The sequence below is a fragment of the Edaphobacter sp. HDX4 genome, assembly GCF_036877565.1.
Taxonomy (GTDB): domain Bacteria; phylum Acidobacteriota; class Terriglobia; order Terriglobales; family Acidobacteriaceae; genus Edaphobacter.
The window spans coordinates 1-51450 of record NZ_JAEDXW010000028.1 but is presented as its reverse complement, the minus strand read 5'-3'; the positions used below and the strand labels follow the sequence as shown (position 1 = coordinate 51450).

At 58.7% G+C, this 51450-nt stretch carries 44 protein-coding genes, 1 tRNA gene and 1 pseudogene; 19 read left to right on the top strand and 27 right to left on the bottom strand.

Annotated elements, in window-relative coordinates; genetic code table 11:
• The first annotated feature begins 382 nt into the window (after positions 1–382).
• The 3 genes from JAO29_RS20430 to JAO29_RS20420 all read left to right on the top strand — a co-directional run bounded on the left by JAO29_RS20430 (position 383) and on the right by JAO29_RS20420 (position 3345).
• Positions 383–664 (top strand): hypothetical protein, encoded by a 282-nt coding sequence (locus JAO29_RS20430; RefSeq protein ID WP_334270121.1) that lies wholly within the window; start codon positions 383–385, stop codon positions 662–664.
• A 296-nt stretch (positions 665–960) separates the two neighbouring features.
• A complete protein-coding gene (locus JAO29_RS20425) occupies positions 961–1551 on the top strand; it encodes a YoaK family protein (RefSeq protein WP_334270120.1) in 591 nt (196 codons plus the stop codon).
• 1146 nt (positions 1552–2697) lie between these two features.
• On the top strand, positions 2698–3345 hold the full coding sequence (locus JAO29_RS20420; RefSeq protein WP_334270119.1) for an AlbA family DNA-binding domain-containing protein: 648 nt from the start codon (positions 2698–2700) through the stop codon (positions 3343–3345).
• Between the two features lie 201 nt (positions 3346–3546).
• Here the strand turns inward: JAO29_RS20420 and JAO29_RS23670 are convergent, their stop codons facing one another.
• Both JAO29_RS23670 and JAO29_RS20415 read right to left on the bottom strand, forming a co-directional pair.
• Positions 3547–3873 (bottom strand): SDR family oxidoreductase, encoded by a 327-nt coding sequence (locus JAO29_RS23670; protein WP_442886454.1) that lies wholly within the window; start codon positions 3871–3873, stop codon positions 3547–3549.
• Positions 3874–3929: 56 nt separating this feature from the next.
• Entirely contained in the window at positions 3930–4295 is a 366-nt protein-coding gene (locus JAO29_RS20415; protein WP_334270118.1) for an SDR family NAD(P)-dependent oxidoreductase, read from the bottom strand.
• 126 nt (positions 4296–4421) lie between these two features.
• Between JAO29_RS20415 and JAO29_RS20410 the strand changes: the two genes are divergently transcribed.
• Positions 4422–5129 carry a TetR/AcrR family transcriptional regulator gene (locus JAO29_RS20410; protein ID WP_334270117.1) on the top strand — a complete coding sequence of 236 codons (708 nt, stop codon included), beginning with the start codon at positions 4422–4424 and terminating at the stop codon, positions 5127–5129.
• Positions 5126–5446 (top strand): nuclear transport factor 2 family protein, encoded by a 321-nt coding sequence (locus JAO29_RS20405; RefSeq protein ID WP_334270116.1) that lies wholly within the window; start codon positions 5126–5128, stop codon positions 5444–5446. The genes JAO29_RS20410 and JAO29_RS20405 overlap by 4 nt, the downstream gene beginning before the upstream one ends.
• 122 nt (positions 5447–5568) lie before the next feature.
• Here the strand turns inward: JAO29_RS20405 and JAO29_RS20400 are convergent, their stop codons facing one another.
• The 6 genes from JAO29_RS20400 to JAO29_RS20375 form a co-directional block, all read right to left on the bottom strand.
• Entirely contained in the window at positions 5569–6324 is a 756-nt protein-coding gene (locus JAO29_RS20400) for an SDR family NAD(P)-dependent oxidoreductase (RefSeq protein ID WP_334270115.1), read from the bottom strand.
• A gap of 617 nt (positions 6325–6941) precedes the next feature.
• Positions 6942–8060, bottom strand: coding sequence for a hypothetical protein (locus tag JAO29_RS20395; RefSeq protein WP_334270114.1), 1119 nt, complete (start codon positions 8058–8060; stop codon positions 6942–6944).
• Between the two features lie 133 nt (positions 8061–8193).
• On the bottom strand, positions 8194–9351 hold the full coding sequence (locus JAO29_RS20390) for a glutathione-independent formaldehyde dehydrogenase (RefSeq protein ID WP_334270113.1): 1158 nt from the start codon (positions 9349–9351) through the stop codon (positions 8194–8196).
• Between the two features lie 192 nt (positions 9352–9543).
• Complete coding sequence (locus tag JAO29_RS20385) at positions 9544–10401, bottom strand: aldo/keto reductase (RefSeq protein ID WP_334270112.1); 858 nt, start codon at positions 10399–10401, stop codon at positions 9544–9546.
• Between the two features lie 164 nt (positions 10402–10565).
• On the bottom strand, positions 10566–11735 hold the full coding sequence (locus JAO29_RS20380) for a zinc-dependent alcohol dehydrogenase (RefSeq protein ID WP_334270111.1): 1170 nt from the start codon (positions 11733–11735) through the stop codon (positions 10566–10568).
• A 9-nt stretch (positions 11736–11744) separates the two neighbouring features.
• The gene (locus JAO29_RS20375) at positions 11745–12410 is read right to left on the bottom strand and encodes an SRPBCC family protein (RefSeq protein ID WP_334270110.1); all 666 of its coding nucleotides are present in this window, start codon (positions 12408–12410) and stop codon (positions 11745–11747) included.
• A gap of 964 nt (positions 12411–13374) precedes the next feature.
• Here JAO29_RS20375 and JAO29_RS20370 point away from each other — a divergent pair.
• On the top strand, positions 13375–14109 hold the full coding sequence (locus JAO29_RS20370) for a transposase (RefSeq protein WP_334270109.1): 735 nt from the start codon (positions 13375–13377) through the stop codon (positions 14107–14109).
• Positions 14078–14683 (top strand): transposase, encoded by a 606-nt coding sequence (locus JAO29_RS20365; RefSeq protein ID WP_334270108.1) that lies wholly within the window; start codon positions 14078–14080, stop codon positions 14681–14683. The genes JAO29_RS20370 and JAO29_RS20365 overlap by 32 nt, the downstream gene beginning before the upstream one ends.
• Positions 14684–14871: 188 nt before the next feature.
• Here JAO29_RS20365 and JAO29_RS20360 read toward each other — a convergent pair.
• Together JAO29_RS20360 and JAO29_RS20355 are read right to left on the bottom strand one after the other, a co-directional pair.
• Positions 14872–15318 (bottom strand): annotated as a pseudogene (locus JAO29_RS20360) (zinc-binding dehydrogenase); the annotation flags it as partial.
• A gap of 112 nt (positions 15319–15430) precedes the next feature.
• Complete coding sequence (locus tag JAO29_RS20355; protein ID WP_334270107.1) at positions 15431–15574, bottom strand: hypothetical protein; 144 nt, start codon at positions 15572–15574, stop codon at positions 15431–15433.
• Between the two features lie 842 nt (positions 15575–16416).
• On the opposite strand from JAO29_RS20355, the gene JAO29_RS20350 reads away from it, so the two are divergent.
• Together JAO29_RS20350 and JAO29_RS20345 are read left to right on the top strand one after the other, a co-directional pair.
• Entirely contained in the window at positions 16417–17790 is a 1374-nt protein-coding gene (locus JAO29_RS20350; protein ID WP_334270106.1) for a helix-turn-helix domain-containing protein, read from the top strand.
• Positions 17791–18339: 549 nt separating this feature from the next.
• Entirely contained in the window at positions 18340–18615 is a 276-nt protein-coding gene (locus JAO29_RS20345) for a helix-turn-helix transcriptional regulator (RefSeq protein ID WP_334270105.1), read from the top strand.
• Here the strand turns inward: JAO29_RS20345 and JAO29_RS20340 are convergent.
• The 4 genes from JAO29_RS20340 to JAO29_RS20330 form a co-directional block, all read right to left on the bottom strand.
• A complete protein-coding gene (locus JAO29_RS20340; RefSeq protein WP_334270104.1) occupies positions 18586–19197 on the bottom strand; it encodes a tyrosine-type recombinase/integrase in 612 nt (203 codons plus the stop codon). The genes JAO29_RS20345 and JAO29_RS20340 overlap by 30 nt on opposite strands.
• Positions 19198–19202: 5 nt before the next feature.
• Positions 19203–19400, bottom strand: a complete 198-nt coding sequence (locus JAO29_RS23665; protein ID WP_442886453.1) for a phage integrase central domain-containing protein — start codon at positions 19398–19400, stop codon at positions 19203–19205.
• Positions 19400–19798, bottom strand: a complete 399-nt coding sequence (locus JAO29_RS20335) for a tyrosine-type recombinase/integrase (RefSeq protein ID WP_334270103.1) — start codon at positions 19796–19798, stop codon at positions 19400–19402. Before JAO29_RS20335 ends, JAO29_RS23665 begins: the two co-directional genes overlap by 1 nt.
• A 121-nt stretch (positions 19799–19919) precedes the next feature.
• A tRNA-Arg gene (locus JAO29_RS20330) sits at positions 19920–19996 on the bottom strand.
• A gap of 63 nt (positions 19997–20059) precedes the next feature.
• Between JAO29_RS20330 and ispG the strand changes: the two genes are divergently transcribed.
• Positions 20060–21292 carry a flavodoxin-dependent (E)-4-hydroxy-3-methylbut-2-enyl-diphosphate synthase gene (ispG, locus tag JAO29_RS20325; RefSeq protein ID WP_334270102.1) on the top strand — a complete coding sequence of 411 codons (1233 nt, stop codon included), beginning with the start codon at positions 20060–20062 and terminating at the stop codon, positions 21290–21292.
• A 33-nt stretch (positions 21293–21325) separates the two neighbouring features.
• Here ispG and JAO29_RS20320 read toward each other — a convergent pair whose 3' ends face one another.
• Positions 21326–22504, bottom strand: a complete 1179-nt coding sequence (locus JAO29_RS20320; RefSeq protein WP_334270101.1) for a glycosyltransferase — start codon at positions 22502–22504, stop codon at positions 21326–21328.
• Positions 22501–23754 (bottom strand): spinster family MFS transporter, encoded by a 1254-nt coding sequence (locus JAO29_RS20315; RefSeq protein WP_334270100.1) that lies wholly within the window; start codon positions 23752–23754, stop codon positions 22501–22503. The genes JAO29_RS20320 and JAO29_RS20315 overlap by 4 nt, the downstream gene beginning before the upstream one ends.
• A 277-nt stretch (positions 23755–24031) precedes the next feature.
• On the opposite strand from JAO29_RS20315, the gene JAO29_RS20310 reads away from it, so the two are divergent.
• Positions 24032–25909 (top strand): hypothetical protein, encoded by a 1878-nt coding sequence (locus tag JAO29_RS20310; RefSeq protein ID WP_334270099.1) that lies wholly within the window; start codon positions 24032–24034, stop codon positions 25907–25909.
• A gap of 258 nt (positions 25910–26167) precedes the next feature.
• Here the strand turns inward: JAO29_RS20310 and mqnE are convergent, their stop codons facing one another.
• The 9 genes from mqnE to JAO29_RS20265 form a co-directional block, all read right to left on the bottom strand.
• The gene (gene mqnE / locus JAO29_RS20305) at positions 26168–27361 is read right to left on the bottom strand and encodes an aminofutalosine synthase MqnE (protein WP_334270098.1); all 1194 of its coding nucleotides are present in this window, start codon (positions 27359–27361) and stop codon (positions 26168–26170) included.
• Positions 27362–27409: 48 nt separating this feature from the next.
• Positions 27410–29443, bottom strand: a complete 2034-nt coding sequence (locus JAO29_RS20300) for a WD40/YVTN/BNR-like repeat-containing protein (protein WP_334270097.1) — start codon at positions 29441–29443, stop codon at positions 27410–27412.
• Between the two features lie 117 nt (positions 29444–29560).
• A complete protein-coding gene (locus tag JAO29_RS20295; RefSeq protein ID WP_334270096.1) occupies positions 29561–31183 on the bottom strand; it encodes a hypothetical protein in 1623 nt (540 codons plus the stop codon).
• Positions 31184–31397: 214 nt separating this feature from the next.
• A complete protein-coding gene (locus tag JAO29_RS20290; RefSeq protein WP_334270095.1) occupies positions 31398–32015 on the bottom strand; it encodes an NADH-quinone oxidoreductase subunit B in 618 nt (205 codons plus the stop codon).
• 97 nt (positions 32016–32112) lie between these two features.
• Positions 32113–34752: a [protein-PII] uridylyltransferase gene (gene glnD, locus JAO29_RS20285; RefSeq protein WP_334270094.1), complete on the bottom strand. Its 2640-nt coding sequence runs from the start codon at positions 34750–34752 to the stop codon at positions 32113–32115.
• A gap of 93 nt (positions 34753–34845) precedes the next feature.
• A complete protein-coding gene (locus tag JAO29_RS20280) occupies positions 34846–35184 on the bottom strand; it encodes a P-II family nitrogen regulator (RefSeq protein WP_334270093.1) in 339 nt (112 codons plus the stop codon).
• Between the two features lie 36 nt (positions 35185–35220).
• Positions 35221–36660, bottom strand: a complete 1440-nt coding sequence (locus JAO29_RS20275) for an ammonium transporter (protein ID WP_334270092.1) — start codon at positions 36658–36660, stop codon at positions 35221–35223.
• 209 nt (positions 36661–36869) lie between these two features.
• The gene (locus JAO29_RS20270) at positions 36870–37169 is read right to left on the bottom strand and encodes a hypothetical protein (protein WP_334270091.1); all 300 of its coding nucleotides are present in this window, start codon (positions 37167–37169) and stop codon (positions 36870–36872) included.
• 9 nt (positions 37170–37178) lie between these two features.
• A complete protein-coding gene (locus JAO29_RS20265; protein ID WP_334270090.1) occupies positions 37179–38090 on the bottom strand; it encodes an alpha/beta hydrolase in 912 nt (303 codons plus the stop codon).
• Positions 38091–38220: 130 nt separating this feature from the next.
• On the opposite strand from JAO29_RS20265, the gene JAO29_RS20260 reads away from it, so the two are divergent.
• Positions 38221–38811, top strand: a complete 591-nt coding sequence (locus tag JAO29_RS20260; RefSeq protein ID WP_334270089.1) for a D-sedoheptulose-7-phosphate isomerase — start codon at positions 38221–38223, stop codon at positions 38809–38811.
• Between the two features lie 5 nt (positions 38812–38816).
• Here the strand turns inward: JAO29_RS20260 and JAO29_RS20255 are convergent, their stop codons facing one another.
• On the bottom strand, positions 38817–39410 hold the full coding sequence (locus JAO29_RS20255; protein WP_334270088.1) for a TlpA family protein disulfide reductase: 594 nt from the start codon (positions 39408–39410) through the stop codon (positions 38817–38819).
• Positions 39411–39578: 168 nt separating this feature from the next.
• On the opposite strand from JAO29_RS20255, the gene JAO29_RS20250 reads away from it, so the two are divergent.
• From JAO29_RS20250 to JAO29_RS20235, 4 genes are all read left to right on the top strand, one after another.
• The gene (locus JAO29_RS20250; RefSeq protein ID WP_334270087.1) at positions 39579–40163 is read left to right on the top strand and encodes a hypothetical protein; all 585 of its coding nucleotides are present in this window, start codon (positions 39579–39581) and stop codon (positions 40161–40163) included.
• 335 nt (positions 40164–40498) lie between these two features.
• Positions 40499–41911, top strand: coding sequence for a glycoside hydrolase family 28 protein (locus JAO29_RS20245; RefSeq protein WP_334270086.1), 1413 nt, complete (start codon positions 40499–40501; stop codon positions 41909–41911).
• A gap of 88 nt (positions 41912–41999) precedes the next feature.
• Positions 42000–46796 (top strand): Lhr family helicase, encoded by a 4797-nt coding sequence (locus JAO29_RS20240; RefSeq protein ID WP_334270085.1) that lies wholly within the window; start codon positions 42000–42002, stop codon positions 46794–46796.
• A 23-nt stretch (positions 46797–46819) separates the two neighbouring features.
• On the top strand, positions 46820–47668 hold the full coding sequence (locus JAO29_RS20235) for an Fpg/Nei family DNA glycosylase (RefSeq protein ID WP_334270084.1): 849 nt from the start codon (positions 46820–46822) through the stop codon (positions 47666–47668).
• A 173-nt stretch (positions 47669–47841) separates the two neighbouring features.
• Here JAO29_RS20235 and JAO29_RS20230 read toward each other — a convergent pair whose 3' ends face one another.
• A complete protein-coding gene (locus tag JAO29_RS20230; RefSeq protein WP_334270083.1) occupies positions 47842–48714 on the bottom strand; it encodes a TIM barrel protein in 873 nt (290 codons plus the stop codon).
• Between the two features lie 148 nt (positions 48715–48862).
• Here JAO29_RS20230 and JAO29_RS20225 point away from each other — a divergent pair, with 148 nt between their 5' ends.
• The 3 genes from JAO29_RS20225 to JAO29_RS20215 all read left to right on the top strand — a co-directional run.
• The gene (locus JAO29_RS20225; protein WP_334270082.1) at positions 48863–49648 is read left to right on the top strand and encodes a c-type cytochrome; all 786 of its coding nucleotides are present in this window, start codon (positions 48863–48865) and stop codon (positions 49646–49648) included.
• Complete coding sequence (locus tag JAO29_RS20220; protein ID WP_334270081.1) at positions 49645–51225, top strand: acido-empty-quinoprotein group A; 1581 nt, start codon at positions 49645–49647, stop codon at positions 51223–51225. The genes JAO29_RS20225 and JAO29_RS20220 overlap by 4 nt, the downstream gene beginning before the upstream one ends.
• Positions 51226–51264: 39 nt before the next feature.
• On the top strand, positions 51265–51450 hold a 186-nt coding region (locus JAO29_RS20215), incomplete at its 3' end, for a hypothetical protein (protein ID WP_334270080.1).

Genomic DNA, 51450 nt, shown 5'->3' with positions numbered 1-51450 from the left:
GGACAAAGGTGGGCAAGACGTTTTCCCTGGACCAGATACAACAAGCCATGGAGTACGAAACGCAGCCAGGGACCAAGGCGGTTCTTCTTCCTCAGCCAACGAAAAAGTTTGTATGAGGTGGGGACGAGGCTCAGACGTAACGAACGACTCACCGGGAAGCCCTCACAACCCCCATGTCTCCAGCTGAGTCATAGCTGAAGACACGTCGACCTATCGGTACCGGTCGTTGTCGATGAGTGAGTAGTCGATGGTGCGCTCATTAACAAGTTTCAGGTTCGCGTTTGTGAAACTCCGCGATCAGAATCAAACGGGGAGAACGTGCTGCAGCGGTCTCCGGGCTTGCATCTACGGTACGAGCCAAACGGGAGGCTCCATTTTAGTCATGAGCAAAGAAGTTGCGACTGACTTTTCAGGCCAGTCCACAACCGTCAAGTGGAAGGTAGTTCGATGTGGTTCCTTCGTGCCAAGTCCGGTGATCACGATTAAGAGATCCGCTTCGGGTGGCTCGTCAGAATATGCGTTCGACGTCCATGAGTCCGGGCTTGTCTTCGTTCGCCACAACGATGAACGGCAGCTCGTGATGTATGAGGCCCAAGAAGGTATGGGAGAGGCCCGAAAGACACTGGATCCATCGAGCAAGCGGCCTGAGGCACGGGAAGAGTAAACGTCGCGTAGATAGCGAGGCAAAGCAATGGAGGTCTTGCCGGTCCGTAAGGGTTATTACGATTCGATTGTCGTATCAGCGATACGACAATGAGCGGCGTTGGCCTGATATCGCCGGTTGAGAACGGGAAGAGCCACCTGTCTGAGAAGGGGCTTATCCTCCAAAACTGACGTGACACCGACCTCCTAAGAGTGCACTCCGCAGCAAGCCTTCGAGTCCGAAGCAAGCGTTACAATGACAGAAGCGCGAAGGGGGTCGTCCGCTCCTATGAGCGCAGGAGCGAGCGTGACCAGCCTATGCCTCCCTTGACCTTTGAAGAAGCGAGAAAGCGGGTTGGGACGCCCGGCATCAGCGCGTCGTTAGCTGCGGCTGGCGGCTTTCTGGATGGCTTTACCTATGTCGGACACGGACAGGTGTTCTCCAATGCCATGACAGGCAATGTGGTCCTTCTCGGCATCAATTGCCTGTCGGGGTCCTGGCATACGGGCTTTCGCCATCTGCCTGCGATTGTGGCTTTTCTGATCGGCACGGGCGTGTCCTATGCGATGCAATTGCGCCCAAAACGCCGCGGGGTCAGCGCCCCCTACATTGCCGTTCTTGTACTCGAAGTCGGCGTCCTGACGATTTTGAGTCTCTTGCCCGCGAAGACGGCGGATATCTTTTTTACCACCAGCATTGCCTTCGCCGCCTCAGTACAGGTACAGACCTTTCGCGAAGTCGAAGGACACAGTTTCAGTTCCACTTTTACAACTGGCAACCTGCGGACGCTTTCTGACGCGGTATTCGCTTTGTTTTTCGAAAGCCATGCCGCGGAAAAAGCGAGGGTAGCAAAGGTTTTTGCTGGCATCTGCATGGCCTTTCTGGCGGGTGCGGCGGTCGGCGGCTAAGCTACTCACGTATTCGGCAACCCAGCTCTCTGGTGCGACATCCTGTTGCTGGTTCTAATCGCAATTGGCGTTAGATCGCGCCTGCGGCTCGCACCAGCTATGCGGCACCCGCCACAGAATCGGGCGATACGCGCCTCGATGAGATTCCCTCCGAGATTCCTTCAGCGTACCCATAAGTCGGCAGATCGTTAGCCCCTAGATACCCTTCAATTCAGGAATCGGTGCTTTCGCACGACCCGGTTCTCAAAGACTGATAAATCGCCAATGCGCTCACCGACAGCGGGTGGTTACTTCCGATATGCCGACTTGTCGTTACTAATCCGGTGCTGGTGAGTGCGTTGGCGATGATGCGATTAATGGAGTATTGGCATGCGGTAGAGGCGTTACACCCGCACAAAGGACTGAAATGTTCGAAATATCCGCGCCGCAGCATTTGTCGATCTTGACCGATACCACCTCAATGCTTGGAGAGTTGCATTGGTACCTGCTCAGATCTTCGAAACTCATGAACGACAAGCGGTACCGAGTCTGGCAGCAGTCTTGGGACCCGTCTACTGACGGGCTCAAGATCGAGCGCTACGAGGAGACTGACTTCGGCGGAGAAGTTGGACGGGACGAGATCGACTGGTGGATTAACCGCAAAGAACAGGACACACACGACCTTCGAGATCGAACCGAACGGGTCATGGCTGCAGCGCAGACCCTCAGAACTAGAGCGATAGCGCTACGCGGATTCGAACCTGTCAGCTATGACGATCTGATCACGAAGTTCAAAGGATTTGTAGAGAGCTGTCGAGCGGAGATCGCTGCGTTGTATGAGTATGTTGTCTGGCTCGACGCCAAGAGCGTGCTGGCTCCGGAAATCCTGTTTATATATAAGGTCTGGGGTTCCACTCGGCTGTCTGATCGCACAATCGATATAAACTTCGCGCTTTCGACACCGAAGGAGGAGGAGCCCAGCACAATTCTCAGACTCACAGAGATCGCTCTGGGATTATCAGATCGTTTCTTTTCAGCGGTCGCGAGAGCACAAATGGACCTTCTCGGGGAAGCCTATGAATTGGGAGCTGAAGACGGCGAAGAAGAGCCACTGCGGGTCCCGATGGACCGCATCCTGCGCAGAGCCGCGAATCGTGCCATTGAGGAATGCATTATCTATTTCTCCGAGTTACGAGATTCTCTCCGGGATATCCTCATACACATCGGGAACGGGAAGACACGGAGAATATCGTCAACAGCGACGCTTTCTGGCGTTCCTTCATTTCCAAAGCGACCGTTGAAGGCAGAATCGAGCACGAACTTTGGGATTTCAAGGAAACTCTGCCGATGTGGCACGCGACCAATTCAGATGGTCGAGCGCAAGCGAAGGTGAAAACCGCAGAAGACATAGCTGCCTTTGCTAATGCCAATGGTGGTTGCCTACTCGTGGGTATTCGCGATGACAAGACGATCGTCGGCATCGGAGATACAGAGCGCGAAAGGGAGAACCGTGTTAAGGCATTGAGCGATGTGCTAGTGGAACTCATCCAATACCCACGGCAGATCTGGAAGATTCATCAACTATTGGCGAATGACGCTGATGGGACGGAGAGGCTATGCCTTGTTGTCATCGTGCCTAGAGCTTATGAACCTGTCGGTGTAAAGGGGGCCAACGGCAGCTATATCTATCCTGTGCGGCACGGAACTAGCATCGCCCGTGAGAACCCTGAAAAACTGCGGCACGCCCGGATCCACGACAAGAATGACAATTTCGATTTCCTCGAGCGCCTTCAGCAGTTTGTGCGAGACAATTGACCGCTTTCGTGTGGTTTCCGCCTTTCTTCCCAGTCGTGGTCCTCAATAGACACATCCAGGGCGATGCACTCATTGAGTCTGGACTCGTCCTTATAAACACCGATCTCGGAAGTGATGCACTGCTAACGCTAAGCAACGGCTAGAAGATGGTGCCCGTGCTCCTGGAACAGGAGCACGGTTCGCGACCCTGCACCGAATCAATCAAGCGATCATTCCCCCGTCAATATTGAAGGTGGCCCCCGTGATGTAAGCAGCGTCTGGGCTGGCTAGGAAGGCCACTGCACCAGCGATTTCCTCCGGCAGTCCATACCTCCCGAGAGCCGTCATCCTCTTCAGCGTGTCAGCAAATGCACCTGACTCGGGGTTCATTTCAGTTGCGATAGGTCCGGGCTGGATTGTATTCACCGTAATGTTCCGTACACCCAGATCCCGTGCCCAACCTCGCGAATAAGCCGCCACAGCCGCCTTTCCGCCTACATAGTCTGCGAGGCCGGGGAAAGCAATCTGCGTCGCTCCGGTGGTGCCGATCGTGATGATCCTGCCACCATCCTGAAGCAGCGGAGCAGCGGCGCGAACTGCTGCGACTACCCTCCGATGTTGATTCTGTTCTGAAGGTCGAGCGCTTCGGCATCATAGCCTGGATCATCGATCTTCCCAGTAACGAAAACACCTGCATTGTTCACCAGAATGTCCAGCCGTCCTAACGACCCGCGCGCGGACTTCACGAGATCAGCAACCTGCTTTGCATCGGACTGGTTCGCCTGAATTGCGAACGCTTTCACACCGCTGCTTTTCAACTGCTCAAGTTGAGCCTGTGCACGTTCCGCCGACTTCTCGTAGCTGATGACAACGTCCGCTCCTTCTGCTGCGAGCCGCTGGGCGATTGCCGCCCCGATACCACGTGAACCGCCTGTGACGAGCGCGGCTTTTCCTGCTAAACGCTTTTCCATTTGCATCCTCCTCGTAGTTTTGTACACTCATGCATAGATGTCGTATGAAGAATATTCGATGCGAATATCTGATACTCAGCAAGCGGAGGTGGAATCTTATAGGCAGGATCTTTAGAGGAGGGCTATTTGCAGACCACATTGCCAAAGCGGACCAGCAAGCCGATGGGACGGCCGCGCACTTTTGACAAGGAGCAGGCGCTCGATACCGCCATGAATCTCTTCTGGAAGTACGGTTATGATGGCGTGACGTTCAGCATGGTGGCGGAGGCGATCGGGATCAATCGATCGAGTCTGCAGGCAGCTTTTGGCTCAAAGGAGGATTTGTTTCGCGCCGTGTTGCAGCGGTACATGGACAAGCCTTCTGCCTACGTCAACGTCGCGCTGGCAGTACCGGATACAGAATCCGCGGTGAGGCTGTATTTGGAAGGTGCGGCTGACAATGTCACCGAGGACGACACCAGAAGAGGATGCCTTGCAACGATTGGAGCGTCGATTGGCCCACCGGAGTCGGAAGGGATGCGGACAGAGGTGGCTCTGAACAGAAAAAGGGCGGAAGCCTCCCTCCGGGAGCGGCTTCGGAAAGGGCTCAAAAAAGGTGATTTGGAGGAAGGTGCAAACGTGTCGGCGTTGGCAAGCTTCCTTATGACCGTGATCTATGGGAACGTGCTGCGCGCGAAAGAGGGGCATACGCGCGCAAGCCTTCAGATCACCATCGACATCGTGATGAAAGCGATGCCGTTCAACCGCGTAGCACCGGAAAGTAGAAACAGGAGAGAAGATGCAGGACAAACAAGCCGAACTGCTCGTACGAAATCTAATCGAGATCTTCAATGAGCCCGATGCAACCAAGCGACTTGGTGTCGTTCAAGAGCTCTACAGAGGGGGACGCAACCTTCCATGAACCTGACGCGAGCTTTGAGGGGCACGAAGCCATCAATAACCGCGTCTCCGGGTTTCTTGGCACACTTCCGCCGAATGCTCATTTCACACCCCGAGGGGAACCGAACACAAATCACAATCTCGCACGTCTGTCTTGGACATTAGCCACAGACGAAGGACTTACGATGGTGAGCGGTATGGATATCGCCATTGTGGAAGGTGGACAGATCGCAACCCTTTATCTGTTTATCGATCCGCCTCCTGCCGGATAGTGAAGCGGCGAACCATCTCATTAACGCCCTTAGCGGAGCGAGCGAACCGGGCGGGTCACTGGCGATAAGCCGACGTATCGTTACCGATCTCATGTCAATGAGTGCATGGGCAAATGTCTCCGTTACGTCAGGCTCAGACCTCCGTCCGAGACCACAATCTCACCGGTTAGGTAGTCGGAGGCTATCAGCATCATGACGATTTGGGCGATATCCACCGGACTGGCTGGTCGTCGCATTGGTGCTCGATCGCGCCAAAGCTGCTGGGCAGCGGTCCAATCCGCTGTCAGAGGTGTGTCCACGAGGCCAGGGGCGACGGCATTTACCCGAATGTCCGGAGCGAGCGATAAGGCGAGCAATCGGGTGACGTGGTTTAGTGCTGCTTTTGATGCGGCGTAAGGGATGGATGCGCCCTTCGGCCGGACGCCAGCGTGTGAACTGATATTGACGACACATCCTGAGCGACCTCGACTGGCCGCAGCTCTCAGAGCGGTTTCGGCTTCAGCCACAAGGCGAAACGGGGCCACCACGTTGACTTCGTGTAATTCGTGCCAGATGGCGGGCGAAGCCGCCAGAAGATTGGGATGCGGAATAACGCGGCTGATGCCCGCGTTGTTGACAAGGACATCGAGGCGCTCCCAGCGAGACACAGCCTCCCTCACGAGCCTGATTCTGTCGGCATCGTCGGCCAAATCAGCTTGAATGTAAATAGCGTTTCCAAGTTCAGCGGCCAGTGCGTGCCCCTTTTCCGCTGAACTACGCGAGTGCAGCACCACGGCATATCCCTCGTTGGATAACCGGCGGGCAATCGCAGCACCGATGCCAGAAGTTGAGCCGGTCACAAGCGCAACGGGCGAGGAACTATTCGCAGTCTGGTTCAAAAAATACTCCTCATTGCTGCCATCCTTAACTTCGATCCAAGCGCTCGGTGTTCACAATTGGCTCCCGATCTTTGTCGTTGGTTTGGTGACGTTCCAAAGCCACTCATTGACCTTCTAAGGTATTCCACATCAAGTCTTACAAGAACATCATCTTCTGAATCCCTCTGGCGAGGCACGTTCGGTGGAAAGATTAGTCCCGAGAAACGCCGTTCACGGAAGTAATCCACCAGTCCGATAGCTAGCTCGATGAGCGCGTTGGCCTGAAGTCGCCAGTCGACCCGACTGGATCGCATTCGGCATCGATGAACTCACCGGAACTCTGGCTTCCGAAGCCATCCTCGGGTGACTAGGTGGCGAGTGTATGGCTTTGTCGCTGTTCACTCTCACTTTTCGGTCTGGAGCCGGGATGTCCGGATGCCCTGCCGTGCAGAAATTACTTGGGGGGTCATTTCTGTTCCGCGCTGTGCACCAGCGACGCAAAGTCGAATCTACTGCCGGTGCACTTGATACGGGCCCACTTGATACAGAGTCTTGGCCCGTTCAATACAGGTTGCTTGGAATCGATAAAGACTTTCGGGTACTAACAGCTGTGACCATCGAATGTTCTGGCGGAAACCTCAATCCCTGATTTCGCCAACACTCTTCCCGTAAGTAGCGGAGTCGATGTCCTCGATGCGATACATCATCGAGGGCGCGAGCCGACGGATGTGATGGTTCCATTGACTCCGCATTGCCACATAAGAGGAAAGGGCCTGTTGTTCGTCGTCTGCGGTTGAAATTCCCGCAGCGCGCAGACGATCTTTGGCGCGCATGAAGCGATCGGTCCAGCAGGAAATCTCTGAGCGATTTGGCTGCTCGCGATGAGCCGCGCCCGCCTGCAGGAAGTTTTGCTCCAGTGCGGTAAGGAGAAGGAGCGAGCCCTCCCAAAGCTCGTCCAGCGCGCCCAAATGTTTGAGTTGGTTATAGTCTTCGCCCAAAGCGCAGCGTATGAGCGTTATGGAATCGAGCAAAACCAGCGTGATGAAGGAAATCGAGTAGTAGTGGTCGGGGAACCGCATATAAAAGAGCATCGGGTAGAAATGGTGCGCCTCCTTTGTAACCGCAGTCTCTGCGGCGAGCTCCCATAAAGACGACGCTCCGGCAGTCCATGAACCCTCGGGAGCAATCCCGGCAACCAATTCAGCAGCGTCACCGGTGCGTCGTGTGGCAAGGTAGACCTTGAGTGCAAAGGCGTTCCGTTGCTGAAGCTGGTTGTAAATTTGCATAAGGTAGGTCAGGGTAAGAGAGGTGACGCTGAGGCCAGCGATCGAGTTGAACAGGTAAAGCAGGCGAGATCCTGAGGTGCGCGGCGTGAAGTCGCTCGACCCAATAATTGAAAGGCTGGATCCGCCGGCATAAAGTGCGCTCACAAGATCTGTTGGTGTCTTTCCACTCGTCGATTGGACGGATCGACCCAGCATTGGATGGATCAAGAAAGCATTGCCTAGCGCGAGACCACTTACCCAGGTGAAGACGAGGACAGCGAGGATGACAGGGCCGCAGAACGATAGAATCCGGTCACCCTTGTCCGGTCTTGTTTGAGCGATGACCCAGAAGCAGCGCCACACGATTCTCCCCACTCGGCGGCTCAGTAAGCCGCTTCCCATCCTGGCGTAAAGAACCGTCAGAAAAACATCCAACAGGATCAGCATGATAAGCATAGTCCCGCCGACCTGTTGGATAATCGCAATTGCCATAGCAGACATTTTGGTAGGCTGAGCCAGCGAAGACCTGGAGTGGGAAGAACTGAGTCGCCCGATCTGAATCTACTAGGAAGTAAAGCACCTAGTTCGCCAGTTTCTTGAGGTCCCAGGTTCGGTCCTGCCTGCGTCAAGCTGCTATTGGATGGAGGACCACTTTATGCCAGCCATCGACACGGGCATCGAAGTTCTTATACCCCTTCGGTGCTTCGCTCAGCGGTAACTCGTGCGAGATGATTGCCGATGGGTTTGCTCTGTCGTGGTGGATCAATTGCATCAGCTTTCTGTTATATGCTTTCACATTACATTGCCCTGTACCGATCTTCTGCCCTTTGAACCAGAATTTGCCGAAATCGAATGCAATTTCGCCGTTCTTGGCGAGCTTGTCGGCCGCCCCCGGATCCTGGGGAATGAAGACGCCAACCACTCCGATGTTCCCGGTGAACTTGACGGCGTTCACGAGCGAGTTCATCACGAGATTTGGTACCTCTTGCCCCCCGGGGGTGTGGCACTGATATCCAATGCACTCGCAACCGCAATCTGTCCCCTCGCCGCGGGTGGCCTCGAGAATTTGTTCAACCTCACGGCCCTCATCCTCTACGATAGGAGTGGCTCCGAGCTTTTCCGCTACCTCGAGTCGGTCTGTATTGTGGTCCACGACAAAGATCTGACTTGCGCCTTGAACGCGGGCGGAAAGCGTGGCCATCAGACCGACGGGGCCGGAGCCGTAGATCACAACGGAATCCCCCGGCGTCAGACTGGCAAGCCGGGTGGAGTGCCAACCCGTAGGGAAAATGTCGGAGAGCATGACATAGTCTCGTTCTTTCTCTTCGGCATCTTCGGGGAGGATTAGACAGTTATAGTCCCCATAAGGAACGCGCAGAAACTCGGCCTGGCCTCCATTGTAGGGTCCCATATCCGCAAACCCATATGCGGCGCCAGCCATGTTCGGTATCTTGCTGCGATCCGCGGTGGTTAGGCAAAACGCGGACAATCCGCGCTCGCAGTTGGCACAAAACCCGCAGCCGATATTAAACGGCAGTACAACTCGGTCGCCCACCTTCACTCGGTCAACTCCTTCACCGATCTCGACGACCTCACCCAGGTTCTCGTGACCGAGAACCCGCCCGTGCTCCATATCGGTGCGACCCTCATACATGTGCAGGTCAGAACCACAAATATTTGTGGAAGTAATTCTGACGAGGACGTCTGTTGGCTTTTCGATTCTGGCATCGGCGACATTGTCGACCGACACATTTCGAGGACCATGATAGACAAGTGCTTTCATGAGTTTGTCGCTTTCTGTTCGCGCCCATATAGACGCAAACTACGATCAAGTTGAAGTTTCGCCAGGAGCGTACGGCCACCGAACAGACCGCGTACGCATGCGTCTCAGTCGCTGTTTTGTCGGTGCACCCCCTTCAATCACCTTGCTCTAGAGAGAAAGTTCCTTTACGTCAGACCGGCACCCGGCATGGCTTCACAACATTTCGAGCGGAACTTTTCCCCGAGGCTGTGGAAACGCTTGATCGAGCTCTGCGAGATCCCTTTCTGTCAGGCGCAGGTCAACCGCGCCGCGGTTCTCGCGGACGTGATTCGGCTCACCTGCACGTGGAATAGCAATGACCCCTTCGATTCGGAGTACCCAGGCGAGAGCCACCTGGGCTGCGGTGGCGCGATGTCGTTCAGCCACCTTTTGCAACTCGTGATGACCGAGCATCCGTCCTTGCTCGATTGGCGAATAAGCCATGGTCGGCATACGGTGCTGTTGACACCAAGGCAGCAGATCATGCTCGATACCGCGACGGGTAAGGTTGTAGAGCACCTGGTCTGTTGCAACATCGGATCCACCAGGAAGACCGACCAACTCGTCCATATCGGAGACATCGAAGTTGCTGACACCCCAGTGTCGAATCTTGCCCGCCTGCAAAAGGGATTGAAAACCCTCGATAGTGTCCTCGAGAGAGTGGTTGCCCCTCCAATGAAGAAGGTATAAGTCCAGCCTGTCTGTACCGAGGCGACGCAGGCTGCGTTCGCAGGCCGCGATGGTGCCGCGACGCGTCGCATTTTCCGGTAGAACCTTGCTGACCAGGAAGACCTCATCACGGCGGTCAGCAATTACCTCACCCACTAGTTCTTCGGCAGCTCCATCGCCGTACATTTCGGCCGTATCGACCAGGGTCATGCCGAGATCGAGCCCGATGCGCAAAGCCGCAATCTCATCCTTTCTGCGTCCTGGAGTTTCCGCGAGATGCCACGTGCCTTGCCCCAGTATGGGAAGAACATCCCCCGAGGGAAGTTTGGTTGTGCGAACGACAGTTTCTCCTGTTTCTTTCATGATGACTTCTCTCGCTTTCAGGCGAGGTCTGGTCGCTGTGGGTCGCGGTTCCCCTCGCCGACAATCGCGCATTTCATGCCGCGTGTTCCGCCTTGGTTTGAAACTGACTAAACAAACTGATCATCCCGTGGTTGTTCAAGGCTTTTATTTCAATCTCCTCAAGATCAATTCGGTCGAAAGACGGCTCGTAGGATTCCGTCCTGCTTATTCTTGAACATGTCGTAGCCTCTCGGAGCATCTTCGAGAGAGAAGGTGTGTGTGGCCAGGAAGCTGGCGTCTAATTCGCCTTTGCGCGCGTGATCGAGCAGTCGACTCATGTACTTTTGACCGTGTTGCTGCGCTGTCTTCACCGTCAGCCCTTTGTTCATAATGACGCCAATGGGGAATTTGTCCATCACGCCGTAGACTCCGAGGATCGACAGCGTTCCCCCTTTCCGAATGGCCATGATCGCTTCCCGCAAGGCTTCGCCGCGATCCGTTTGCAGACGTAATGCCTGCTTCACAACGTCGTACTTGGCCATCAGACTTGTGCCGTGTGCTTCCATGCCGACCGCATCGATACATGCATCGGGGCCCCGGCCTCCTGTCATCTCCTTCAGTGTGTCGAGGACGCTATCGACGCTCGAGTAGTCAATGGTCTCGGAGCCGCAGTGCTCTCGCGCTGCAGCGAGTCGCTCAGGAAAGCGATCGATAGCAATGACCCTCTCCGCTCCGAGCAGGTAAGCACTTCTTTGTGCCATCAGCCCCACTCCACCGCAGCCCCAGACAGCGACCGTGGCACCAGGTGTTACACAGAAATCTGCGCCCATATAGCCGGTGGGAGCGGCATCGGAGAGAAACAGCACTTGTTCGTCGCGCAACCCATCCGGCACCTTGAAGCAATCAATGTCCCCGTACGGTACGCGAACATATTGCGCGTGCGCTCCGGCGTAACCGCCGAATGCGTGCGTGTAACCATAGATCCCGGCGGTTGTGCCTCCCAGCAACGGTTCCTGCAATTCGGCGTTTGGATTCGTGTTGTCGCACAGCGACCACAGGTCGTGCTGGCAGAACCAGCACTGTCCGCAACAGATAAACGACGGAACGACAACGCGATCGCCTTTCTTGATGTTGCGTACTTCAGGGCCGGTCTCGACGACTTCTCCCATGAACTCGTGCCCGATCACGTCTCCCGCGCGCATAGTAGGAATGTAACCGTCAATAAAGTGCAAATCGGAGCCGCAGGTTGTGGACGAGGTAACCCTGAGGATCACATCGTGAGGGTTTACGATGCCGGGATCAGGGACGGTCTCGACCCGTAAGTCATTTACTCCATTCCAGCAGAGTGCTCGCATGTTTACCTCCTAGGCTGCGGCAATTGCGCGGTGCCGCCCAGCCGGATTGTGGGACAGAGTTGGCATTTCGCCGGTCTCAACCAGCGACTTGAACCGGCGGAGCACCTTCGTGAGCATCGCTTCGTCCACCGAGTCGGTAAGCCGAACCAACGCCTTGGTCACTCTATCGTTGGATAGGGGTGAGATACCGAGGGTGACTTCCGTCCCCCATTCGGCAGGGTGTGCGTCACGGAATCGAATGAACATTTCGTGAGGAACTGCTGCGCCCGGATCGGTTCGCCATAGAAGGCTAGAACCTTGACCTTGTTCGACTAGCCGCGAGGTCCAAGTGATCTCACGTCGCCCGGGAAGACTCATATGCAGGCGAATGCGCCCCTCGCCTTCACGGGAAACCTGAAGAACGTCTCCGAAAAGGTCTGACATGACTTGCGGATCGCGCCACATGCGGAAAAGTTCGTCTCGCGGCTTGCCAACCGTAATCACACGGGTGATTGCCAGTGGCTCAAGACTCACGGGTTGCCGGTGCGGCGGCTTCGCCAGAGCTCCGTATGCGAGTAGTCCAGTTCCAGCTGCCACAGAGAGCACTCTCGTGCGTCCTACCTGTCGCAAACCGAGCAGAATCGCACTGGTGCCTACAGCCGCAGATGCAAAGCGATTTACCGTTGATCCATTCATGTGAATAACCTCCGTGTAGCCACGAAAAACGAACATAAGAGATCGTGCCTCGACCGGGGTCGAAGAAAAACGTCAGTCAGGTGAAGCACGAGCAGGACTGGTGTTATCGAGCGCGACCACGACCTCACGAAAGGTCGCATCGTCAGTTCCTCCAGCGCCATTCAAGCGCAGCGAGGAAGGAGATTTATGTGGGGCAGAAGCAGGTGTACAGAGATCGAGCACTGATACCAAATGCTCCCGCCGAAGCTTGCGCGTTCCGATCCTTCGAAATGGACCTTTCGGTTGCGCTTCTGCTTCGGAGTCACACCCGCGGATGAGGGACATCTCGTATAAACTCGGACGAACTCTGTGCCGAGAGACGTTGCCTTGTGAATATTAATTTCCGGAGTCGACATCGGTTGCTCCGATGTGTAAGAGCAACGAGACGACGCCCTCACGAGCTCCTGGCACAAAGTCGCGGACGAGTGCAACGCCAGCTCCTAGTTTATACCCGGCCTGATGTTCCACTACTTCGCGAACAAGAGGCGGGGGTGGTAATGAAGAAGAACTCTGTCCGGGAATTTCTGTGTACGGAGAGTGTCGTGTCAGGGCGGACACAGGAGACAGTGTGGGTCTCGCTAGCACCGATGAAGGAGAGCGGACCTGCGAAGAGGCCTTTTTGGGAGCAATAGGCGTCGGACATGCCTACCCAATTCAGAAACCAATATTTTCCTCGACTCGCCTGCCCTATGGAGGTTCTCGAATGGCCCATAATCGCCAATGCACTTATTGAAAAGGCCACATGGACGCTAGTCGGCATCTCGTGAAGTGGTTTTCGCGATCAACGAGTGACAACAGGGGTGGCTGTTGAAAAACTCAGCACCCATCAGCTGATTTCGATGAGCTCCGTATGGCAATTCGAGGTATTTGGCAGCATAGTTTGACCATGCTGTTGTGGATGGCCAATTTCGGAGGACTAACGCTCATGATGGGTCAGCACGCGCGCTCGGAATCGCTGTTCTACTACTTCCGACTGGAAGATCAGGTTCCAGAGAATCATCTGTTGCGGTTGATTGACAAGCATATCGACTTCGGCTTCGTGCGGGAGCGGCTGAAGGACAGCTATAGCGACGCCGGTCGTCCATCGATCGACCCGGAACTGTTGCTGGGCATTGTGCTGATTGGCTATGTGTACGGCATCAGCAGCGAACGCAAGCTTGTTGAGGAACTGCGCATGCATCTAGCCTGGCGCTGGTTCACAGGCCTCGGTTTCGATGAGGAAATCCCGCATCACTCCACGTTTTCGAAGAACCGCCACGGGCGGTTCCAGGAATCGAAGTTCTTCGAACAGCTGTTCGAGCGAATCGTTGCCCAGTGCCTGGAAGTTGGCCTGGTGCGCGGGGACAAGCTATCGGTCGATGGAACCTTCGTTGAAGCCAATGCTTCGAAGGAGAGCCGCATCCCGAGAGAACAGCTGGCAGAAGCTGCGCAGGTCAATCGAACCGTGCGCGAATACCTGGCTGAACTAGAAACGCAGAATCCAGTGGAGGAGCCGACACATAGCCAGGACAAGGTGTCCACTACTGATTCAGACTCCACGTATGCGACAAAAGGCGGCACGCCGGCGCATCGTGGGTGCACAAGCGACGGGTGCCCGCCTGAGCGAGGAGTCTCGAGCCGCGGAGGAGATGATCGCGCGCTTCGCTCAATGGCAAGTTAAGAAACCGCAGTCCATCGCTGCCGATGCAAGCTATGGTAACGGCGAGTTTTTGCAGTGGCTGATGGACCGGGAGATTACGCCCTATATGCCAACCAGGGACGCTGTCGGGCGAACAAGAAGCCCCTTCTATGGTCCAGAGCGCTTCACCTATTTACCGGACAGCAACAGCTACATCTGCCCAGCGGGCCAGCAACTGAATTATGGTGGTCGTAACCAGCGGAATCGGACCTTCGGCTATATCGGCACGCGTAAGAAGTGTGGCCCGTGCCAACAGAGATCCCAGTGCACGACCGGACCGTTTCGGTACCTTGCTATCCACATGAACGAAGCTGCTCGGCAACGAGCACGCGATCTCTGGACCACACCAGAGTTCGAGCACGCACAGCGACAGCGGAAGAAGATCGAGGCACTGTTCGCACAACTGAAGAGTCACATCGGCGTTCGTCGTCTGCGTCTGCGCGGGTTGAAGTTCGTTCAAGAGCAGTTCTACCTAGCGGCTACTGCTCAGAATATCAAACGACTAGTCCGGTTCCTGAGTGGACCAACAACCTCCCCCATACCCGCGGCTTCTTGAAAGCGGGCAGCCGCAACACCCGCCTCGTTTTCGTGCGGTGTCCAGCTTAGAACACCAGAACAGACGCCGACTTTTTCAACACCCACACCTGTTGGCAACGGTTGAAATAGCCTCCGGTTCGCCCGCATAGTCTTACGCAATCTGTCTTACAGGTACTGAAAGTCGTCGTCGACGTGACCCGTTCGGTCTCAGCGCATCATCTGGATGACCATCCGTAACCGTGCCTCATTTCGCATCATCTTCTGGTAGGCCGCGGGTGCGTCCTCCAGCGACACCACCTCTATCATCGGTTTGATGTTCTGGAGTACACTGAACGCCAACGTGTCGCCTTCGTTGACTCCTGTCCCAACTACCTCGCCTGAAATTGTCTTAGAACCGACAAGCAACTGATATAGGGAGAGTTCCAACGGCTCGTCCGAGGAGCCGACGACGATAAACTTTCCTCGATTAGCCAGGGCACCGAATAGAGGTCCCATGGCTTTACCGCTGGACACAGTCGTCAGAATCGCATCGGCACCCCCCATCTTTTGCAGCTCCTGGACAGCATCGACCTGGTTGCTGTCCAGGTAAACGTGCGCACTTAGCTCCAGGGCGAGAGGCTGCTTTTCGGCTCCGCGAGCGATGGCGACTGTATGGAAGCCATGCGCCGCGCGTACTGCATTGCAAGGTGGCCAAGTCCGCCAACACCCTGAATCGCAACCAGATCTCCAGCTCGCAGATGTGAGTTACGCAACGCATGGAAAGTGGTTACGCCGCGCAAAGCAGGGGCGTTGCTTCCAAGCTGCTTAGATTATTCGGAATGGATGCGAGTGCCCGTGCTTCCGCGATCACAACCTCGCCGTAGCCGCCATTGAGGTGGGCCTCATGCCCTGGATGTGCGGAACGGGTCATCAGCGTCTGCGTCGAGGTCGATCCGGGCGGCAAGTTCTATATAGTTGCGTGGGCGCGAAGATTGGCTGGGACCGGGTGTGGCGGGCGGATTGGTACTGCTCCCACAAGATGTCATCGAGCTGGGTTGTGGTCGGCATTGAGCTTAGGATGCACGCCGGGAACGCGTAGCCGCTTATTTCATGTTTGCCGGGATGGCGGCGGCGCGGGTGGACGACCATGATCTTGTACCAGAAGCCGGATCGCGGAGATCCGATGTTGGAAGTGACGGCGGAGGAGCCCTTGAGGTCATGTGGTCCTCCCTTGAGGTCATGTGGTCCTTATGCTGAGTGCCTGTCGACGTGGGAGGGGGCGGCGGGCAGCGATCCCGTGATGGTCTCTGTCTTTGGGATTGTCAGCCGGAGTATATGGCTGGCTTGAGGGCCGGGATGAATCGAGCGTAAGCGAAGATTCAGACTATTACCGTCCGGAGTTGTGCTGTTGCTTTTGTCTTTGCTGTTGCCTTCCTCCTCCTCATAGCGTCGGTAAGACGCATCCTTCCTTCGTCCCCTCGGACGACGGGTTAGGAGACTCTCTGTTAGAGAGTCATGGTTATAGGTCTGGTTACGAGTCTAGGTTAGTAGCCAACTGTGAAGAATTCATGGTCACCATGAATAAACAATTTTCATGGTGAAGAACATATATTCGTAGTGAAGATTGTTTATTCACCATGAAGAGAAAGATTTCATCCTGGAGATAAGCTCCATCGGTGCCCACGCAGTGGTATTAGCCCTCATGGAAATTAAGTGGGGCGCAAAACGACCTATCAGACCCCTCTTACAGGAGGGAGTTCGATGCACAACAAGATGAGCCAAGGTAGGGGGTTGCTCGGCAGCTCATATTTGATCTGGGCCGCGAGGGACTGCGGGCTGGTATTCGGGACCGCGCAAAAGAAGAAAGGCAGGGGCAAGCGCCTCGACAATGAGGGGAGTGAACCGAAGGTACAGTCAGAGATCACCACGTCCTCGGTGAGGCTTGTGCTTTGGGCCCTTATCTCACGGTGCAATCCACGCCAGCAGTACTCCAGCTTCGCCTCCCAGGAGACGCTTGCCGCCGACACCGGCCTCAGCATCACCACCGTCAAGCGTGCGCTGGACCACCTGATCGAGAACCTCAAGCTCGTCGACCGTGATCATCGCCCGTATGCGTCGAACCGGTACTTCATCGATACAAAGACCATGCACGACGCAGCGATGCGTAACAAAGCCGAAAAGAATAACCTTAAGGACGAACGGGATAAATATGTTTCCCCGTTCGATCAACCTGTTCCTGAGCGCCGTTCGCCCAGTGAAGCCGTTGACTCTGATAATGCAGGCCACTCCGGCGTCGACTTCGTCAGGCAAAAGCCCGCAGACAAGGAGGCAATCGACCGGATCTGCATGAACATCGCCCCGAAATTCGGTAACCACCCGACATACGAGGAGAAGGACGCAGAGCGCATGGTCAGGGGCTGCGTGATCAAGTGCGTCGATGCCGCCGGTGGAGACGCTGACCTGGTTGGTCGGGTGCTCGAATGGGCATCAAACGACCACCAAATCTACGGCGGGATCGCGAACTCCAGGCAGTTGGGCGGCTGGATCGCCAGGTGCTTCGAAGATTGGTTGAAGACGTATCGTACGGGCTGCGGTGATGAAGCCGAACTGCCGAACGGAGTGAACGAGGAGGAAGGTGAGCGGTTAATCGACTCGCTCTGTGCAGTCTTCGGCGACGAAACCGAAGTCCGTGCAACGCTGCGATCCCATGCAGCTAACCACATCACCGGTTACATCGATTATCTCCGTGAAGCGGTCGGACCCCACCTGCTTAGTATCCGTCATCTGGGCGACACCATTTATGCCGATCTCTCCCCCGCATACCGCATTTGCCGCCTCTTGGGGAGCTACGCGGGCCAGACGCAGACCACGGTGCCAGCGATCGATGAAGCGGAGAAGGACGACGTACACCTTGCCATGTGGGCTACCTCGAACAACCCCTGGGCAGGGATGCTCCGTGAGGCGGGTCCGGAGGCGTACGACGAGTTCATGGAGAACTACGACGAGATCGCAGCGGCGTGTGCCTTGCAGGCGCAGATGGAGGAGCAAGCGGACGCGCAGGGTCATCGGGATGACGACGAATCCGAAGGGTGGGATGACGACGAGCCTGACTACGAGCCGGATGCGAAGGATCGGCTGGGGTTGTAGGCGCGGAGGCGGGCCGGGGAGGGGGAACAAAATCACGTCCGGGTGGCACACCAAAATCACCCTCCACCTCACGGCGCTGGTATTACCCCTTATGCCGATTCTTCGACCAGCAGAAGTAAGATGCAACCAGCTAAGCTAGCTACCTGCGGGTCCACCAGGCCTTCGACATGCGCGACGACCTGATCGCCGCAGGGTGCGAAGGTGCTGAGTGGCGCGTGCCCAATCCTTGGCCTAGCGTTTGGACCAGATCACCGAGCCTCTAACGAAGGGCGAGATCCAACGCATGGTCCACACCTGCTTCCCCCCGTCGCGACCATAGCCAAAGGCGCGGGCCTCAAGCCGCGACGGACGCATGAGGCGCTGACCGTCTGGAGGCGGCTGGCTTCATACCCCGCAAGCCCATCCCCGGCCATCGGGTAATTCGGTACTGCATCGTCCGGGCTCGATTAGATCTGTACACGCCAGCGCAGGAGGACTCCACCGAGACGCCCCACCCCAGCCTGCATCACCGGCCTAACCCAAACCCCCATAATCGGGTTCGCGGCGAACATGGCGGTATCAACCCCCATGTCTGCCATACGCACCGCATCCTCAAGCACTCAAGCGCAGGAGAGCCGCCCGGCACCGAAGAAGAAGTTTCTTCGCCTGCCGACCATCATTGAGACAACCGGCCTCTCACGATCAACCATCTACCGCAAGCTCGATGACGGTAACTTCCCGCGCCCGGTACGTCTCGGCCCTAAGTCGGTTGCTTGGATCGAGTCCGAGGTGCAGGACTGGATGGATCAGCTCGCGTCATCTCGCGACATGCTTCGGGTGGGGTAAGGTTCGTTGTTTACGCGCTTGGTCCAGGTAGTCAGCCCACCATTGCATCATCACTGTGCGTTGCTCCATGTGCTTTGAATGGTCATATGCCGCCTTCACGTTGTTGCGGCGGATATGGGCGAGTTGGAGGTCGATGTACTGCTCCTTGAGAGGATCCGCAATCTTCCATTTCTCATGCAGCACAGTGGCCGCCACGCCTCGAAAACCGTGGCCGGTTATCTCGCACTTGTAGCCCATCCGATACAAGGCTTCGAGAATGGTGTTTTTGCTCATCGTCTTGGTCTTGTCCCACTGATGAGGGAACATCAGCTCTCCATATCCTGTGATCTCGTACAGGGACTGGAGCACGTCGAGTGCTTGGTCGGAGAGAGGTACATAGTGTGGCTTCATCCCCACAGCTCCTCTTACTTGTTTCATCCTCTCCTTCGGAATCACCCACTCCTTCTTCCTCCAGCTGATCTCGGACCAACCACCCTCGATAAGTTCGCTCGTGCGAACGAAGGTCAGAGCCATCAGCTTGAGAGCCAGCCGTGTGACTAGGGTACCGTCGTAGTTCTCCATCTTCCGCAACAACGTTGGCACGTCGCCTATCTCGACCCGTGCCATGTTAACGACTGGTACGGACTTGATGATATCTGTCGGCTTGAAGTCGGCAGCCGGGTTACGAGTCCGTGAGCGATCGCATATCGGAAGACCTGAGATACGTTCTGCAATGACCGGGCGGCGATCTCCCGGGCCCCTCTCTCCTCTATCTTCTTGATCGCCTCCACGATCTGAGGTGCCATCACCTTTCAACCGGCAGATGTCCGATGACCGGGAAGATATCGCGGGTCAGACGAGTCATCACGTCACCTGCGTAGTCGGGGTTCTTGTGACTTGACCAGTGTTCGTGCCACTTCAGCGCAACGGCCTCAAACGATGTGGCGATGCCGCGCTGAGCCTCAACCCGTTCGGACTTCCGCAGTTCCATCGGATCTACACCTGACCGAAGCAGCTTTCTGGCGTCCGCGTGTAACTCCCTAGCCTCGGCAAGGCCGACTTCAGGGAAAGAGCCGAAAGCCATCTTCTTCTCTTTGCCATTGACTCGGTACTTCCACCTCCAATGTTTCGCCCCTGTCGGTGTCACGAGCAGATACAGCCCCTGCCCGTCAGCAAGCTTCAGCTCACGCTTCCCTGCCTTCATCGAGCTGGCTGTAGTGACACATGTTGGGACTAATCAGGAGTCACAATACCATTTTTATCTGAAGCTTACGAGGAATCTTTGGAGGCTCTGACACGATCTGAGATCAGATGGGAAGAGTAAATGGTGGCCCGGGCAGGAGTCCAACCTGCGACCTTCGCGTTAGGAGTGCGCTGCTCTATGCAACTGAGCTACCGGGCCTTGAGCTTAGTGTAGCGCGACGTCGCCCTGGTTCCGGATGATAGACTTGAGGGTGGAGAATTTATGCCTGAGATACAGCGTCGTCGTGCGGTAACGGTCAAGATCGGTAATGTTCAGGTTGGCTCGGATGCCCCTGTCGTCGTGCAGTCGATGACCAACACCGATACCGCCGATGTAGAGAGCACCGTCCAGCAGATCGCCGCGCTCGCCCGTGCCGGTTCCGAGATGGTCCGGGTGACCGTCAATAATGACGAGGCAGCAAAGGCGGTCCCCTACATCATCGAGGGCATCGCCCAGAAGGGCTGGAACACGCCCATCATCGGCGACTTCCACTATAACGGCCATCTTCTATTGGCCAAATATCCCGATACCGCTCAGGCGCTCGCAAAGTACCGCATCAATCCGGGCAACGTCTCTATCGGACGCAAAGACGACGACAACTTCCGCACCATGGTCGAGGTTGCGGTCAAGCACCAGAAGCCCGTTCGCATCGGCGTCAACTGGGGATCGCTCGATCAGGCTCTTTTGACCAAGATGATGGACGAGAACTCCAGGTCCTCCAATCCCCTTCCCGCCCGCGACGTCATGATGGAGGCGATGGTGGTTTCGGCGCTCGATAACGCAGCCGCCGCCGAGCGCTATGGTCTGCGACGCGACCAGATCGTGCTCAGCGCCAAAGTCTCCGGTGTTCGCGACCTCATCGACGTCTATCAGGAACTTGCCAGCCGCTGCGACTATGCCCTGCACCTTGGTTTGACTGAAGCCGGGATGGGAATGAAGGGCATCGTAGCTTCAGCGGCCGGGCTTGCGCCTCTCCTGTTGAGCGGAATCGGCGACACTATCCGCGTCAGTCTCACCCCGACGCCCGGCGGCGACCGTTCAGAAGAGGTTCGCTGCGGCCAGCAGATCCTGCAATCGCTCGGCATCCGCAGCTTCATGCCGCAGGTCACGAGCTGCCCCGGCTGCGGGCGCACTACTTCGACCTACTTCCAGGAGCTCGCCGAACGCATTCAGACCTACCTGGTCGAGCAGATGCCGGAGTGGAAGAAGCAGTACGCTGGCGTCGAAGAGCTCAAGCTGGCGGTGATGGGTTGTATCGTCAACGGCCCCGGCGAATCCAAGCACGCCAACATCGGCATCTCTCTCCCCGGAACCTTCGAGGAGCCCAAGGCTCCGGTTTACGTCGACGGCAAGCTATTCACTACCCTTCGTGGCGACCGAATCGTTGAAGAGTTCCAGGAGATCCTCGACAACTACGTAGAGAAGCGCTACGGCAAAGTTCTCGTAGAAGCGTAAGACCATCTCAAACAACTTCACGCGCGCTCTGCTCTATCGCAGAGGCGTTATATTTTTGCGCAACTCCTTTAACGGGTAGAAGGTCCCGCGCCACATTACCCCTCCCGCCCGCAGGGTTGTAAATGCTGACCGCAAAAGCGAATACAGGAACAGCGCAGCTCCCGCGGGAAACAACACCGCATACAGAACAGAGATCTTTGAGTGGCGCGACGACAGTGCGTAAAGCGCCGCAATCGCCAGCAGGGTGAGAATCGCCGGAACGCGCGTCTGTGGAATCAGCAGAAAGACGAACGGCGCCAGGCACTGAACGGCCAGACCGAGGCACGCGGCCAGAACCAGCCCGATGCGAAATCGAAAGACCGCGAACAGGTTCTTCGTCATAACGTTTACGACGCCAAGAGCTCCCGCGGCCCAGTGCAGGCTGACCATTCCGGGCGCGATCGCGACACGCTGCCGCAGGCCGGCACGCTTGACGCAGTGAGCCATCGTGAGATCTTCAAGGATCTCCATGCGCAGAGACTCGAATCCTCCAAGCTGCTCGTAAGCGGCAGTTAGCAGCAGATTGAAGGCTCCGATTCCGATGGAGTCACGCTTCGCCTTCGGGTCGTCGGCCTTCCACGGCCGCGTCGCCCACAACCCCATCACGCCGAGGTACCCGAGCAGCATGCCCTCACCGACGCTCTTGATCTGGGGAGTCGGGAAGGTAACGAAGTGGTCTGCCTTCGTCGCAACGGCCTGTACAAGAGAGCGGCGGATTGCCTGCGGCTCAAAGAAGATATCGGCGTCAGTGAAGAGCAGATAGTCAGGCCGGTCGTTTGCAATCGCCTCGCGCGCCGCCATCGCCATCGCATGCGGCTTGCCAAGCCAGTTCGGCGGAAGCTCACTGATATGCATTACGCGGAGGCGAGCAGGATAGCGCGCAGCGAACTCGTCCATGATGGCGCCCGAGGTGTCGGTCGAGCGATCGTCGACGGCGATGATGCGAAGGTTCGCGTAGTCCTGCGCGATCAGCGATGCGAGCGAGGCTGGGAGAGCCTGCTCTTCATCGCGGGCGGGAACGATGACGGTAATCGACGGATCGCCCACAGGCTCGCGATCGAACTGTGCGTCGAGCAAGTTCGGAATTCGACGCAGTCCGAAGCCTGCAGTGACTGCTTTCCAGATCCATGCGAGTGCGAGCAGCCAGGCGAGAGCTTGGGCAAACTGCATCATGCGGCGACGGGCGCATCCTCGCGCAACGGAGGAGCATAGCGCGAGCCGAAGAAGAAGATGACCGCGGCGAGCAGCAGCGTTACCAGGGTCGAGCCGAGTCCGAGGTTCAGGGTGGAACGGTCGCTGGCGGCGCCGATGATGCGGGGCGAGATAGCGTCGCCGAGCGCATGAATCACCAGAAGCTGTCCCGCCATCGCAGTGGCTCGAACCTCGGGACGCACCGCATTCATGGTCGCAGCGTTGACCGGGCCGGTTCCGAGGAAGATGAAAAAGATGGCTAGGGCGAGCGACGGAATGGTGAGGTCGTGCGGGCCGAAGAAGCAGACGAGCGCGGGCGGAATGGCGATAGCAGCGCTGATGGCAGGAACAAGGTACAGCGCTTTAGGAGTCTTCTTCGACCAGCGCTGCGCGATGACGCCGCCGGTGATGGTTCCAAGCAGGCCGGTCACGACAGTCACGGCTCCCATAAGGAAGGCGGCGTTCGACTGCGAGCGGCCATCGACGCGCTGCAGGAACGAGGGCATCCACCAGGAGATTCCGCCAAGTGAGAAGGTGACCGCGGCATAGCCCAGGATGGAGGCCAGGTAAGCCTTGTTCTTTACCAGCGTGAGGACAGTTCCCTTCTCGAGCTTTGCTTTCTCATGCTGGCTGGCTCCGCGCTCGGGCTCCTTCATAAAGAAGAGGATGAGCAGCGCGATGATGGCTCCCGGGATGGCGGAGACGATGAAGGCGTGGCGCCAGCCGTAATGCTCTCCCACGACACCGCCGACCAGGTAGCCGAGCGCAGCGCCGACCGGGATGGCGATGTTGAAGATGGTCAGGACGCGGTTGCGTTGCTCAGGGGGATAAAAGTCCGAGAGCATGGCTGGAGCGAAGATCCCGAAGCTGGCCTCGCCGATTCCCAGAGCGGCGTGGCGGAGATTGAGCGAATCGTAGCTGTGGACCGAGGCGGTGAAGAAGTTGATGCCGCTCCAGAACAGGGCCGCGATGACGATCATGGGCTTGCGCGGAAAGCGGTCGCCGAGCCATCCCGTGATGGGCGAAGCGAGCATGTAGGCGATCATGAACCAGAAGGTCAGGGTTCCGATGTGCTCGTCCGTGAGATGAAACTCGCCCTTGATCTGCTCCTGCACGCCGGGAAGGATGTAGCGGTCGATGTAGTTGACGAAGTTGAGCGCGGTCAGGAGGACGAGGGCCGTAGTGGCTCCGGCAACTGCGCCGACCGAGGAGGGTTTGGTTGCGGATGGCATCGCTGGCAGAATAGCAGCACGGAGGGGCGTCTGCCCTCACGGGCTAAAGCCCCGGCTTTTTGGGCTGGTGTGTGGCACAGATGGAGCTGTTCCATTCCAGGACATCCTCTACACCTTCTCCCCTGACATCCTTTAGATGTCTATGCCTGTTGAGTGGTTACTGGATGACTTGGAGATGACCTGTGTGCACCTCTGACTGAAAATTTCTCTTGAACTTCGACCGCGATACCGTGAGACTGAACCGGCACCGCCATTGCACCCCAGGGGAAGTACTCGTTTGCCACGATACTGGTTCGTACTTGTCACACTGATCGCCTTTCTGCTCACAGGCTGTAGCGGGAACAACAACACTCCGGCCCCGGCCGCGCCTGTCTTTACCAGCACGCCAGGTACCCAGGCCACCGAGGGGTCGCCCTACAGCTATCAACTTGCAACCAGCGCCACTGCGGTCACGTTTTCCTTATCGAACGCACCGACCGGCGCAACGCTTAGCGGAAACAGCCTCTCGTGGACCCCTACAGCGCAACAATCCCGGACCTCGAACAGCTTCACCGTGACTGCGACCGCTTCAGGCGGAGCATCGGCGACACAGTCCTGGTCGGTGACGCCATCCGGGACCATCCGAATCAGCCACATCGATACCTTGTGGGATGAGAATGGTTCGACGAATAAAGCCTTCGACTGGACCCCCATCAACTCGTACGTTGCGGCTCTCGTGCCGCAGCCGGATGGCTCTTTCCGGTCACTCTCCGGAACGGCCGGCGCCAATGGAACCTTCGAGATTCCCAACGTCCCTGCGGGACACTATTGGCTGAAACTCGGACTCGGCGAGACGTACTGGACGAGCAGCAGCATCTTCGATGCGGGCAGCGACATCTTTGTCTCAACCGTAAATCCTCCGAATCCGACTCTCTCGACGACGTACATCAACTTCAGCTTCACCTCCTTGGACCCGACGGCTGCACCCGCAATGTTTCAATTCGATGCTCTCGAAACCCCCTTGCCGGCCTATCGGATCTCAACGACTCCAGGTTCCACCACCTTCTCCGCAGGAGTTTCGATTGGCAGCAACCTCGATTTCTCCTCGATCAAAAATGCGTTCGTGAGGCAGTACGAACCGGCCGCATTTGGTCCCATGGCTGGATACGTGATGGGACCTTCGCTTATGCTGTCGAATCTGTCCCTAGCGACCGGTGGCCCCAATACGCTCAGTGGAGCACTGAGTCCCACAGTTCCAGCTTCGATTAACCTCAGCGTCAAGGGTTCCGCGTGGGCTTCCCTGTCCGATCACATCGCGCCGACCGCACCTACCGCTCTGGGAGGCAGCTTCAACCTCTCCGTACAGTCCTATATCTCGGCCGACGGTCCAAACGTATCAAGCTCAAAACCCATTGATCTCCTCTGGACCGGAGGAAACGGGGCCGGAGGAAATTGCCCCGGCGGGAACCTCACCAGCGGACGCTTCTCGGACTTGCTTATATCCCCCACGAATCCGCCTTTGACCACTGACGTGGAAGCGGGGGCGGTGCAATATAGCGATCCATTCCCTTCCGCTTGGCGACGCACCTTCCGCGTATGCCAGACCGCTTCGGTGGCTGTTCCTATGCCTGGAGGAAGTACCCAGAACTTCGATCTGACCAATATCCAGACGACCTCACTGCCAACCACAACAGTCAAACCTCTGATCTCACCGGTGCAGAACCCGAAGATCAACGGCGACGACCTCTTCACTGCCGCCACAATCAACGGAACAGCGGTGACACTCAGTTGGGACCCGCCCGCGATCGGCGCTCCGTACGGCTATACCGTGGCTATCATGAGCCCAACTACATCGCCGGGCGGCACATCGCCGGGCGGCACATTACCTGTCGGCACACCGCCGGGCACGATCGTTGGCACGATTACCACATTCCCAGGCGGCACGCCGCCGGGCACGATAACTGGCACAATCGGATTTTTTCCTCTTGCTACGTTGAGCGCCGCAAAGACTTCGATGACCGTTCCACCTGACCTGCTATCGTCCGGAAAGACCTACTTGTTTGTCATTACCTCGCTGGTTGATGGAAAAGCCAATATGGAGACTAGCCCACATCGCTCTTCGCTTCCAACTGCAGATGCTCAATTGATATCGGCTCCTATAACAATCACAAACTAGCGATTGGATCCGTTCGTCTTCAGACCACCCAGATCCTTTGTCAACCCACAAACCTATGCGATTCGAACAAAACAAGTGGTTTAGCTCGCAAGAAAAGTGCCGGTCCGTAGAGCTCATCTTGCTAAACTAAATGCAGAGCAAAAGAAGCCCCGGAGATATCCCGGGGCTTCTTCTTTGTTCGAACGATTGGAATCCGAGGTCCGGACCTAAGTTGAACAGAATGAAGATTTTGCACAAAATACGATGGGGGACCCCTCCCTAAACCGCGACCGTGAACGTATCCTCGGTCCGAGTCACCGCGCGATACATCGTATCCCGCTCAAACGGCTCCCGGCCCGCCTCCGTAATCAGCCGTACCAAGTCCTTTCTTCGCAGCCCCTGCGGAGTCGTCGCCCCGGCATCGTGATAGATCTTCTCCTCAATCACGGTTCCGTCGATATCATCCGCGCCGAACCGCAGCGAGATCTGCGCCATCTTCGGCGAGACCATCTGCCAGTAGCTCTTGATGTGGGAAAAGTTATCCAGCATCAACCGCCCCACGGCGATCTGCTTGATGTCCAGCATCCCTGTCGTCTTCGGAATGTGAGCCAGGGCAGTATTGTCGGGATGAAACGAGAGAGGAATAAACGTCTGGAATCCGCCCGTCTCGTCCTGCACCTCGCGCAGGCGAACCAGGTGATCCACGCGATCCTCGTCGTTTTCGACATGGCCGTATAGCATGGTCGCGTTCGAGCGCAGTCCCATCTTGTGCGCCAGCCGTGCCGTATCCAGCCACTCGGATCCATCAATCTTGTGATCGCAGATGATGTGCCGGATGCGATCCGCAAAGATCTCCGCGCCGCCGCCTGGCATCGAATCGACGCCGGCTTCCTTCATGCGCTTCAGCGTCTCCTCGATCGTCATCTTGCCGCGCTTGGCAAGAAACGCGACCTCGACCATCGTGAACGCCTTGATATGAACCTCTGGAAACCGCTCCTTCAAGCCCCGAACCAGATCCATGAAGTACTCGAACGGAAGATCAGGATGCAGCCCACCCACAATGTGGAACTCCGTTACCGCCTCCGTGTAACCCGCTCCCGCGGTCTCCCACGCCTCTTCGAGAGCCATCGTGTACGTGCCCGCCTCGCCCTTCTTCCTGCCAAAGGCACACAGCCTGCACGACGCGACACAGACGTTCGTCGGATTGATATGACGATTGACGTTGAAGTAAGCGATGTTGCCGTGCAGCTTCTCGCGAACCCAGTTCGCAAGCCAGCCCACGGCAAGGATGTCGCCGCTTCGATACAGCTTGACGCCGTCTTCGAAGCTCAGGCGTTCGCCCGCGAGAACCTTTTCAGCAATCGGCTCCAGCGCTCGATCATCCGTCTGGAAGGAGTGTCGCGGTCGGGCAAGCGGCCCCTGCAGACCCGCTGTCCGGGCATTCGGGATTCCCGTGCTGGCATTGGAATTCATACTACGATTCTAATCCCTCGCCGCCTGCCACGATCCGCAACCGTTCTATCAGTGCTTCTCAACCTCGGCCGAATTCACCATCTCCGGCTGGATCACGACACCATCGAATAGAGTCGCCGCAACCAGATGATCGCCGACCGGACGCAGCAGGCGAAGATTCCAGCCTGTGTTCCAGTACGAGACCTTCTTGTCCGGAAGATGCGCCGAGAAAGCGATGGTCGTCGAACTGTTCGCCGTAATCAGAACGCGCTGATCCTTCTCGTCGTAGAAGATGCTGTTCACATCCCGGACAAACAGGTTCTTCACCACCTGCCACGTCGCTCCCTTGTCTTCGGAGAGATAGACGCCTTCGCGGCCTCCAATCCAGAGTCCTCCAAAACCATCTACGGCGACCGCGGTGATCTGCGTGAGCTCCGATGGCGGCGTGATCGGATTCCAGGTACGACCGTCATCGCCAGAGAGCATCGCCTTGGTCAGCGACGCGGCTAGGATGGACGACTTCGAAGAGGACACTGCATACCACATATACCCTTGCGGATCCGTAACCAGTGTCCAGCTCTGACCACCGTCCGCGCTCTTCAGAACACCGTCCTGTGTCGCCGCGAAGACCTGCTCTCCGTCGCGAGCGAAAGCAAAGACCGTGCCATCAAATGGTTTGGCGGGCTCCTTCTTCTTTACGACCGTCTTCTTCACAGGAGCTTTTCGTGCGCCCTTCTTCCTGGTCGTAACCGGCTGCGGCGCAGGCGGAGCTTCCGTCACCGGCAGCTCCAGCGATACATGTTCTACCTTGCTCCAGACCTCTCCGTTCAGGCGGTAGATTCCGTGCCTCGTTCCCGCCAGAATCGTTCCATCCGACGCCTGCCCGAGGCTGAGGACGTCATGCGCCTCGAGCCCTGCATTCTTCTGCGTCCAGGTCAAACCACCATTGGTGCTGACGAAGACTCCGCCCCAGGCCTTGTCGTTCACCATGCCAACGTAGATGGTTCCTGGGGAGCGCATATCCGCGACGTAGGAAGTAATCTGACGCGCGGAGAAGCCGCTGTTCGTTGCTCTGAAGCTCGCCCCGCCATCATTCGAGACAAGCACACCGCCACGATCGGTCGCCAGCAGAATGCGGTTCGTATCCTGCGGATTGATGTAGACGTCGTTGACGATCAGCTCCGGTCCGGTCGTTCGGCTCCAGGTCTTTCCGGAATCGGTCGTGCGGTACAGACCTTCGGTCGTTCCAGCGAAGACGATGTTCTGATGCTGCGGATCCTGCATCAGAACGCGCGTGCGCCTTGCCGTAGAAGGGATTCCCTGGATTTTGTGAAACAGCGAACCCGCGCTCTCACTCTTGTAAATTCCCGAGCAGGCGCTGGCGTAAACGACGCTGGGATCCTTGGGATCGATGATGATCGAAAAGACATCCGAGTCATCAATCACGCCTTCCTTGATGTTGGACCAGTGAGCGCCATCATCGGTCGTCTTCCACGGCAGATGCCATGTTCCCGCATAGACGATCTTTGGATCTTTCGGATCGATAGCGATGGATTCGACTTCGTGGATCTCCCTGCTTCCCTCCGGGCTAATCAGCTTCCAGTGAGAACCGCTATCGGTCGTCTTGTACACACCCTTCAGCGTTCCGGCAACGAAAGTCGCGGGATCAGAGGGAGCGCCGACAAGCGCAAGCACGGACTGGCCCTTGAGATCGGGGACCTCCTGCCAGGAGGCTCCGCCATTTTCACTGAGGAAGAGGCCACCGTCCGCGTTCCCGAGCGCCCATGCGCCGACGAGCACACGGCCCGGCTTTGAGGAATCGATAAGGATGTTGTCTACGACGAGATTGTCACGGCTGCCAATGCGAGACAGGCGCTTCCACTGCGCCCCGCCATCGTGGGACTCGTAGATCCACCCATTTGCCGATCCCAGGTAGAGATGCTGGCTGTCGTGAGGATCTGCGGCCAAAGCGCGCGCGTCACCCCCGTCAGGACCGTAAGGCAACCAGGTTGAAGAAGGGAGTGCCTGGGAAGACGTGGCTGAGGCAATTACCAGGGCGAGCAGGAGGGAGAGAGAAAAGGTCCGTCTAGAGTTATGTCGCATGATTCCAGTTACCAGTCTAGCGAAAGCAGGATATTTGTTCTTCTATTGTCTCTTTTTGACACTAAAAAAAGCTGGCCGGGAATCAACCCGGCCAGCTCTTTTTAGTAACGCATGTGGTTACTTCTTCCTGGTGCGGCGGGCCCGGCTGCGGGGAGCCACCTTCGTTGCGCTTTCGTCGACCGGGGTCAGACCAGACTGATCGAAGTTAGCGCCGGTTGGGATCAGGGTTGAGGATGCCGACTTGCCGTCCTGCGATCCGGTGTAGACCGAGATGCGGCTGGAGTCGATGCCCTTCTCCTTGACCAGGTAGTCCTTTGTGTTGACAGCGCGAGCTGCAGCAACCTTGGCTCCGCCACGCTCGTTGCTTGCCGCGTTACCAACGACTGCGAGCTTGGCATCGGAGGAGCGCTGCATGTTCAGAGCGACGTCGTCGAGGCAGGCCTTCGCTTCGTTGTCGACACGGGCCGGACGGCGCTTGTCACGATCGAAGTTGATCGAGCAAAGAGCCTGGGTCGTCGGTGCCGGCGGTGGCGGAGGTGCGTTGACGGTGACGCTGGCGGTGCAGGAGGCCGACTGACCCTTGTCATCCACAACGTTTGCCGTGACCGTGATGGTTCCGGGGGCAGCGCCGGTGGTGTTGAGGGTAGCGGTGGAGGTGTTGCCGGTGACCGATCCAGCCGTCGAGCTATAGCTGTAGGTCAGAGGACGATTCTGCGGGCTGGTTCCCTGAGCGGTGATCGTGGAAGAGTCTCCAGGAGCAACGGTCGAGGGGTTAGCCGAGCAGGTAATCGTCGGGGGCTGGAACTGCTGAATGGTGAACGGAGCCGAGCAGTCCGCCATCTGACCGGGCTTGTTGCCCTCCGAAACATGACCCTTGACCGTGTAGGAGCCGGGGTTCAGGTTCGTGGTCGTGACGTTGGCCGTCGTGTCTGTTCCCGAAACAGTGCCGCCATCCGAGGTCCAGCTATAGGTCGCGGTCTTCTTGGGATTCAGATTCGCAGCGGTTCCGGTCACAGTGATCGGGTCACCCGGATATGCGGTTGCAGGGGATGCCGAGCAGGTGAAGGTGACGGGAGGAGGAGGAATGATGTGACCGAAGTGCGTCACGATACCGGTGCTGAGATCAACACCGCTCAGGTTCGCACGTCCGCCGGTCGGTCCGCTCGGAGGAGGCGTATAAGGACCGAAGTTGGTGTGAACGTAGCGATAATCTGCCTCAAAGAGGCGGAAGGAGAAGCGGTTGTTGAAGAACGGCAGGTCGTAATCCATACCGCCGCCGGCCGTGAGGGTTGTGCCCCAGGTCCAGGGGTTGTGGTACTGGTATGAGTGGTAGGAGTTGGGACCAACCAATTTGCTTCCACCAGCCAGACCATGGGCAAACAGCGTAAAGTTCTGCATCGGAGCGCGGAAGATCGGACCGGCCGAAGCGCTGTAGAGTCCGTCGTTCTTTCCGTCCGGATGAGCAACGAAGTTGATCTCGCCGCCGAAGAACTTGTTGAAGTAATATGCTCCACTGCCGATTGCACCCAGGTCAACCGAGCTGTAGTTGACTCCAAGAGGCTTCAACTGACCGTGTGCTCCAAAGTAGGAGTACCCGGTGAAAAGATCGAAGCGGGATGGGTTAGGGCCCGTGGGGGCGGTTGTGCTGGGAGTCTGCGCACCCAGACTCGCGACTCCAAGACTGACTGCACATGCAGCCAGTACGAACCGGCCAAGACTACGTAAAGGGCTATAAACCATTCGACTTCCTCCGTCAAATTCTTCCAAGTGTCAGGAGCCTGTTTCGGCTCAATCTTGTTGATTTAGTGTTTCGATTCAGTAAAGCTTATAGCAGGTTGCAAGGTGTACCGGTAAAAAATACTCTTCGGTAACTATATTTTCAATACTTTACCCACCAAATGGAACCCCAACGAGCATGGGAGAACCTGCACAGTTACCCAGTTCTCTCTCCTGTTCAGGAAAGATTAAGGGTCTTGCGTACGGTCCCGCGCTCGTTCTGTATCTTCTCCTGCAGCAGGGTGATAGCGTAAAGCAACTGCTCAGGCCGTGGAGGGCAGCCGGGGACGTAGATGTCGACCGGAATGACCTGATTGACACCCTGGAGCAGGGCGTAGTTGTTGAAGACACCGCCTGAAGTAGCGCAGGCGCCCATGGAGATGACCCACTTCGGCTCCGGCATCTGCTCATACAGCCTCCGGATAACCGGAGCCATCTTCTGCGAAACTCGACCGGCGATGATCATCAGATCGCTCTGACGAGGCGAGGGTCGAAAGACCTCCGCTCCAAAGCGCGCGATGTCGTACCGAGACCCACCCATCGACATCATCTCGATCGCGCAACAGGCCAGACCGAACGTCATCGGCCACACAGAGTTCTTGCGAACCCAGTTGATCGCCGCATCCAGTGAGGCCAGCACCACGCCCTCGGGCTGGTCGTAGCCCCAGTTCACCTCTCTCAGCTTCTCCTGATTTTTGGCGAAGCTGTCGAGACTTCCGAAGAGGTAACGGTCTCCCTTTTGAGGAACCTCGGTGGGACGTCCGCTACTGGTGTTGTCTCCCGATTCTTTGCTCATACTTTAATAATAAGGCCGAGCTCGACGTATAGGCGATCTTTCGCATGGTCCCAGCAGGAAGTTGCCATTCGGTCCAGCCACGCATACCCGTTGCCGATCAGCGGGCGTTCTCTTCCATCGCCTGCAGCAGAGCCGAACGCAGCGCTCGTTGCTCCTTTTTTTCGAGCTTCGCCCCCTCATGGGTGAGGTAGAATACGTCGATGGCGGTCTCGCCTTCGGTATCGACCAGAGCCACCTCGATATTGAGGTCGTGGGCCGCCATCGTGAGGCTCAGACCGCGCAGCAGACCTGGGAGATCCTGCGCTATCACCTCGACCAGAGTGCTGTGGGAGGAAGCCTCATCGTGAAACTCCACCCGGGGCTCCACGACAACCTTCGGCGCCTTTCTTCTGCCACGTCGCCGGCCGCTCAGCAGCTTCTCCACGGGCATGGCCCCCGTCATCACGTCGTAGATACTCTTCACAAACCGCTCGTGCTCGGAGTGGTTCATCTCGAGCGTGCGGAAGGTATCGGTGAACCGAAAGCTGTCGACGACGATGCCGTTGCGATTGGAAAACGCGTCTGCGGTGACGATGTTCATCCCCCATGCCGCAAGAGCTCCCGTCATGTTCGCAAACAGTAGAGCGCGATCCGGAGTAACGACTGTCAGTTCGCTCACCGAGGAAGAGTAGCGGAAGTCCAGCTGCACGCGGTCTGCATTCAATCGCTCCGCCATGCCGAAGTGTATGCGGATCTGCTCTGGCGAACGCGTAAGGACGTAGCGCTCCGGGAAGCCCTCGAGGAAGGCCGCAACCGCCGCTCGCTGATCGGGCACCAGCGCGGAGACGCGGTCGACCAGCTCCCTTGCCTCCTGTGCTCCGACGCGCTCGTCATCGACACTGCGATCGAGATAGTTCGCGGTCGCCATATACAAACGCCACAGATTCTCCGCCTTCCACGGTGTCAGCGCATCGGGATGGACGGCGTTGATATCTGCATAGGTAAATAAGGTCAGCATGCGCAGCAGCTCCGGCGTATGCACCTTGCCCGCAAAGGCCCGCACTGTCTCGGCATCAAAGATGTCGCGACGTAATGTCGAGGACATCTCCAGGTGATTCTCGATCAGGCTCAGCACCAGGTCGCTCTCGTATGAGTCCAACTCCAGCCTTGCAAGCAGCCCGCGAGCCATCCGTGCGCTCTCTTCGGCATGATCTCCGGTACTCCGCCCTTTGCCGGTATCGTGCAGCAGCGCCATCAGGTACAAAAGCGCCGGATGAGGAAGCTCGCGCAGCAACGCCCCGAACCGCGACGCCCACTCAGCGTGCGAGCCCCTCTCAGGCCTTGCGACCGCTGCATCGCGCTCAAGGCTGTGGAGCGTATCGATCAGCACGAAGGTGTGCTCATCGACCGTATAGCGGTGATACGCATCGCGAATGACAAGCGCGTCGATACCGTGGAATTCGGGGATCAGAAGCTCGAGCAGACCGAGAGCGTGCATCACGCGCAAGGCGTTCCCTGCGTACTGTCCCAGCAGAATCTCCTGCAGGCGCGTCCAGAGAGCCGGACCTTCCTCAAGGCTTGCAGAGATCGGACCAAGCGCATGCGAGATCCTCTCCTCCGACTCACGCTCGAGCGTGCACCCGGTGCGAGCCATCGCACTGAATATCTCCAGCACGACCTCGGGGCTGTGCGCGGGATCTTCCGCTCCGGAGGCCGGTGCGGGAGCAGGCCTGAGGATAGCCTTGCCCCGCTCAATCCGAAACTCGCCCGAGGTCTCGATGGCGCGGTCGAGCTTGAGCGTGAAGTTCCTGGGCCGTTTGCGCGGAGGAAGATCTTCGATTGCCCGTCTCAGGCAGCGCTCGATACTGCGGGCGTGGCGGAAGTAGATCCTCATCCAGTAAGCTGCGTCTACCGACTGGCTGCGGTCGCCATTGACCCCTACCGCGACCGCCGCAGCAGCATCCTGCGCCTGCCAGTCCAGCGTGTTGTCATCGCGTTCATGGCGGTAATGAAGAAAGCAGCGCACCAAGCGAAGGAACTCCACCGCCTGCCGGAAGTCAGCATTGTCCGTAGAGGTTACAGCCGAGGCGTCCGTCCCGCCGTCCAGCATCGGCAGCCAGCCGCAGACATGGACATCGCGGAGACCTCCGGGGCAATCTTTGATATTTGGCTCAAGGTGGAACAGAGTGCTGCCGTACTTGGCGTGACGCTCCTCGGTCAGTGCGAGCAGGCGGTTCAGAATCGCACTTCGATCTCTGTCGAGAAGTCGAGGAACGATGTCGCTGGTCAGCTTTGTGTACAGCCCGGCGTCACCTGCCAGGAATCGGTGATCCAGGATGGCGAACGTAAACTCGGCATTGTCTTCGGAGAATCGCTCACACTCGGAGATTCTTCGCAGCGCCTGCGAGACGCGAATCCCGCAGTCCCACATCTCCTGACAGATCCGCCGGATCGGTTCCTTGATCTCCTTCTCGCTGACCTTCGCATCGAGAAGAAAGAGGAGATCGACGTCAGAGTAGGGAAACAGCTCTCTGCGTCCGTAGCCGCCGATCGCAAGCAGGGAGACCCCATGGCCGAGAACTAGGTTGGCCTTCTGGGCGCTCTGCCACAGCGCGGTGACCATCTCGTCCACAGCGGAGGTCCGGGCAGCCAGGGCCGCAGTACCCGAGCCGCCGGCCTCGAAGGCTCCACGAATCTCGAGCATTCTTCGCTGGTATAAATTGCGCCGCTCGCCGCCTGTGGACTCGCTCGCCTGCATTCGATCTCCCCGAGTCTTGTGGACAGATTCAGAACCTGTCCCGGCTTCGATCCCATCAAATGCGAGAGTGAATCTCGTCGCTGATCGCTGAGATCAGAGCGCGATCTCACCCCGCTCATCATTGCGTATTCGAATCGCCTCGTCGATCTTCGAGATGAAGATCTTGCCGTCGCCGATGGTCCCGGTACGGGCGGCGGCGATGATGGCGTTGACGGCATCATCGACCATTGCGTCAGTGACAACGATCTCCAGCTTCACCTTCGGCAGCAGGTCCACTGAGTATTCCCGGCCTCTGTAGACTTCGGTGTGCCCTTTCTGGCGACCGTGTCCACGCGCCTCCAGGATGGTCATGCCATCGACGCCGATCTCTACCAGGGCATCCTTCACCGCGTCCAGCTTCGATGGCTGAATCACCGCTTCAATCTTCTGCATATTCGTATCGTCCTCTCGGGCTCGTGCCCCTCAACGTTAGTGCGCCCAATCGTAACCTTCTTCGCCGTGCTGGGAGAGGTCGAGACCGTCGCGCTCTTCATCCTCACTCACCCTAAGGCCCATCGTCTTGTCTATGACGAACAAAATGATGAGCGTACCCACGATCGAAATACTCCAGGCGATGGCGACGCCACCGATCTGGTTGATCAGCTGGTGCCAGTTCCCTTCCAGAAGCCCGGTCGCCTTGCCCGCTCCAAAGATCGGATTGATGGCGCTGTTGGCGAAGATGCCGGTGAGAATAGCTCCCAGCGTACCGCCTGCGCCGTGAACCCCAAAGGCGTCGAGAGAGTCATCGTAGCCGAACCACGCCTTGACCTTCACCACCATCAGGTAGCAGAAGATTCCCGCGAACAGACCGATCCAGAGGGCCGACATGGGAGTTACGAAGCCGGCGGCCGGTGTGATGGCAACCAGACCGGCGACTGCACCCGAGATCGCTCCGAGAGCAGAAGGCTTGCCCTGACGGATCCACTCTGCGATGATCCAGCCGATCGCAGCAGCGGCAGCGCCGAAGTGCGTCGCCACAAAGGCCGAGGTCGCCAGGGTTCCGGCCGAGAGCGCCGAACCCGCGTTGAATCCGAACCAGCCTACCCACAGGAGACATGCTCCGACGAAGCTCAGAACCACGGAGTGGGGCGGCATCGGCTCCTTGGGGAAGCCCAGGCGCTTGCCCAGGAAGATCGCCGTCACCAGCGCTGAGACGCCCGAGGTGACGTGCACCACCGTTCCACCGGCGAAGTCGAGACAGGGAATGCGACCGCCCTGCGCAGCGTTCAGCAGACCGCCCTTGCCCCAGACCATGTGGGCCATCGGGCTATAGATGAACAGGGTCCAAAGCGTCATGAAGACCAGCATCGAGGAGAACTTCATGCGCTCGGCGAACGCTCCCGTAATGAGGGCCGGGGTGATGATCGCGAACATCAACTGATAAATCATGAAGGTCTGGAGCGGAATGGTCGCCGCGTACGCCGGGTCCGGAGCAAGTCCTACCCCGTGCAGAAACATGTTCTGAAAGCCGCCGATAAAGGCATTTCCCTGACCGAAGGCGAGCGAGTAGCTGACGATCGCCCACAGCACTGTCACCAGTGCCATCATGGCAAAAGTCTGCATCATCGTGCCCAGCACGTTCTTCTTCCGCACTAGTCCGCCGTAGAAGAGCGCCAGTCCGGGGCCGCTCATCATCAGCACCAGCGCGGCCGAAACCAGCATCCAGGCGTTATCCCCGGAGGTCTGCGCCGCCGCGATCGCCGTCGCGTTGCTTGCGGTCTGCTTCTCGAGAGTTGTCAGCCGATCCGACTGGGAGGCGGAAGCATCTGCTGAAGTCTGTGCAAGAGCTGTCTGGCCGGCCAACATGGGCCCGCCCACCCCCAGCATCAGCAAGAGCGCCAGAAACACCTTCACTACGGCAACACGCATGGATTCGATCACCTGTCTGATAGAGATTTACGTTCGGAAGAGAGACGCACAGACCTGACCGCCCACGGAGAGCGCTTCAAGCTGCACGTTGGCCTTCGCTGCAGCGTGGGAGCAAAGGCAATTGTCGTGGTGCTTTTAATCTACACAAATGGAAGCGCTTCACAAAGCGGGAAATCCACTACTTCCCTGGCCGAAGTGACCTCGCTGGATTAAATATGCCCTTCCGAGGACTGCCTCGCTGCAAGCATCGCTTCCACAATCTGCGCCCACTCCGCTTCCAGATCGCCGCTCGCTGCATTCCGACCCGCCCGACGATACCAGTAGCCTGCATTGCCGGTATCGCCCTCTTTACGGTGCAGATAGGCGTGCACCCACGAGCCGCTGACATCGTCGATCTCCTGGGCTACCTCGTGTGCACGTTCCCAGTCACCCTGTGCATCCCACCACAGTGCCAGCAAAGCCCCATCGAGGCCATGCGGATCCGCTTTCTTGAACTCTGCTGCTGTCATCGCCACATCCTAGGGAGTCGGCGCTGCATACCCGCGCTCCCTCATCCATTTGATGAGCAGGTCCGGCCATACGCTCAGCTGCGGATTTGCGGGGGCCAGTCCCGCACCATGCGCCCCATGCTGGAACATGTGCATCTCCACCGGAACCCCGGCCCGCACCAGCGCCTCGTAGAACATCACGCTGTTCGCCACCGGAACCGTCTTATCATCCGTCGTCGCGAACAGAAAAGTCGGCGGTGTCTGCGGTGTGACCTGGGTCTCATCTGACATCGAGGACACGAGTCCCGGGTCGGGATTGTCGCCCAGGAGATTCCGCTTCGAACCTTGATGCACGGACGGATCGAACATCGTGATTACGGGATAGGACAGGATCAGGAAGTCAGGTCTGCTGCTCTTCTGCTGAATCGGATCCGTCGCACCCGAGTCGCCCGCGTCGAAGTGCGTTCCTGCCGTAGCCGTAAGATGGCCTCCCGCGGAGAAGCCCCACATGCCAATGTGATCCTCGGAGATTCCATACTCCGCCGCATGCGCACGGACCAGACGGATTGCGCGTTGGGCATCGCCCAGTTCGACCGGATGATGGTACCGGGGTCCGAGCCGATAGCGCAGCACAAACGCCGCGACCCCCCGGTCGTTCAGCCAGTGCGCGATCGCAGAGCCCTCCTTCTCCATCGAAAGGTGCTGATAGCCTCCGCCCGGAGCAACCACGATGCCTGTCTTCGTCGGATTCGGAGTTATCGGCAGATACACCGTCAGCTCCGGCTTGTCGGAGTCCTCCGTGCCCAGAGCCCCGGGCGCCCCGGATGGCCACAACAGTACCTCCGGATGCGTCGCCGTATCTGCTGCTGGCTGCAACTGCTGCGCCAAGCCCAGTGGCGACATAGAAACGAGGACAGCAAGACATACCAATATCGATCGCACTCTCGAGATGCTCCTTTGCCTTATTTGCTCCACTGTAACAATTTGCACGCGATTCCCCACCGACGTGGATGGATTTTTCTCTGAAGAATCCCGTACCCTTGCAACAGCAGATCACGGGTCCGGAGAATACATGAAGAGTCTTGTTGAGAAACAACTTGGCCAGTCCATCGCTACCATGCAGGCCACGCTGGCAGATCCGCAGATCGCAGACACCCTGGTCACCATCGCAGAGGTTACAGCGAAGTGCATGCTCGCCGGCGGAAAGCTGATGGTCGCGGGCAACGGAGGCTCCGCTGCCGACGCCCAGCACCTGGTAGCCGAGTTCGTCGTACGCCTGGTGGACAACCGTCCGGCCATGCCGGCTATCGCCCTCACCACCGACAGCTCCATCATGACTGCGGCGGGAAACGACTTTAACTTCGAGTGCATCTTCGCACGGCAGATTGAAGCGCTGGGCCGGCCCGACGACGTCTTCCTCGGAATCTCCACCTCGGGAAACTCGAAAAACATCATCCAGGGCCTGCTTCAGGCCAAAGAAAAAGGCATGACCACCATCGGCTTCACCGGAAACGGCGGAGGAAAGATGAAGTCCATCTGCGACTACAACATCATCATCCCCTCCGACGTGACCATGAACATCCAGGAGTGCCATCTGGCTCTCGAACACATCTTCTGCCTGGCGGTCGAGAAATACTTCTTCGCAGACGCAAGGACACGCTAATCCCTCTACTGACGTTGCGGCGAAGCACCAGCCTGCACCGTCGGCGACTCGCGCAGCAGGCTCTCGACATCGGCCCGGAACTGGGACTCTCTGAGAGCGCCCACGAACGTCCGGGCGACTCGTCCCCGGCGATCCACCAGGATCGTCGTCGGCAGACCATCCATACCGTAAGCCAGCTGCGACATCGGAGCCGTGATCGCCATCGGGTAGGTGACATGCAGCCGGTCAATAAACTGCGTCACTCCCTGTGGAATCTCCATGGAAGCGTGCTCATCGACAGCGACTCCCACCACCTCGAATCCGCTGCCGCCCAACTCATGACTGAGCCGCGCCAGCATCGGAGTCTCTTCCCAGCAGGGGGCGCACCAGCTCGCCCAGTAGTTGATCGCGATCACCTGCCCCCGATGATCTGCAAGTCGCCACGCTCCTCCATGGATCAGCTCCAGCATGAGCGGAGGCATCGGCTTGCGTTGCGCGGCAGGCGTAACTCCTGCTCGGCCTCTCCCGACGAACGCCACAACCAATGCTGCCGCGATCAGCACAGCCAACCCGCCGTACAGGAAGATTTGTGAACTCGTGGAAGGCTTGGTCAGGCGCATCGCTTCTGCCCAATATAGGTCCTGGCACCCGTACGGAGAAAGCAGACCCACACTTCCACATTGAAAATAAAGGAGCACTGCCGACTCCTCGATGAAATGCGGCATCTCAACCACAGGAAGACTTTCAAACTTGCCCTTTGGCTTGGGCTTTACTTTTTAGGAGATCGAATGGAACGCGCCTGCACTCAAAAGACACGAGAGACACGAAAACGACTCAACGCCGCCGGCACAACCGCTCTTCTGCTTGCTTCTCTCTCGATGACAATCGGATGCAACACCAAGAACAAGCCCACTCCACAAAACTTTACCAGGGCCATCAACGCGTATTACCTGGAACGCTCTGAGTGTCTCTTCCCGAACATGAGGTTCCCCTATGCAACGGCGGATCCGGAAGAGACTAAGCAGATGAATGCGCTCGTGCGGGCGCGGCTCCTGGAGTCCAGCTATGAATCTGCCGTAAAGACGACCCGCTACACCGTCAGCAGAACCGGACAACGCTTTGCACCACGCTTCTGCTACGGACACCGTGAGGTCACCTCCATCGACAACTTCACGCCTCCCAGTAAAGGTCCCAGCGGATTCCCCGAGACGGTCGTCAACTATCACTACACCCTCAAGGATGTCCCCGTTTGGGCACAGTCGTCGGATATCGCTGGCGCATTTCCAAAGATGGCCCAGGCGACCACCAAAGATGGTTCCGACAAGATCAGCCTCGCCCAAACGCTCGCAGGCTGGCAGGTGCCGGAGCGGTAGAGGTCTCCCCCCAAGCTCATCCATCCCTCAACGCCTTCGCACGGCGTTGAGGGATTCTTCTTTGGTCGAACCAAACTCCTGTTGAAGGACCGGGGGTTGCCTCTCTCATTCTTGCGGTCTGCCGCACGGCAATCCATTCATCTGGTGCAGCTTGACACGGTTCCGAAGCACCCCCTACGATGTCAGCCGGCCGTCTTCAAACCAGCAACAGATGGCTTACAGCAGACAACCGCACCTCGAGTGGTCAGTCCTATATCTCGGAACATCTCTGGCCTTCGCTCGATGTCAGATGCCCGCCCCAGAACCGCACGCAGCACAACCGGAAAGGCTGACGCATGACCAGACCCACATGGGCTCGACGCACGTTTTTGAAACAGGCTGGCGGCGGAATCGCTTCTCTGCCCTTGCTGTCCGTCCTCCCATCGTCGCTCGCCGCGCAACAGCCGTCCAAACACCACGCAAAAACTCCTGCGACCACCGTCTCCAGGCCCACGGTCAAACTCAACATCCGCGACTTCGGAGCCATCGGCGACGGCACCACGCTGGACACACTCGCCGTGCAGCAAGCACTCGACCGTTGCAGCGTGCTCGGCGGAGGCGAGGTGACAGTACCGCCGGGCGAGTACCTCACCGGAGCGCTCGTCCTCAGGTCCAACACCGTCCTGCGTCTCGACGAAGGAGCCACGCTGCATGGCTCCCCTAATGTTGCAGATTACCCCCTCACGCAAGTGCGATGGGAGGGCCGCTGGATCAAGGGCTATATCGGCTACATCTCCGCCGCAGACTCCGACAACATAACGATTACCGGTAAGGGGAAGATCATCGGCAACACCGCCATCAAGGGGCGCGTCGATCGTCAAACTCAGTTCCGTAATCCCGCGCTCCTTGAATTCACTAACTGCAAAGACGTCACGGTGGAAGACTGCTTTACTCAGCAGAACGACATGTGGTCCATTCACCCCACGTACTGCGAGAACGTCACCTTCCGCAACGTTACGGTGAACAGTGGCGCGGACGGTATCGACGTCGACTCCTGCAGGCACGTCGTGATCGATGGCTGCACCTTCAACACCGCCGATGACTGCATCTCGCTCAAATCCGGCCGTGGCGAAGAGGGCTACACCATCCTTCGCCCCACGGAAGATGTCCGCATCTCCAACTGCACCTTCCATGATCTGCATTGGGCCTGCATCGGGATTGGCAGCGAAACCTCCGGGGGAATCCGCAATGTTCGCGTGGAGCACTGCAAATGCCTCAGCGCCCGGACCTTCGCCATCTACATCAAGAGCCGGCCCGGCCGCGGAGCCTTTATCGAGGACATCACCATGAATGACCTTGAGGTCTCCGGCGCGCAGCAGGGCTTCCTCCGCTTCAACATCCTCAACAGCGGCAAGCAGGACGAGTTCCCCGTCCCCGGCGACGAAGGCATCCCCACCATTCGCAACTTCCGCTTCAGCAATATCCGCGTCACCGACATGCCTACACTGGTCGACGGCGTCGGCATTCATCCGCACAAGCCTCTTGAGGGCTTCTCCCTGACGAACGTCACCGGAACATGCTCGAAAGGGATCTTCCTCGCGAACGTCCATCACGCCGAGCTAAGCGGAATTCATGTCACCGGCTACAGCGGTCCGTTGCTGAACACCTATCAGGTGACTGGCAAAGGACTGACCGGAGCCGTTCCTCTCGACCCTCCAAAGCTCCCTGAACCCATCCAAGCGCCAGCCGAACCCTACCATCTGCATTAGGCGGAGCGGCGGTGGATCGCAAGTGCCTCCAACCGCATCGTAATGAGAGAACATTGCCGCTCAGAAGACAGTAACCTCTTTACCTCGAATGCCTCCTGGTTCACCGAATCCGAAGAAAAAGATCCGCAGAGCCTCCAAAGAGGCTCCGGGTGAGTCTTCGCCCTCACCGGACCCGGCGTCCGTCCTCGACCTCTTTCATCCCATCACAGCCCGATGGTTCACCGCCGTCTTCGAGGGGCCCACGCCTCCGCAGACACAGGGCTGGCCCGCCATCGCGCGCGGCGAATCGACCCTGATCCTCGCTCCCACCGGAACCGGCAAGACCCTGACCGCCTTCCTCTGGTGCCTCGACAAGCTGATGCTGCGGACTCCGCCCGATGCCCCGGCAGGATGTCGCGTGGTCTACATCTCTCCCCTCAAGGCGCTCGCCGTGGACGTCGAACGCAATCTGCGCTCACCTCTTATCGGAATCGCCAATATGGCGAAGCAGATGGACGTCCCCGTCCGCATCCCCGAGATCAGCGTGAGGACGGGCGATACTCCGCAGAAAGACCGAGCCAGATTTCGGCGCCACCCCGGCGAGATTCTCATCACCACCCCGGAGAGTCTCTATCTCCTCCTCACCTCCGAAGGCGGCGAGGCGCTGCGTTCGGTCGAGACCGTCATCATCGACGAGATTCACGCCCTCGTCCCGACCAAACGAGGAGCCCATCTCGCGCTGTCCCTGGAACGCCTGGAGGCACTGACAGGCGATAGGATCCAGCGCATCGGTCTCTCCGCAACCCAGCGCCCTCTCGAAGAGGTAGCCCGTTTTCTGGGTGGCGCCGAGCAGCAGGAGATCACCGTTCGTCGAGCCAAAAAGACGGCGCACAGCGCGGAGATCGAGGCTGAGGCATCCTCCGTCCTGACGGAGATAGAGGGCGACGGCGACGACGCTGCCCTCGGTGCCGGTGCGCCCGCGTACCGTCCCGTGACCGTCATCAATGCAGGGGCCAGAAAGCCGCTGGAGCTGAAGGTCGAGGTCCCGGTGGAAGACATGGCCCGCCTCGGCGAGATCGAGTCGCAGCCCAGCGGGCCTGCCTCCCAAGGCCCGAAGCGGACCTCCATCTGGCAGTCCATCTATCCCCGGCTCATCGAGCTCATCCGCGAGCGCACCTCCACCCTCATCTTCGTCAATGCGCGACGAGTGGCGGAGCGGCTCGCAGGTTCGCTCAACGAGCTGGCAGGTGAGGCGCTCGCCCGCGCTCACCACGGATCGCTCGCGGTCGCCCAGCGCAGCGAGATCGAAGAGCTGCTCAAGGCCGGCCGGATCAAGGCGCTGATCGCCACCTCATCCCTCGAGCTCGGAATCGACATGGGAGCCATCGATCTCGTCATCCAGATTGAAGCTCCACCCTCGGTCGCCAGCGGATTGCAGCGCATCGGACGCGCCGGTCACCAGGTCGGCGCGCCTTCATCGGGCATCATCTTTCCCAAATATCGTGCCGATCTGATCGCCTGTGCTGCCGTCACCCGCGCCATGCATGAGGGCCATGTGGAGTCGACCAGATTCCTCCGCAATCCTCTCGACGTGCTCGCGCAGCAGATCGTGGCTATCGTCTCCCATCCTCCTCTCGGGATCGAAGACGCCGAACGCCGGAGAGCGAAGCGCTCCGAGGAGGAAGAGAGCCCCGGCCTCAGCTACTCCTCGCTCTTCCAGATCGTCCGCAGTGCCGCTCCCTTCGCATCTCTCAGCCAGGGAGTCTTCGATGGCGTCATGGACATGCTCGCCGGACGATATCCCTCCGACGAGTTCGCCGAGCTTCGCCCGCGCATCACCTGGGATCGCAACAAGAACTGGATCACTCCACGCGCGGGCGTAAAGCGAATCGCCATCCTCAACGCCGGAACGATTCCCGACCGCGGAACCTACGGCGTCTTCCTCGCTGGCGAGCGATCCAAACCGGTGCGGGTCGGCGAGCTCGATGAGGAGATGGTCTTCGAAAGCCGAACAGGCGAGACCTTCATCCTGGGAGCCTCCACCTGGCGGATCGAAGAGATCACGCACGATCGCGTCCTCGTCTCCCCTGCTCCCGGCGAAGCCGGAAAGATGCCCTTCTGGCATGGCGATCAGGCGGGCCGCCCGCTTGAGTTCGGCAGAATCATCGGTGCTCTCATCCGCGAGCTGCGCGACGTGCCCCGCGCCGTTGCCATGGCCCGGCTCACCTCGGAGCACGACCTTGAACCACGCGCCGCCGAGAATGTCCTACGCTACCTCGCCGATCAGGAGATCGCAACCACCGTCGTCCCCGACGATCGCAACATCGTCATCGAAAAGGTGCGCGACGAGCTCGGCGACTGGCGCGTCTGCATCCTGACGCCCTTCGGCAGCCGCGTCCACGCTCCCTGGGCCATGGCTGTGACGGCAAAGCTGCGCGCCGCCAACGGCCCCGAGGTCGAGACCATGTGGAGCGATGACGGCTTCGTCCTCCGCTTTCCCGAGAGCGATCAGGCACCGGACATCGAGCAGCTGATGCTCGAGCCCGAAGAAGCCGCCGAGATGGTTCTTCGTCAGCTCGGCTCCACTGCCCTCTTCGCTGCAAAGTTCCGCGAGAGCGCTGGGCGCGCGCTCCTTCTGCCGAAACGCAGGGCCGACGGAAGAAGTCCTCTCTGGCAGCAGCGCAAGCGCGCCTACGATCTCCTCAGCGTCGCCAGCCGCTACGCATCCTTCCCCATCCTGCTCGAGGCCTATCGCGAGTGCATGCGAGACGTATTCGACATGCCTGCCCTGATGGAGCTTCTGCGCCTGATCGCAAACCGTAGCCTTCGCCTCCACACCGTCGAATCGCGCACGCCTTCGCCCTTTGCCTCCGCCCTGCTCTTCAGCTACGTCGCCAATTACATCTACGACGGTGACGCTCCCCTGGCCGAGCGGCGCGCCCAAGCCCTCTCCATCGATCAGGATCAGCTGCGCGAGCTGATGGGCGACGCCGACCTTCGCGAGCTGCTCGATCTATCCGCCATCGAGCAGACCGAGGAACAGCTCCAGGCGCTCGCCGACGGCTACCAGGCCCGCAACATGGACGGCCTCCACGACCTTCTCCTGCGCCTCGGTGATCTCAACCGCGAGGAGCTTCGCCGCCGCACCGTCAGCGAAGAGGTCGCCGCAACCGCGCAGAGGCTGCTCCGCGCCCGGCGCGTGCTCGAAGTGCAGATCGCCGGAGAAAAACGTCTCATCGCCGTCGAAGACGCTGCCCGCTATCGCGACGCCCTCGGCATTCCCCTGCCGCCCGGTCTGCCCACCGCGTTTCTTACCGAAACACCCGGAGCCGCGACCGATCTTCTGCGCCGCTACGCGCGAACCCATGGCCCCTTCACCACGCAGGAGGCCGCCTCACGATTCGGCCTCTCCGCGCGCCCCGTCGAGGCGACTCTCAACTCACTCGTACAATCTGGCCGCATCGTCGAGGGCGGCTTCCGTCCTGGAGGCGTCCACCGCGAGTGGTGCGATGCCGAAGTGCTTCGCTCCATCCGCCGCAAGAGCCTCGCTCGTCTCCGCAAAGAGGTCGAGCCGGTCGAACAGGCGACGCTCGCCCGTCTCTTCACCCGCTGGCAGGGAGTCGTTCAGCCCCGGCGCGGGCTCGATGCTCTGCTTGATGTCATCGAAAACCTGCAGGGTGCGCCCCTGCCGGCCTCCATCCTCGAGACTGAGATCCTGCCTGCTCGTCTGCTCAACTACCGCTCCGCCGATCTCGACACCCTCATCGCCGCAGGCGAAGTCGCCTGGGTCGGCATCCAGCCACTCGGCGAACGCGACGGCAGAATCGCTCTCTATCTCGCCGAGAAGCTTCCGCTGCTGTGGCCCCTTCAGCAGAACCCCGAGCCACCAAGCGAGCGCGAGCAGCAGATTCTCGACTATCTCCGTTCCAGGGGAGCCTCCTTCTTCCAGGATCTGCACGACGGCCTGGGCGGCGGCTATCCCGGCGAAACACTCGAAGCCCTATGGTCGCTCGTGTGGAAAGGCCTCGTCACCAACGACGGTCTCGCCGCTCTGCGCGCCTACTGCGAAAAACCATCCAGCTCCAGGCGTGGTACCCGCCGCGTTCACAACCAGCTCGGCTTCCGCTCTCGCAGAACCATACCGCCCACGGGGCAGGGACGCTGGGCCCTCCAGACTGCCGCCTTCGCAGATCAGCAGCAGCGCGCCACCTCCTGGCGACTCGCCACCGCGCAACAGCTTCTCAGTCGCTATGGGGTCGTATTTCGCGAAACCGCCCACGCCGAAGACCTCCCCGGAGGCTTCTCCGCGGTCTATGACGTGCTCAAGGCGATGGAGGAGAGCGGCAAGACCCGTCGCGGCTACTTCGCCGCCGACCTCGGAGCTACTCAGTTCGCTCTCCCTGCCGCAGTCGACCTCTTGCGCTCTCTCCGCACCAACGAAAATTTGCAGGCCGACCCCGACCGCATGGAGATGGTGCAGGTCGCCGCAACCGACCCTGCAAATCCGTACGGCGCTCTCCTGCGCTGGCCCGCAGGCGGAGATTCATCCTCTTCCCTCACCCGCAGCGTGGGCGCTCGCGTCATCCTCTCGAACGGTTACCTTGCGGCCTATCTGCGGAGGGGCAATCCCAACCTGCAGGTCTTCCTTCCTGAAGATGAGCCGCAGCGCTCCGCCTTCGCCCGTGGCCTCGCAAACTTCCTCTTCGATCGCGTGCAAAACGACGAAGAGGCCGACCCCCGCGCAGGCATGCTGATTGCGACCATCAACGGAACCGCCGTCGCCGAGCACTGGATGGCGCGCTTCCTTCTCGACGCTGGCTTTACCGCGGGCGCAATGGGCTTTAACGTGCGCCGCGGCATGCCTCCGCTCCACGGCACGAGGACTGAAGCCAGACCCAATGCGTAAGCCTTCCTCAGATCGGAGGAGCTGTGCCTGAAGGCGATACCATCTATCGCTCCGCCCGCGCCCTGCAACGCGCCATCGGAGGCCACGTCGTGACTGGCTTTGAAGCTGCGCTCGCTCAGCTCGCACGCGTCGACGACGACACTCCCCTCACCGGTCGCACCATCGAGAAGGTTGAATCACGCGGCAAGTGGCTCCTCATCTACTTCAGCGGGGACCTCATCCTCGCCACGCACATGCTGATGAGCGGAAGCTGGCACATGTATCGCACTGGCGAGCGCTGGCAAATGCCCCGCAGCCGTATGCGCCTCGTCATCACCACAGCCGAGTGGCAGGCCGTCGCCTTCAACGTTCCCGTTGCGGAGTTCTACACCGCGCGGACGCTCGAACGCAGCTCGCAGATCCCTCGGCTCGGTCCCGACATCCTCTCCGAGAGCTTTACCGTCGACCAGGGCATCGAGCGCCTGACCACCTACGCCCGCGCAAGACCGGATGCTGAAGTCGGTGTAACCCTGCTCAACCAGCGCGTCCTCGCGGGCCTCGGCAATGTCTATAAGAGCGAGGTAGCCTTCTCCGCCCAGGTCAATCCGTTTCGCCCCATCGGCACACTCACGCCAAGAGAGATCGAGCGCATGGTCGACCTCTCGCAGCGCTACATGAAGGCCAACGTCATCGACGGCAAAGGCGACGGCATCGTGACGTACTCCGGAAATCGCAGGACCACCCACGCAACGGACCGCAGGGAGCGTCTCTGGGTCTATGGTCGCCATGGACAGGACTGCCGCCGCTGCGGCACGACCATCCTCATGCGGCGGCAAGGAACGCAGGCGCGGTCGACCTACTGGTGTCCGCAGTGTCAGCCCGAAGAGACTTAGAGAAGACACCCCCTATGCACAAGCCACAAAGCTCGTCATGCTGAGCGAAGCGAAGAATCCCTGTATTTCGCCTTTGCTTTTTCGCCTTTGCTTTTTCGCCTTTGCCTTTTCGCCTTTCCCTTTTCGCCTTTCCCTTCCTGGACATCGATGTACCGATCGCTCTGGCAACCGCGTCAGACTGACTTCATCGCCTTGATCGCTTCCAGCCGCGCATTCTTCAGCGTCGTCTGCGGATCGTTCCTGGACATGAACTCCATGCAGATGTAACGGTCATAGTGCAGCTCGGCCAGCTTGCGATAGATGTTGTCGTAGTTAACCTCACCCGTTCCCGGCTCGTGCCGTCCAGGCACATCCGCAATGTGCACTAGCCCGACCTGATCGATGTTCTTTTCGAGCTTCTCTATCAGGTTTCCTGCCTGCTTCTGCTCATGGTAGAAGTCATACAAGACTTTGACGCGCGGACTCCCGACAGCTCGCGTAATCTCGAAGCCCTCGGCAACGCTGGGCACTGCCTCCTTCGGATACTCCAGCAGATCGATCGGCTCCAGCACAATCTCGATCTGTTCCTTTTCAAGCAGATCGGCAGCATACTTCAGCGAATCCACGATGGCCGCGCGTTTCTCCTCCGGGCTCTGCCCTGGGACCCTCGTGTAGGCCGTGTAGATAAACTGCTTGCACCCCAGCTCCTTCGCTCCGGGAACCGCCTTCATCAGGTCATCGTGCAACGCCTGACGCTTGGTATGGTCGGCCAGGGCATTTCTTCCGGGCACCGCGCTGTCCACCTCAATCCCCAGCGCGTGCTGCTTGGCGAGATTGCGCTTCCACTCCTCCGGAGTCCAGCTCTCGTACTCCTTACCCACCTCCACGCCGTTGAAGCCTGCACCCGCGGCCAGATCCAGCTGCTGTTCAAATGTGAGTCCCTTGGGAAGCGTCCACAACATGATCGAAAACTTGTGACCATCATTGTTCGTCTTCTCGGCGGCCGCCTGTGCAGCGAAGACTTCTTTAGCCGGCAGCAGTGAGGAAAGCGATGCTGCTATAGACATTTTTTGAAACTCTCGACGATTCATCCGTTCTCCAGTGCTAGCGAGCAAGTATAAAGGTAAACGCAGGAAATGCCATGCGCCACGACGATTTGAAAAAAACCTCTGGCGTGATCCATCGTACGAGTCAGAGCACTCGGAGTGAAATGAATTGAAGAAGCTACTTTCGCTGCTTGCGCAGCTCACCTCGTTCCTATGCATTTGGGCCGTCCCTTCTCACGCCCAGTTTCCCCGCTCCACCGTCAACCCCGAATCGGCAGACCGAGGATCGAAGATCTACGCCGCGCAGTGCGCCCGCTGCCATGGCGAGAGTGCTCGCGGAACGCCCACGGGCCCGGACCTTCTTCGCTCTCTCGCAGTCCTGCACGACCGGCGCGAGATGCTGTACGGCAAGGAGCTTGGCCCCATCCTGGCGAAGGGACCGAACCACGACTTCAAATTCGATGAAAAGCAGCTTGCGGATATCTCGCAGTTCCTCACGCAATCCATCAACAGCATCCTTCGCAGCGGATACAACGCCCAACCCACCAACCTGCTGAATGGCGATGCAAAGGCTGGCGAAGCCTACTTCAACGGCGCCGGTGGATGTAACAAGTGCCACGCTGCCACGGGCGACCTCGCTCACGTCGGAACCCGCTACACACCCGCGGCGCTGCAACAGAAGTTCCTCTTCCCGAACTATGGTCTCTTCCTCAAAAAGAAGCCGCAGGTTACTGTCGCTCTTCCCTCCGGAAAGTCCTACACCGGCGACCTGCTCCGCATCGATGACTTCACAGTCTCTCTTCGTGAAAAATCCGGCGATACCCGAACCTTCAACCGGACGCCGAAGATCAAGGTGACGGAAGACGATCCCTACACCGCGCACGTCGAGTTGCTCGACAAGTACACCGACGCTGACATTCACAACCTGACGACCTACCTGGCCACGCTCAAATGAAGATTCTTACCGCATCCATTCTTGCTCTTTCCTTGTTGCCGTCCCTGTCTCATGCACAGGTGGACTCCAGTACGTCCCCTGCCGCTCTCTCCAGCCTCAAAGACAGCTGGCCGACCTACAACGGCGACTACTCCGGCCGTCGCTACAGCCCGTTGACCAAAGTCAACACCACGACCGTAAAAAACCTCTCGCTCGCCTGGACCTTCCGCGTCGAGACCAACACCGGCGGCGGCAGGCGAATCTCCGCAACCCCGCTCGAAGTCGACGGAGTTCTCTACTTCACCGTCCCCAGCCACGTCTGGGCCGTCGACGCGCGCAACGGCCGAAAGCTATGGCAGTTCGACTGGGCCAGCAAGGGTGGCGAGACCATCGGTAATCGCGGCGCTGCCGTCAAAGGCGACACCGTCTACTTCGAAACGGAAGACTGCAACCTCGTCGCCATAGACATTCACACTGGCCGTGAGAAGTGGCACGCCTCCATCGGCAATCCGGATCAGTTCTACTTCGGAAGCGTCGCTCCCGTCATCGTCAAAAACCACGTCATGGTCGGCATCAGCGGAGACGACTTCGACAATCCCGGCTATATCGAAGCACACGACCCCGAGACCGGAGCGCTGCAGTGGCGGTGGTATACGCACCCCGAGCCCGGAACTCCCGAGGCAAAGACCTGGCCCAACGACGAAGCCATGATGCACGGCGGCGGTATGACCTGGGTAGCGGGAACCTACGACCCCGAACTCAATCTCTACTACTTCGGCACCGGCAACGCGCAGCCCGTCATCAACGGCCTCGCCCGTCCCGGAGCCAACCTCTACACCTCAACCATCTGCGCCCTCAATCCAGACACCGGCAAGCTCGTCTGGTACTTCCAGCCCAACCCACACGACACCCACGATTGGGACGCCGTACAGACACCCGTGCTGATCGATGGCGTCATCAAGGGCCAGAGGCGCAAACTGCTCGCACAGGCCAGCCGCAACGGCTGGTACTTCCTGCTCGACCGCACCAACGGAAAGAATCTGCTCAGCACGCCCTTCGCCAAGCAGAACTGGACCCTCGGTGTGGACGACAAGGGCTCGCCCATCCCGAATCCCGAGAAGATGGCACACACCAACGGCTCTCTCGTCGCGCCCAACCAGGCCGGGGCCGCCAACTGGTATCCGCCGAGCTTCAGTCCCGCCACTGGCCTCTTCTACGTTCCAGCCTACGATGCCTACAGCGTCTATTACATCTACGACAACAACAAAAAGCCCGAAGGCTGGGCCGGCAACGATCGCGGCGGATGGACCCAGGCCTCACTTCGCGCCCTCGATTACAGGACCGGCAAGGTGCGCTGGAACCATCAGTGGCCCAGCTCCGGCGGGCGCTCCGGAATCCTCACCACCGCGGGCAACCTGCTCTTTACCGGAGACACAACCTCCAACCTCGTCGCGTTCAATGCAACCACCGGCGCCATCCTCTGGCACGCCGGCCTGGGCAGCATCGTCAGCAACGGCCCCATCACCTATGAACTCGACGGCCTGCAGTACATCGTCGCCTCAGCCGGAGACACCCTCTACGGCTTCATTCTGCCCTAACCACTCCAAGGGCGTATCGACAAGTTGATCTGGGTGCTTGTGATCCGGAAGACACGAACTCAAAGAGAGGGAGGTGTCATCCTGAGCGAAGGCGCAGCCGCAGTCGAAGGATCTGCGGTTGCGCCCGCAGGCACAATCGTTCCCTCAGGCCCCACTCACCGTCCTGAAGAACCGCAGCAGATTCCCGCCCCAGAACTTCCTGATCCGCTCCTCACCGTAGCCCCG

Excerpts from the sequence above, each read along its gene's own strand:
- JAO29_RS20345 (WP_334270105.1), top strand. The coding sequence starts at position 18,340 with ATGGCGGTATCAACCCCCATGTCTGCCATACGCACCGCATCCTCAAGC.
- JAO29_RS20290 (WP_334270095.1), bottom strand. The coding sequence starts at position 32,015 with ATGAGCAAAGAATCGGGAGACAACACCAGTAGCGGACGTCCCACCGAG.
- JAO29_RS20385 (WP_334270112.1), bottom strand. The coding sequence starts at position 10,401 with ATGAAAGAAACAGGAGAAACTGTCGTTCGCACAACCAAACTTCCCTCG.
- JAO29_RS20380 (WP_334270111.1), bottom strand. The coding sequence starts at position 11,735 with ATGCGAGCACTCTGCTGGAATGGAGTAAATGACTTACGGGTCGAGACC.
- JAO29_RS23665 (WP_442886453.1), bottom strand. The coding sequence starts at position 19,400 with ATGGCACCTCAGATCGTGGAGGCGATCAAGAAGATAGAGGAGAGAGGG.
- JAO29_RS20260 (WP_334270089.1), top strand. The coding sequence starts at position 38,221 with ATGAAGAGTCTTGTTGAGAAACAACTTGGCCAGTCCATCGCTACCATG.
- JAO29_RS20375 (WP_334270110.1), bottom strand. The coding sequence starts at position 12,410 with ATGAATGGATCAACGGTAAATCGCTTTGCATCTGCGGCTGTAGGCACC.
- JAO29_RS20270 (WP_334270091.1), bottom strand. The coding sequence starts at position 37,169 with ATGACAGCAGCAGAGTTCAAGAAAGCGGATCCGCATGGCCTCGATGGG.
- mqnE (WP_334270098.1), bottom strand. The coding sequence starts at position 27,361 with ATGAATTCCAATGCCAGCACGGGAATCCCGAATGCCCGGACAGCGGGT.
- JAO29_RS20415 (WP_334270118.1), bottom strand. The coding sequence starts at position 4,295 with ATGGAAAAGCGTTTAGCAGGAAAAGCCGCGCTCGTCACAGGCGGTTCA.
- JAO29_RS20300 (WP_334270097.1), bottom strand. The coding sequence starts at position 29,443 with ATGCGACATAACTCTAGACGGACCTTTTCTCTCTCCCTCCTGCTCGCC.
- JAO29_RS20245 (WP_334270086.1), top strand. The coding sequence starts at position 40,499 with ATGACCAGACCCACATGGGCTCGACGCACGTTTTTGAAACAGGCTGGC.
- JAO29_RS20230 (WP_334270083.1), bottom strand. The coding sequence starts at position 48,714 with ATGTCTATAGCAGCATCGCTTTCCTCACTGCTGCCGGCTAAAGAAGTC.
- JAO29_RS20405 (WP_334270116.1), top strand. The coding sequence starts at position 5,126 with ATGAGCCCGATGCAACCAAGCGACTTGGTGTCGTTCAAGAGCTCTACA.
- JAO29_RS20250 (WP_334270087.1), top strand. The coding sequence starts at position 39,579 with ATGGAACGCGCCTGCACTCAAAAGACACGAGAGACACGAAAACGACTC.
- JAO29_RS20240 (WP_334270085.1), top strand. The coding sequence starts at position 42,000 with ATGCCTCCTGGTTCACCGAATCCGAAGAAAAAGATCCGCAGAGCCTCC.
- JAO29_RS20430 (WP_334270121.1), top strand. The coding sequence starts at position 383 with ATGAGCAAAGAAGTTGCGACTGACTTTTCAGGCCAGTCCACAACCGTC.
- JAO29_RS20315 (WP_334270100.1), bottom strand. The coding sequence starts at position 23,754 with ATGCCATCCGCAACCAAACCCTCCTCGGTCGGCGCAGTTGCCGGAGCC.
- JAO29_RS20420 (WP_334270119.1), top strand. The coding sequence starts at position 2,698 with ATGCATTATCTATTTCTCCGAGTTACGAGATTCTCTCCGGGATATCCT.
- JAO29_RS20275 (WP_334270092.1), bottom strand. The coding sequence starts at position 36,660 with ATGCGTGTTGCCGTAGTGAAGGTGTTTCTGGCGCTCTTGCTGATGCTG.
- ispG (WP_334270102.1), top strand. The coding sequence starts at position 20,060 with ATGCCTGAGATACAGCGTCGTCGTGCGGTAACGGTCAAGATCGGTAAT.
- JAO29_RS20355 (WP_334270107.1), bottom strand. The coding sequence starts at position 15,574 with ATGACCCGTTCCGCACATCCAGGGCATGAGGCCCACCTCAATGGCGGC.
- JAO29_RS20280 (WP_334270093.1), bottom strand. The coding sequence starts at position 35,184 with ATGCAGAAGATTGAAGCGGTGATTCAGCCATCGAAGCTGGACGCGGTG.
- glnD (WP_334270094.1), bottom strand. The coding sequence starts at position 34,752 with ATGCAGGCGAGCGAGTCCACAGGCGGCGAGCGGCGCAATTTATACCAG.
- JAO29_RS20335 (WP_334270103.1), bottom strand. The coding sequence starts at position 19,798 with ATGAAGGCAGGGAAGCGTGAGCTGAAGCTTGCTGACGGGCAGGGGCTG.
- JAO29_RS20390 (WP_334270113.1), bottom strand. The coding sequence starts at position 9,351 with ATGAAAGCACTTGTCTATCATGGTCCTCGAAATGTGTCGGTCGACAAT.
- JAO29_RS20295 (WP_334270096.1), bottom strand. The coding sequence starts at position 31,183 with ATGGTTTATAGCCCTTTACGTAGTCTTGGCCGGTTCGTACTGGCTGCA.
- JAO29_RS20255 (WP_334270088.1), bottom strand. The coding sequence starts at position 39,410 with ATGCGCCTGACCAAGCCTTCCACGAGTTCACAAATCTTCCTGTACGGC.
- JAO29_RS20395 (WP_334270114.1), bottom strand. The coding sequence starts at position 8,060 with ATGGCAATTGCGATTATCCAACAGGTCGGCGGGACTATGCTTATCATG.
- JAO29_RS20365 (WP_334270108.1), top strand. The coding sequence starts at position 14,078 with ATGATCGCGCGCTTCGCTCAATGGCAAGTTAAGAAACCGCAGTCCATC.
- JAO29_RS20320 (WP_334270101.1), bottom strand. The coding sequence starts at position 22,504 with ATGATGCAGTTTGCCCAAGCTCTCGCCTGGCTGCTCGCACTCGCATGG.
- JAO29_RS20350 (WP_334270106.1), top strand. The coding sequence starts at position 16,417 with ATGAGCCAAGGTAGGGGGTTGCTCGGCAGCTCATATTTGATCTGGGCC.
- JAO29_RS20220 (WP_334270081.1), top strand. The coding sequence starts at position 49,645 with ATGAAGATTCTTACCGCATCCATTCTTGCTCTTTCCTTGTTGCCGTCC.
- JAO29_RS20370 (WP_334270109.1), top strand. The coding sequence starts at position 13,375 with ATGATGGGTCAGCACGCGCGCTCGGAATCGCTGTTCTACTACTTCCGA.
- JAO29_RS20425 (WP_334270120.1), top strand. The coding sequence starts at position 961 with ATGCCTCCCTTGACCTTTGAAGAAGCGAGAAAGCGGGTTGGGACGCCC.